The sequence below is a fragment of the Heyndrickxia sp. FSL W8-0496 genome (assembly GCF_038007825.1).
Taxonomy (GTDB): domain Bacteria; phylum Bacillota; class Bacilli; order Bacillales; family Bacillaceae_C; genus Heyndrickxia; species Heyndrickxia oleronia.
Genome location: NZ_JBBOXX010000001.1, coordinates 1,327,226 through 1,384,896, shown reverse-complemented (window position 1 = coordinate 1,384,896; position 57,671 = coordinate 1,327,226). Strand labels below are relative to the sequence as shown.

At 35.1% G+C, this 57,671-nt stretch carries 53 protein-coding genes, 1 tRNA gene, 1 other RNA gene and 1 riboswitch (2 of these 56 running past the window's edge); of the genes, 9 read left to right on the top strand and 46 right to left on the bottom strand.

What is annotated here, in order from left to right; translation table 11 throughout:
- Window positions 1–71: the end of a thioredoxin family protein gene (locus NST63_RS06815; RefSeq protein WP_212944506.1), read on the top strand. The gene continues 247 nt to the left of window position 1, outside the view; the window shows 71 of its 318 coding nt (coding positions 248–318); its start codon lies beyond the left edge, outside the window; it ends in the stop codon at window positions 69–71.
- A 230-nt stretch (window positions 72–301) separates the two neighbouring features.
- On the opposite strand, the gene NST63_RS06810 is transcribed toward NST63_RS06815, so the two are convergent.
- Together NST63_RS06810 and NST63_RS06805 are read right to left on the bottom strand one after the other, a co-directional pair.
- Complete coding sequence (locus NST63_RS06810; protein WP_212944507.1) at window positions 302–778, bottom strand: spore coat protein; 477 nt, start codon at window positions 776–778, stop codon at window positions 302–304.
- 86 nt (window positions 779–864) lie between these two features.
- On the bottom strand, window positions 865–2,286 hold the full coding sequence (locus tag NST63_RS06805; protein ID WP_242598210.1) for a phospholipase D family protein: 1,422 nt from the start codon (window positions 2,284–2,286) through the stop codon (window positions 865–867).
- Between the two features lie 141 nt (window positions 2,287–2,427).
- On the opposite strand from NST63_RS06805, the gene NST63_RS06800 reads away from it, so the two are divergent.
- Window positions 2,428–2,565, top strand: a complete 138-nt coding sequence (locus tag NST63_RS06800) for a lmo0937 family membrane protein (RefSeq protein ID WP_212944510.1) — start codon at window positions 2,428–2,430, stop codon at window positions 2,563–2,565.
- A gap of 83 nt (window positions 2,566–2,648) precedes the next feature.
- On the opposite strand, the gene NST63_RS06795 is transcribed toward NST63_RS06800, so the two are convergent.
- Complete coding sequence (locus tag NST63_RS06795) at window positions 2,649–5,732, bottom strand: efflux RND transporter permease subunit (protein WP_212944512.1); 3,084 nt, start codon at window positions 5,730–5,732, stop codon at window positions 2,649–2,651.
- Window positions 5,733–5,830: 98 nt separating this feature from the next.
- On the opposite strand from NST63_RS06795, the gene NST63_RS06790 reads away from it, so the two are divergent.
- The gene (locus NST63_RS06790) at window positions 5,831–6,691 is read left to right on the top strand and encodes a TetR/AcrR family transcriptional regulator (RefSeq protein ID WP_212944514.1); all 861 of its coding nucleotides are present in this window, start codon (window positions 5,831–5,833) and stop codon (window positions 6,689–6,691) included.
- Between the two features lie 55 nt (window positions 6,692–6,746).
- On the opposite strand, the gene mgtE is transcribed toward NST63_RS06790, so the two are convergent.
- From mgtE to NST63_RS06750, 8 genes are all read right to left on the bottom strand, one after another.
- Window positions 6,747–8,105, bottom strand: coding sequence for a magnesium transporter (gene mgtE / locus NST63_RS06785; protein WP_212944515.1), 1,359 nt, complete (start codon window positions 8,103–8,105; stop codon window positions 6,747–6,749).
- A 152-nt stretch (window positions 8,106–8,257) separates the two neighbouring features.
- Window positions 8,258–8,410: a hypothetical protein gene (locus tag NST63_RS06780; protein WP_280616661.1), complete on the bottom strand. Its 153-nt coding sequence runs from the start codon at window positions 8,408–8,410 to the stop codon at window positions 8,258–8,260.
- Between the two features lie 141 nt (window positions 8,411–8,551).
- A riboswitch (M-box (ykoK) riboswitch) is annotated at window positions 8,552–8,722 on the bottom strand.
- Window positions 8,723–8,797: 75 nt separating this feature from the next.
- Window positions 8,798–9,745, bottom strand: coding sequence for a magnesium transporter CorA family protein (locus NST63_RS06775; RefSeq protein WP_058002828.1), 948 nt, complete (start codon window positions 9,743–9,745; stop codon window positions 8,798–8,800).
- Window positions 9,746–10,132: 387 nt separating this feature from the next.
- Window positions 10,133–12,457, bottom strand: a complete 2,325-nt coding sequence (gene helD / locus NST63_RS06770) for an RNA polymerase recycling motor HelD (RefSeq protein ID WP_341041660.1) — start codon at window positions 12,455–12,457, stop codon at window positions 10,133–10,135.
- Between the two features lie 593 nt (window positions 12,458–13,050).
- Window positions 13,051–13,830 (bottom strand): hypothetical protein, encoded by a 780-nt coding sequence (locus tag NST63_RS06765; protein ID WP_065107209.1) that lies wholly within the window; start codon window positions 13,828–13,830, stop codon window positions 13,051–13,053.
- A gap of 145 nt (window positions 13,831–13,975) precedes the next feature.
- The gene (locus NST63_RS06760) at window positions 13,976–16,402 is read right to left on the bottom strand and encodes a heavy metal translocating P-type ATPase (protein ID WP_212944518.1); all 2,427 of its coding nucleotides are present in this window, start codon (window positions 16,400–16,402) and stop codon (window positions 13,976–13,978) included.
- Window positions 16,403–16,525: 123 nt separating this feature from the next.
- A complete protein-coding gene (copZ, locus tag NST63_RS06755; protein WP_058002831.1) occupies window positions 16,526–16,732 on the bottom strand; it encodes a copper chaperone CopZ in 207 nt (68 codons plus the stop codon).
- A gap of 13 nt (window positions 16,733–16,745) precedes the next feature.
- Window positions 16,746–17,081 carry a metal-sensitive transcriptional regulator gene (locus NST63_RS06750; RefSeq protein WP_218958433.1) on the bottom strand — a complete coding sequence of 112 codons (336 nt, stop codon included), beginning with the start codon at window positions 17,079–17,081 and terminating at the stop codon, window positions 16,746–16,748.
- A gap of 274 nt (window positions 17,082–17,355) precedes the next feature.
- On the opposite strand from NST63_RS06750, the gene speD reads away from it, so the two are divergent.
- A complete protein-coding gene (speD, locus tag NST63_RS06745) occupies window positions 17,356–18,168 on the top strand; it encodes an adenosylmethionine decarboxylase (RefSeq protein WP_212944519.1) in 813 nt (270 codons plus the stop codon).
- A 128-nt stretch (window positions 18,169–18,296) separates the two neighbouring features.
- Here the strand turns inward: speD and NST63_RS06740 are convergent, their stop codons facing one another.
- The 12 genes from NST63_RS06740 to NST63_RS06685 form a co-directional block, all read right to left on the bottom strand.
- Window positions 18,297–18,527 carry a hypothetical protein gene (locus NST63_RS06740; RefSeq protein ID WP_212944520.1) on the bottom strand — a complete coding sequence of 77 codons (231 nt, stop codon included), beginning with the start codon at window positions 18,525–18,527 and terminating at the stop codon, window positions 18,297–18,299.
- Window positions 18,528–18,536: 9 nt separating this feature from the next.
- Window positions 18,537–18,704: a DinB family protein gene (locus tag NST63_RS06735; protein WP_212944521.1), complete on the bottom strand. Its 168-nt coding sequence runs from the start codon at window positions 18,702–18,704 to the stop codon at window positions 18,537–18,539.
- A 22-nt stretch (window positions 18,705–18,726) separates the two neighbouring features.
- Window positions 18,727–19,185, bottom strand: a complete 459-nt coding sequence (locus tag NST63_RS06730; RefSeq protein WP_212944522.1) for a DinB family protein — start codon at window positions 19,183–19,185, stop codon at window positions 18,727–18,729.
- Between the two features lie 59 nt (window positions 19,186–19,244).
- Window positions 19,245–19,448 (bottom strand): HTH domain-containing protein, encoded by a 204-nt coding sequence (locus NST63_RS06725; protein WP_341041653.1) that lies wholly within the window; start codon window positions 19,446–19,448, stop codon window positions 19,245–19,247.
- Between the two features lie 60 nt (window positions 19,449–19,508).
- Window positions 19,509–20,459 carry an RNA polymerase sigma factor gene (locus NST63_RS06720; protein WP_341041651.1) on the bottom strand — a complete coding sequence of 317 codons (951 nt, stop codon included), beginning with the start codon at window positions 20,457–20,459 and terminating at the stop codon, window positions 19,509–19,511.
- 254 nt (window positions 20,460–20,713) lie between these two features.
- Complete coding sequence (locus NST63_RS06715; RefSeq protein ID WP_341041650.1) at window positions 20,714–22,375, bottom strand: glycoside hydrolase family 13 protein; 1,662 nt, start codon at window positions 22,373–22,375, stop codon at window positions 20,714–20,716.
- Between the two features lie 52 nt (window positions 22,376–22,427).
- On the bottom strand, window positions 22,428–24,113 hold the full coding sequence (locus NST63_RS06710; RefSeq protein ID WP_341041649.1) for a glycoside hydrolase family 13 protein: 1,686 nt from the start codon (window positions 24,111–24,113) through the stop codon (window positions 22,428–22,430).
- A gap of 37 nt (window positions 24,114–24,150) precedes the next feature.
- Window positions 24,151–25,173: a LacI family DNA-binding transcriptional regulator gene (locus tag NST63_RS06705; RefSeq protein WP_212944526.1), complete on the bottom strand. Its 1,023-nt coding sequence runs from the start codon at window positions 25,171–25,173 to the stop codon at window positions 24,151–24,153.
- An 83-nt stretch (window positions 25,174–25,256) separates the two neighbouring features.
- Window positions 25,257–26,078, bottom strand: coding sequence for a carbohydrate ABC transporter permease (locus NST63_RS06700; RefSeq protein WP_058002839.1), 822 nt, complete (start codon window positions 26,076–26,078; stop codon window positions 25,257–25,259).
- The gene (locus NST63_RS06695) at window positions 26,078–26,938 is read right to left on the bottom strand and encodes a carbohydrate ABC transporter permease (RefSeq protein WP_058002840.1); all 861 of its coding nucleotides are present in this window, start codon (window positions 26,936–26,938) and stop codon (window positions 26,078–26,080) included. Before NST63_RS06695 ends, NST63_RS06700 begins: the two co-directional genes overlap by 1 nt.
- Before the next feature lie 175 nt (window positions 26,939–27,113).
- Entirely contained in the window at window positions 27,114–28,418 is a 1,305-nt protein-coding gene (locus NST63_RS06690) for an ABC transporter substrate-binding protein (RefSeq protein ID WP_212944527.1), read from the bottom strand.
- 779 nt (window positions 28,419–29,197) lie between these two features.
- Window positions 29,198–29,986, bottom strand: a complete 789-nt coding sequence (locus tag NST63_RS06685; RefSeq protein ID WP_341041647.1) for a zinc ribbon domain-containing protein — start codon at window positions 29,984–29,986, stop codon at window positions 29,198–29,200.
- A gap of 209 nt (window positions 29,987–30,195) precedes the next feature.
- Between NST63_RS06685 and NST63_RS06680 the strand changes: the two genes are divergently transcribed.
- The gene (locus tag NST63_RS06680; RefSeq protein ID WP_341041646.1) at window positions 30,196–31,125 is read left to right on the top strand and encodes a VanW family protein; all 930 of its coding nucleotides are present in this window, start codon (window positions 30,196–30,198) and stop codon (window positions 31,123–31,125) included.
- Between the two features lie 169 nt (window positions 31,126–31,294).
- On the opposite strand, the gene NST63_RS06675 is transcribed toward NST63_RS06680, so the two are convergent.
- The 4 genes from NST63_RS06675 to NST63_RS06660 form a co-directional block, all read right to left on the bottom strand.
- Window positions 31,295–31,981, bottom strand: a complete 687-nt coding sequence (locus NST63_RS06675; RefSeq protein ID WP_341041645.1) for an SDR family NAD(P)-dependent oxidoreductase — start codon at window positions 31,979–31,981, stop codon at window positions 31,295–31,297.
- A gap of 12 nt (window positions 31,982–31,993) precedes the next feature.
- The gene (locus NST63_RS06670; protein WP_251338279.1) at window positions 31,994–32,437 is read right to left on the bottom strand and encodes a MarR family winged helix-turn-helix transcriptional regulator; all 444 of its coding nucleotides are present in this window, start codon (window positions 32,435–32,437) and stop codon (window positions 31,994–31,996) included.
- Window positions 32,438–33,085: 648 nt separating this feature from the next.
- The gene (locus NST63_RS06665; RefSeq protein WP_212944531.1) at window positions 33,086–33,511 is read right to left on the bottom strand and encodes a nucleoside 2-deoxyribosyltransferase; all 426 of its coding nucleotides are present in this window, start codon (window positions 33,509–33,511) and stop codon (window positions 33,086–33,088) included.
- A gap of 283 nt (window positions 33,512–33,794) precedes the next feature.
- Entirely contained in the window at window positions 33,795–35,477 is a 1,683-nt protein-coding gene (locus NST63_RS06660; RefSeq protein WP_341041643.1) for an FAD-dependent oxidoreductase, read from the bottom strand.
- A gap of 216 nt (window positions 35,478–35,693) precedes the next feature.
- Between NST63_RS06660 and NST63_RS06655 the strand changes: the two genes are divergently transcribed.
- The gene (locus tag NST63_RS06655) at window positions 35,694–36,320 is read left to right on the top strand and encodes a TetR/AcrR family transcriptional regulator (protein ID WP_341041642.1); all 627 of its coding nucleotides are present in this window, start codon (window positions 35,694–35,696) and stop codon (window positions 36,318–36,320) included.
- A gap of 375 nt (window positions 36,321–36,695) precedes the next feature.
- A complete protein-coding gene (locus tag NST63_RS06650) occupies window positions 36,696–37,103 on the top strand; it encodes an LAGLIDADG family homing endonuclease (RefSeq protein WP_341041640.1) in 408 nt (135 codons plus the stop codon).
- A gap of 471 nt (window positions 37,104–37,574) precedes the next feature.
- Here the strand turns inward: NST63_RS06650 and ssrA are convergent.
- The 13 genes from ssrA to rpoN all read right to left on the bottom strand — a co-directional run bounded on the left by ssrA (window position 37,575) and on the right by rpoN (window position 51,536).
- Window positions 37,575–37,915: a transfer-messenger RNA gene (gene ssrA, locus NST63_RS06645) on the bottom strand.
- A 134-nt stretch (window positions 37,916–38,049) separates the two neighbouring features.
- A complete protein-coding gene (gene smpB, locus NST63_RS06640) occupies window positions 38,050–38,517 on the bottom strand; it encodes an SsrA-binding protein SmpB (protein ID WP_058002848.1) in 468 nt (155 codons plus the stop codon).
- 68 nt (window positions 38,518–38,585) lie between these two features.
- Window positions 38,586–40,913, bottom strand: a complete 2,328-nt coding sequence (rnr, locus tag NST63_RS06635; RefSeq protein ID WP_341041638.1) for a ribonuclease R — start codon at window positions 40,911–40,913, stop codon at window positions 38,586–38,588.
- A gap of 12 nt (window positions 40,914–40,925) precedes the next feature.
- Entirely contained in the window at window positions 40,926–41,672 is a 747-nt protein-coding gene (locus tag NST63_RS06630; protein WP_212944544.1) for an alpha/beta hydrolase, read from the bottom strand.
- A gap of 317 nt (window positions 41,673–41,989) precedes the next feature.
- Window positions 41,990–42,223 (bottom strand): preprotein translocase subunit SecG, encoded by a 234-nt coding sequence (gene secG, locus NST63_RS06625; protein ID WP_058002851.1) that lies wholly within the window; start codon window positions 42,221–42,223, stop codon window positions 41,990–41,992.
- Window positions 42,224–42,605: 382 nt separating this feature from the next.
- Complete coding sequence (gene eno, locus NST63_RS06620) at window positions 42,606–43,898, bottom strand: phosphopyruvate hydratase (RefSeq protein WP_058002853.1); 1,293 nt, start codon at window positions 43,896–43,898, stop codon at window positions 42,606–42,608.
- A gap of 77 nt (window positions 43,899–43,975) precedes the next feature.
- Entirely contained in the window at window positions 43,976–45,511 is a 1,536-nt protein-coding gene (gpmI, locus tag NST63_RS06615; RefSeq protein WP_341041635.1) for a 2,3-bisphosphoglycerate-independent phosphoglycerate mutase, read from the bottom strand.
- Window positions 45,504–46,265: a triose-phosphate isomerase gene (gene tpiA / locus NST63_RS06610; RefSeq protein ID WP_071976496.1), complete on the bottom strand. Its 762-nt coding sequence runs from the start codon at window positions 46,263–46,265 to the stop codon at window positions 45,504–45,506. Before tpiA ends, gpmI begins: the two co-directional genes overlap by 8 nt.
- A gap of 31 nt (window positions 46,266–46,296) precedes the next feature.
- Complete coding sequence (locus NST63_RS06605) at window positions 46,297–47,481, bottom strand: phosphoglycerate kinase (protein WP_058002856.1); 1,185 nt, start codon at window positions 47,479–47,481, stop codon at window positions 46,297–46,299.
- Window positions 47,482–47,695: 214 nt separating this feature from the next.
- A complete protein-coding gene (gene gap / locus NST63_RS06600) occupies window positions 47,696–48,703 on the bottom strand; it encodes a type I glyceraldehyde-3-phosphate dehydrogenase (RefSeq protein ID WP_071976498.1) in 1,008 nt (335 codons plus the stop codon).
- A gap of 66 nt (window positions 48,704–48,769) precedes the next feature.
- Window positions 48,770–49,795 carry a sugar-binding transcriptional regulator gene (locus tag NST63_RS06595; RefSeq protein WP_058002858.1) on the bottom strand — a complete coding sequence of 342 codons (1,026 nt, stop codon included), beginning with the start codon at window positions 49,793–49,795 and terminating at the stop codon, window positions 48,770–48,772.
- Window positions 49,796–49,939: 144 nt separating this feature from the next.
- Window positions 49,940–50,176, bottom strand: a complete 237-nt coding sequence (locus NST63_RS06590; protein ID WP_212944546.1) for a glutaredoxin family protein — start codon at window positions 50,174–50,176, stop codon at window positions 49,940–49,942.
- A 16-nt stretch (window positions 50,177–50,192) separates the two neighbouring features.
- The gene (rpoN, locus tag NST63_RS06585) at window positions 50,193–51,536 is read right to left on the bottom strand and encodes an RNA polymerase factor sigma-54 (protein ID WP_341041634.1); all 1,344 of its coding nucleotides are present in this window, start codon (window positions 51,534–51,536) and stop codon (window positions 50,193–50,195) included.
- A gap of 306 nt (window positions 51,537–51,842) precedes the next feature.
- On the opposite strand from rpoN, the gene NST63_RS06580 reads away from it, so the two are divergent.
- Together NST63_RS06580 and clpP are read left to right on the top strand one after the other, a co-directional pair.
- Window positions 51,843–51,914 (top strand) — tRNA-Arg (locus NST63_RS06580).
- A 255-nt stretch (window positions 51,915–52,169) separates the two neighbouring features.
- Entirely contained in the window at window positions 52,170–52,763 is a 594-nt protein-coding gene (clpP, locus tag NST63_RS06575) for an ATP-dependent Clp endopeptidase proteolytic subunit ClpP (RefSeq protein WP_058002861.1), read from the top strand.
- Window positions 52,764–52,858: 95 nt separating this feature from the next.
- Here the strand turns inward: clpP and NST63_RS06570 are convergent, their stop codons facing one another.
- The 6 genes from NST63_RS06570 to trxB form a co-directional block, all read right to left on the bottom strand.
- Entirely contained in the window at window positions 52,859–53,113 is a 255-nt protein-coding gene (locus NST63_RS06570) for an HPr family phosphocarrier protein (RefSeq protein ID WP_058002862.1), read from the bottom strand.
- 39 nt (window positions 53,114–53,152) lie between these two features.
- On the bottom strand, window positions 53,153–54,112 hold the full coding sequence (gene whiA / locus NST63_RS06565; protein WP_058002863.1) for a DNA-binding protein WhiA: 960 nt from the start codon (window positions 54,110–54,112) through the stop codon (window positions 53,153–53,155).
- A 58-nt stretch (window positions 54,113–54,170) separates the two neighbouring features.
- Complete coding sequence (locus NST63_RS06560) at window positions 54,171–55,163, bottom strand: gluconeogenesis factor YvcK family protein (protein WP_212944571.1); 993 nt, start codon at window positions 55,161–55,163, stop codon at window positions 54,171–54,173.
- Window positions 55,160–56,038, bottom strand: coding sequence for an RNase adapter RapZ (gene rapZ / locus NST63_RS06555; RefSeq protein ID WP_212944572.1), 879 nt, complete (start codon window positions 56,036–56,038; stop codon window positions 55,160–55,162). Before rapZ ends, NST63_RS06560 begins: the two co-directional genes overlap by 4 nt.
- Window positions 56,039–56,075: 37 nt before the next feature.
- Entirely contained in the window at window positions 56,076–56,534 is a 459-nt protein-coding gene (locus tag NST63_RS06550) for an NUDIX hydrolase (protein WP_212944864.1), read from the bottom strand.
- A gap of 267 nt (window positions 56,535–56,801) precedes the next feature.
- Window positions 56,802–57,671, bottom strand: the 3' portion of a protein-coding gene (gene trxB / locus NST63_RS06545) for a thioredoxin-disulfide reductase (protein WP_058002867.1). It continues 84 nt past the right edge of the window; only the last 870 of its 954 coding nucleotides appear in the window; its start codon lies off the right edge, out of view; the stop codon is at window positions 56,802–56,804.

Here is a 57,671-nt window from a genome sequence, read left to right as displayed (position 1 = left end):
CCGCACACCTTCATAGTGCAAATGCAAAAAGTCCTGAGCAAGTACGAGACTTTCTTGATAGTCAAAAGTAAAGACTGTTATTGTATCATTTGTTGCTTTGTAAAAGCCCGACTACCAGCTTTTACACCCATTAAAGGATAGTAGCGTTTTGATGGAGATTACAGCTCTTTTCTCAGTAAAATGAATGTTGTAGCGATCTTCAGCCGATATTTATATTCAAACTAAACAATGTTTGTGGAAAGAGCTAAAATAAAAAACATGAAAGAGGATGATTTAAATCATCCTCTTTTTTTGTTGCATATTAATATTTCATTGTTAATGCTTTTTCAGCATTTTCAGCGTCATTAGTAAGTAATTGATGAAGATCAAATGCTGGATAATACCCATGCTTATTCATATATTCAAATACTTTAGTATGCCATTTAATACTATTATTTAAATGCTTTGTAAATACAGATTTAAGCTCTGGAGTGGCAGTTTCAGTAATTGCAGCTGCATAAGTTCTTACAGATGTTTTTGCAGCACCTAGCAAATTTCCCGCAAAGAATGCACTATCGTCTTGACGTTCATGTGCATATGCTCGAGGTGCTCTTGAAATAAATGGAACGAGTTCTTTTATATTTTTTTCTAGTGAGCGGATTGAAAATAAAAATAGATCACGTAATTCTGGATTCGTTATCTTTTTTAATGATTTTTTTAAATGTATTAAACAATTGCTTTGCAATGCAATTAATTCATGTAATTCTAATGTTTCATGCCATGCTAAATGTCTTGCCATCTCTTCTCTCCTCCTCTTTTCAAATCGCTTTATTATATGCAAATTTAGGCGATTAGGAAGATATTCCTTTAAAAATAGTAAATCATTCAATAAGTAGTTAATTGCAATAGCTCCTGCATTCTATAGATTCCTTCTTGGAAATAGATGAACCTACTTTGGAATTTTGAGAAATCAAGTGTAAAATCACCATCGCGATTTTCCCATAGTCGATGAAAATAATGATTTAGTTGATGAACTACTATAGAATGATTTGGAGCCTTTATTTTTATATCAGTCTCTAAATTATAATCGGCAAGATTACGAGAAGTAAGATTTGCGGAGCCATTAAAAATTATTGAATATTTATCTTTTTTAATAAAAATAAGCTTCGGGTGAAATTGTTCCTTTTTCGTATTATACCAACGTATTTGAATCTTCCCTTTCGATTTCTTATGCAGCTCATGGGCAACAGGTCGATTAGGTAAACCAGATTTTTTGTTTCCAAAAGCATTTTCATTTGGATCCAAGATTAAGTTGATTTTTACGTTTCGCTGAGAGGCTTCCAACAAGGAATGAATAATTTTTCTATCAGCGATATAAAACATCGCCATCCATAACTCATCTCCAGCTTTTAATCGGTTAATTTCTCTTACAACATGCTTATGTATCTTTCCCTCTGTTAATAACTGAAATTGATGATCCCCTTGCTGCCCCCCCTCTTCCATATATATTGGGAGCATCGGTCCATTTGATATATTAACTGCTGCCTGCTCAGATTCTAGTAGATCATGAATAATCGGTCCTCTTATTTCAATGCCATGATTAGAAAAATAAGCACTTGCATCATGAGGATTTCCTGATGCGATGAAAACTGTTTTATCAGTCGCAATCGTTTTTCGATGATTGGCTTTTATATTTAATAATTTTAAATAAGAACGAACGGTCATTTTGGGAGCATTATCTGCCATAGCATTAGGAATCCACCCTTGTCCTGACTGTCCAAACCATTTAAAAAACATCCTCCATATACTTGAATAAAGTGGAGTTGAATCTCGCAATGGATCAAGGTCTGTCATAATTACTTCAATCCCATTTTTCTTTAATCTTTCAAGTTCCTTCGACTTATGTGAACCATAAGAAGTATTAATCTCATCCGTGATAACCATAATCCGAACTTCTGGTTGCTGCTTCTTTTTATTAATCAATTGATTAGCGAAACTTTCACTAAGTGGCGGAAAATGAAGATGTTTATCGTAATAACCATTAAATAAAAAAAAGTCACAAACGATAAACTGCTCCGCCTCCTTAATAATTTGAAAAATCCGAGGAAAGATTTCATGCTCTACTTTAAGCTCATTTCCCTTTTGATAAGTTAAATCTGTTAATAAAGTAACCTCCTTATCGGTGCCACGATAAATCCTCCCCTCATAGGAAAGTCCCTTTGGAAGTGGTTTATAAGAATGATAAAGAATAGTACCGCAATATGTAATAAAAAAGATAGTAACAAGAATAAAAAGAACCTTCCTCATCATGATCCCCCATTTTTCATAATCCCTTCATAGCTTTCCCCACTCAGGAATGAACATGAGAAGATTTCATAACTTTCCAATTGGTTTGGAATTGTCAACCATGGGTAAACTATTACAAATACAATGAGGAGGAAACTAAATATGCTTTGGGCAATAATTGGCGTACTAATTTTACTCTGGATCTTAGGACTCATCGGACATATTGCAGGGGGATTTATTCATATCCTACTTGTTATAGCCGTAATCATCCTGGTCATTAAATTAATTAAACGTGTATAAAAAAATAGGACAAGGGGGCAGGTCCACTGTCCCACAAAAAAAGCCTTACAAGCTAATAAATTGACTTGTAAGGCTTTTTTCCTTTAGTTTTCCTCTATTTCATTCCGCTTTTTCTTGAACATCTTAGACAAGACTTCATAGACAATTGGTACTACAAGTAATGTTAATAATGTGGAGCTTGTTAAACCACCAATAACAGTAATGGCAAGACCTTTCGAGATTAGTCCCCCACCGCCTTCTCCTAATGCTAGTGGAATTAACGCACCAACTGTTGCAATTGCTGTCATCAAGATTGGACGCAGTCGTGTAGCCCCTGCCTCTAATATTGCCTGACGCATAGACATACCATCACGTTCCATATGAATTATTCGGTCTACTAATACAATGGCATTTGTCACTACAATACCGATAAGCATTAATAAGCCCATCATAACTGGTACAGAAATCGTTTCGCCCGCAAGGAATAATCCAACGAATGATCCAATAACGGCAAATGGTAATGAGAAGAGAATCGCAAATGGTGCCACACCCTCACGGAAGGTAACCACAAGAATAAAGTACACAATGGCAATCGCTGCCAACATCGCGACACCTAGTTGTGTAAAGGCCTCATTCATATCAGCCTGTACACCAGCAACATCAACAGTTACTCCTTTTGGTAAATCCATTTTATCAATTTTATCACCAATATCCGCAGTTACTTTTGAAACATCTTTTCCTTTAACTTTACCAGAAACAGTTGCATAATACTCACCTTTACTACGTGCAAGTGTATTTAGCGTTGTTCCTTTCTTCACCTTAACTAGCTCAGAAAGAGGCATTGTTTTACCAAGCGCTGTTGGAATTTGCTTATCCAGAATATCATTGATAGATTCTGGCTGTGCAGCTTGCTCTTGTTGAACAATTACATCTAATGAATCTCCATCTTTTTCAACTGTTGTTAAGACATCTTTTGTTTTTTGTGGACTTAACATCCCAACAAGCTGACCTGTTGTTAAACCATATTTCAATAAATTTCCTTGTTCCACTCGGAATGTATATTCAACATATGCATCTTCCGCACTTGATGAGACATCTTTAAGATCGTCATTATTATTCATTAAGTCTTCTACTTTTTTTACAGTCTGATTGAGTTTATCTAAATTTTCACTGTAGAAAGTATAACTTACTTCATTACTTGATCCAGACATTGATGAGAAGTCCTGGCTCTTCCATGTACCAGATTGATCAAGAGTCGTCACGTACTTTTCTATTTTTTCTTTCTCTTTTGGAAAATCTTTCATGTCAGGGTCAAAAATCAAGTACATTAATGCCCCACCTGAGCCGCCGCCCATCATCATAGCCGAAGCATCACCTGGCTCCGTGACAGATACTTGCACAATATCGATATCATCACGTTTTAGCATTTTCTCTTCGACTGCTTTCACATTTTCCAAAGTATCTTTTTGAAGTTCTCCCGTTTTTGGTGTATACGTTAAGTACATCACCTTTTCCTCTTCACTACCTAAAAAGCTAAACCCAATTAATGGAGTTAACGCTAAACTTCCTACTAATAATAGAACTGCAAGAATCGAAGCAATCCATTTATGATTAAGCACTTTATCTAAAATTCTTTTATATCCTCTTGCTAATTTACCAGCTTCTTTATGGCTACCTTCCGTTCTTTCACCATATAACTTTTTCCTAAATAAAAAGTGAGATAATGCTGGAACAATGGTAATTGCCACAAGTAAAGATGCTCCAAGTGCAAATGCCATCGTTAATGCGAAAGGCATAAACAACTCGCCAACCATGCCACCAACGAATATCATAGGTGCAAATACAGCTACAGTTACTAGAGTAGATGACATAATTGGTTTGAACATTTCTATCGTTGCTTCACGAATTAATGCCCGACCTGTTAATTTTTCTTCTTTCAGATGGAGGCGTCGATAAATATTTTCCACAACAACAATTGAATCATCGATAACCCTTCCAATCGCAACAGTTATTGCACCAAGGGTCATTATATTTAATGTAATATCTAACCAGTGGAGCAATAGCAATGCCATGAAAATAGAAACTGGTATCGATACAATTGATATAATGGTTGATTTAAAGTCACGTAGGAAAAGCAGAATGATTAATACAGCAATTAATCCACCAAATACGGCCTTTTCCACCATCGTAGACACAGATTTTTCGATTGGTTCACCTTGGTCAAGTGTGATATCAATCTTTAGACCATCATATTTTTTCTTTTCATCTTTTACAAGATCCTTCACCTCGTTGACAACGTCAACTGTATTTGCCTGTTGTCCCTTTACAATCTGAATGGCAATAGCATCCTTCCCATTTGTTCGAGAAACTGACTGTACTTTACCGACAGTTTTAATTGTTGCTATGTCACTAAGCTTCACAAATGGGGTTGGATTTGTCGCTGATGGGGTAACAGGAACCATCATATTTTTCAATTCATCAATGGTCATGAACTTGCCATCAATAGCGACAGCTTGTTCACCTTCTTTAAACTCATAAAGCCCTAAAGAAACAGACATGTTACTTGCTTGGATGATTTCTTTCACCTTATCTTCTGTTAAGCCTAATTCATCCATTTTAGTTTTATTATAAGTTAGATCTACTTCCTCAATATGCTGACCTGTAATCGTGGCAGAAGCTACACCATCTAACTTCTCAATTTTCGGTAGTAAACTCTCCTCTACCGTTGATGTTAAGTCAACGATATCCTCTTTGGAACTGCTGACACTTAGTGCCACTACCGGCATCATATTCATACTAATAGCAGATGTTGTCGGTTCCTGTGCTCCCTCAGGTAATTTCACCGTATCTAATGCTGACTTCAACTCACGCTTTGCTTCGTCCATATCGATCCCATATTCATATTCAACCTGAATACTTGCCATGTTTGAATATGAATTTGAATAAACGGATTTTACATGATCAAGACCTTCTACTGCCTTCTCGATTGGCATAGATATATCATTCATTACCTGTTCAGGAGTGGCACCAGGATAAACATCCGATACCATTAAGAAAGGAATTGAAATATCAGGAATGGTCTCTGTTTTCATTCTTGTACCTGAATAAATACCAGATACAGTTATAATTATCGTAAGCAACCAAACTGCTAGTTTATTCTTTAAAACAAAATTGACTAACCCTCTCACTTTTACACCTACCCTTATTTGACTTATTTAGCCTATTTTTCTATAATAATGACTACTTGGTCATTTGTCAAATAAAGACATAGGAGCGATTAATTCAAATGGTTAAAAAACAATTAATAATGGAAAAGGCGTTGGAGCTTTTTGCTAGGCAAGGTTTCGAGGCAACTTCTGTACAACAAATAACAGAGCACTGTGGTATTTCTAAAGGGGCATTTTATTTATCTTTTAAATCAAAAGATGAATTGATTATTGCTCTCATTGACCACTTTATGATGCAAGTAATCGCAGATATTGACCATATAGTCAGAGGAGATATCAAAAACGAGATACTCTTATATAAATTTTATTATACAATCTTACAATCTTTTCATAATCATTCGGACTTCGCAAAACTTCTTATGAAAGAACAGTCGCAAACTCTCAACGATGAATTGATGCACAAATTGCATTACTATAATAGTTTACTTGATAAAACTATTTTATTATTACTTGAACGTCTCTATGGAAAAACTGTATTAAAGACAAAATATGATCTCATGTATTGCGTCAAAGGCTTTATGAGTATGTACTCACATTTATTCTTGTTCTTTAACCTTCCACTTGATTTGGATCAATTAGTAAGATCACTAGTGGAAAAGACAAATATTCTTGCTGAGCAGGCATCCAACTCCTTTCTTTCAAAAGAACTGGTCCAAATTACAAGCCAAGCAATGAATGAAAAGATTTCAATAGAACAAATCCTTCCAATGATTGATCAAAAAATATCAGAATTAGAAGAGTCTATCGAAAAGGAATCACTCATCCTCCTAAGGCAGCATCTAATAGAACCAAGCCTAAGCCCCGCAATCGTCAAAGGGTTACAAGAGAATATACGCAATCATCCACATTGCAAATGGATTGCCTATTTAATTCGAAGATACTACGGGGACATAGGGTCCGGTCCACTGTCCCAGCAGTAAAAAAGAGGTCTGTTTACTTTTTATTAAACAGACCTCTTTTTTACTATAAAATTTATTACATTAATTTAGATATAAATGCTGTTGCAATCCCAAAATAAATAAGTAAAGATAAAATGTCATTTAATGTAGTAATTAATGGACCAGAAGCGACTGCAGGATCAATCTTAAAACGGTATAGAATTAAAGGAATAATAGTCCCAGCTAATGTTCCAATGATTAATGTCATAATTAACGAACTACCTACAACTAACCCTAAAACAGGACTACCCTGCCAAATATAAGCGATAATCGAAATTAAAATTCCACAAGTAACCCCAATGATAAGACCTACAGAAAATTCACGGAAGATTAATTTTAAAACAACCTTTTTATTAATATCGTGTGTAGCCAGCCCTCTAACAACAACTGCTAACGACTGTGTTCCCGTATTCCCAGTCATTCCTGCGATCATAGGCATAAAGAACGTTAAAGCAACGACCTTTGATAATGTATCTTCAAATCCGCTAATAATGGTTCCAGATACTAAACCAATAAATAATAGTAAGATTAACCAAGGCAATCTTCTATATGCAGCAACAAAAGCTTTCGTATCAAAATCTATCGCCTTACCAGAGGCAGATAGCTTTTCAATATCTTCATTTGCTTCTTGAATAAAAACATCGATAATATCATCAACCGTTACAATCCCTACTAACTCATTGTTATTCTCGACAACGGGGACAGCTAAAAAATCATATCTTTCAATAACACGGGCAACTTCCTCTTGATCAGCATCAGTTGAAACAGATATCACTCGACTAAACATGATGTCATAAATTTTTTCGTATTCATCCGCTAATATTAAGTCTCGGTAAGATACGACACCGACTAATCGTTTTTCCTCATCAATGACGTATAAATAGTTAATCGTTTCAGAGAACTCCGCAAATATCTTAAGCTTATCAACAGTCTCACGAACAGTATAATGTTGCGGAATCCACACAAAACGATTGGTCATCAATCTCCCCGCTGTTTCAGGAGAGTAATTCATTATATTTTTAACAATTATAGATTCCTCTTGCTTCATACCTGAGAGAAGCTCATCTATTTTCTCCGGTGACAAATGCTCAAGTAAAGAAGCTAGATCATCATTATCCATGAGATCCATTACTGGTCCTGATTTCTCTCCACCTAGTTTTGCAAGTACCTTTAATTGGTACTCCTTATCAAGCTCTTGGATAAGCTCTGCGATTTGTTCAGGATAAAGAAACAACAGGAAACGGGTATAATGTTTTTCTGGTAAGCTCTCAAATATCCGCGCTATATCATAAGGATGAAGTTCATCTAAAATTTCTTGGAACTCTTTTCTTTTTCCTTCTTTGATGTTTTTTATGATTTGAATGATGATTTGGTCTTCTGTCATATTCATTATCAACTTAGACACTCCTTTTCGAGGAAGAAAGAGGATTTTCCCAAATATAAAGGGAAAATTATATAATTTCTACCTTTTCATTATTCCCCTAAACATCGAAAAGAAAGGCAAGAGACCACTAAAAAATATTTTTTCAAAAACAGGACACTAGTGTTCTATTCCCGTTTTTTAAAGGGACAAACATTCTTCACATCGATCAGTGGATCCTTCCTTTTCTCCACTTCTCTTTCATAGGGGTATGAGAAGTGAACGTTTTTAACTAAAAATTTATTCATATATATAGGTACCGAATCAGGTAAATTGTCCATTCTCATCACCACCTAAATTAAAATCTAAACTTTATGGATAGTAAAATTTAGTAAAAGTACCCAAAGCTAAAAGAATAAAATAAAAAACATCCCCCAACGAAGAGGATGTTTCAATAATTGACAAAAAAATGATCATGATTGAATAAGACTCAAATCGTTGAGCTTTAGCACTATATGGCATAGGAAAACGTTCATCCAGCTACATTAAAAACCACCTTAATTCGATGGTTCCTGTTGACCCCATTGGCGTCTTTCGAAATTTCTGGGCAGCAGCATATCTCCATATAGGAGCCTCACCTAACGAGGTTATTAAATTTTACTATTCACTTTTATTTATACGCAGTAAACAAAATAATGTCAACCTCTAGAGCAAAATATTTAACCCATTTAAAAATATTTCTTCTTCCAAAAAACAAATGCCGTCATACTAGCTAAAAAGATTGCAAATAAAATAGCAGTTTGAAAGGCATGTGGATAATTTTCTAAGTTAAATGGTAAATGTACATTCATCCCAAGGAAACTAGCAACCATCGTTGGAAATGACAGAATAATTGTGATAGAAGTTAAAAACTTCATTACACCATTTAGGTTATTAGATATTATTGAAGCATATGCGTTCATCATACTACTTAAAATTGAACTATAGGTCGATGCCATCTCAATTGCCTGAGTATTTTCAATAATGACATCCTCTAATAAATCCTTATCCTCTTCATACATTTTTATATAATTTATTCGCAAAATTTTATCTAGCACCATTTTATTTGACTTCAAAGAAGTGGTGAAATAAACCAAACTTTTCTCTAATGCTAATAATGAATATAACTCTTTATTTTTCATCGACGATTGGTGAAGCTCCCGCTCAACCTCATCTGTTTTCTTATTAATTTGTTTCAAGTAACGTAAATAATAGGATGAAATAACAAATAAAATTTGTAAGGCAAATCTTGTTTTTTTAAACGTATAGAATTCTTTCTTTTTGTTATTTTTAAAATCCATTAATACTTGCGCATCCTTTAATGATATCGTAATGATGCACTCATTTGTTAAAATAATTCCAAGTGGCAATGTTTCATAAACTGAATAACCAGACTCATCCTTCGATATATATGGATAATCAATAATAATAAATACATCGCCCTCTTCTTTTTCGATACGGGACCGTTCTTCGTCATCCAATGCGTCTTTAATAAAATCAACTGGTACATTGGCATGATCAGCGACAAATTGAATTTCTTGTTCGCTTGGAGAAACTAAATTAATCCAACATCCTTTTGTAATGTCGGTTACAGTTTCTAATTTGTTCATTTTATTTGTTTTATAAATTTCTAACATAAGCCAACCTCCTCTTGTTGAGCGAGGAAGTCATTTTACCTTCGATCGGAAAGTAGATATATTGACTTCCTCATATGTTATTGGTTCAGGATCCAAATATATCAACTCCCTTTGAATGTAATACTTTCTAATCTTAAACTAAAATTGTATAAAAGGACAATGCATTTGAAAAACATTTCATTTTTCAGAATTCTATTATCATTATAGTGTGCAATCATAAAAATGCGCATAAATCGCCATTCAAAATAAATTGGAAATCGAACAGCCTATAAATAAATAAACGAAAAAAACGCTTTATGCAGCGTTTTTTCGTTTATCAGTAATGTTTAATTTAACAGTTTACCTTCCGTCCAATGATTATCTTCTAAACCAAGCCTTTATCAGTCACTAGTCTAATGAATATCGTTCTGAATCAACTGCATCAAAAAGCGGAGACGGTTTACCTACACTTGTAATAATCAGTCGATGCATGGCTCTAGTACAAATCGTATAAAGTAATGTTCGTTCAGAATCCTGATGATACATTTCATTGGAAGCATTTAATACAATCACACAGTCAAATTCCAAGCCTTTCGCTAAATAAGAAGGAAGGATCATCGGACCATCAACGATTTCCTGATTTTTCATCCCTATTAAAGTAACATTTATTTTGTTCTTTAAAAGCTGAAATGCCTGTTCACAGTCCTTCATAGTTTTACCTATAATAGCAACAGAACCCGAAACTTTTGTTAATTTATTCACCTGATCGGTTATTTCTTCTATTAATTGGTCAACATCATTTCTGACAATGATAGTAGGTTTTTCCCCTTCTCTCTCAAAAAGCTCAATTTCCTCACCGTCTTGTAAAATCTCCTTTGTAAACGCAGTTATGGCTGCAGTGGAACGATAGCTCTTTGTTAAACGGATAATCTCTGCTTTTTCTGCACCAAAAATATCAATTGCAGTTTGAATCGTCGGTTTTTTCCCCTTATTGAAAATCGATTGATTGATATCCCCCAGCATCGTAAATTTACTATACGGAAACATATATTTCATATATTCAAGTTGAAGCGGGGAATAATCTTGTATTTCATCTATGAACACATATTTGATTGATGTTTGAGATTTTCTTCCCTCAATGAGATCACTTAAATATAAATATGGTACAACATCCTCCATATGAATTTTTTTATGATTTAATGCGTGAATCGTATGATTTTGAATTTCCAGCCATTCTCTATCAGAAAGCTCAAATTCATCAAGATGAATAAATTCAGATGCTTTCTTTAGAAAATCAACAAACTGAGCTTTTATATGAAAGAAACGGTATCTCTTAACAGCAGCCTTTATTTTGCGAAAGTATTTTCGGACAATTTGCTTAGCTAGATACTCTTTTTCTTGATCAAATGAATCAAAGACAACCTTCCCTTTTCGTTCCCCTTTTAGTGAATGTTGGAAAGCTTTTAAGTAATCTTCTCGATCAAGAAGTTCCATCTCCTCTTCAACCCAATCCTCTTGTTCCTCCTCTAGCGCTTTTTCTTCTAAGCGTTTTAATAATTCTTTCGTAACTAATGGAAAACGATTAGGCAATGAAAATGATGAATCATAGGAATAGAAAAGCTCAGAATTTTCCTCCTTCGATATGAGAACCTTTCCCCGAAAACGAATATCTTTAAAAAAGAGACCAGATTCATTTAAATCAAGTACATATTTATTTATAGCCTGGAAGAAGGAGCGATCTCCTTTCAATTGTATCGCTTTAGACCTCCACGTATTCTCTATTTCATTTACACTATTTTCGAATTGCTCAAATAAACTTTCCAACTCCAAATCAGGAAACCTTGATTGGGCATAATCAAAAAAGGTTGTTTGCACAATATTATTTTCCCCGAGCTCAGGAAGCACTTTTGAAATATAGTGATTAAATAAACGGTTTGGTGAAAAAAGTATCATTTGCTCCGAATGCAAAGAATCCCTAAATCGATATAAAAGGTAAGCAATTCTTTGCAAGGCTGCAGAAGTTTTCCCGCTTCCAGCAGCTCCTTGAACGAATAAGAGGCGACTGCTTATATCCCTTATAATCTTGTTTTGCTCCTTTTGGATGGTAGCTACAATGCTTTTCATATGTGTATCTGCTTTATTTCCTAAGACTTCCTGAAGCATTTCATCCCCAATGGTTACTCCTGTATCAAATAATGATTCAATACGCCCATTTTTAATTAAAAATTGACGTTTTAATAGCATTTCACCAGATCGTGAACCTTCCGGGGTTTCATAAGAGACGGGCCCCGGACTTCCATCATAATAGATGCTTGATATTGGTGCCCGCCAATCATAGACAAGATATTCATCATTTTCATCGATAAATGATGCAATCCCGATATATATTTTTTCTTCCGTTTCGTCATTCTCTTTAAAATCTACTCTTGCAAAATAAGGTGATTGTTCAAGCTTCTTCAGTGTTTCAATACTTTCTTCTACATGTCCATAGCTTCGTTCACGCTCAGAAAGCAATTCCGCTTGCTGTCGAATACTTGTAAATGTTTCAATAACATCATCAGGTTCATCTAAATTAACCGTCACATCTTCCCAAAAGTTTTGACGTATTTCTTCAGCCTCATCCTTTACTGATTTTACCTGCGATATCAGGAATTTTTCTTTTTGTTTTACCTTTGCTACAGTTTCATCTACTCTTTGTTGTTCCTGTAACCATTCATCATTTTGATTTGACATAAGAAACCTCCTGAAAAAATGTGAAATAGTTGACATCGCACTTTAAATGTGATAATGTTAATATAGGATATTTATAAACTACACCAACAAACGATGTCATGCATCTCTAAATTATATCACCTTTGTCATCTTCTTTCCAGTTATCCTCTTCATTTTTTCAATCCTTTATAATAAGTACATAACCTTTTCATTTTATATTACATTTTCTAAACAAGAAAAATGCATGTGTATTTTTGTGTTGCGCACAGATAAATAAAATTTGCTGTTGCCATTTTAACCCTTGCTCCCTCGATAAAGAGTAACTGTTTATGTAGACTAACATACCCAACAGAGGTTTGAAATGCCTAAAGCATTGAAGCCAATATTTATAAAAAACACAAAAAGAAGAGTTAACCAACCCTTCTTTTATGCTTATTTTTGGCTCTTTCCTCAAACATTGTTGCTATTTAAGGAAAGTTTTAACTAATAACTATCGGTTGAAGACTGCTACATTTTATTTCTGAGAAAAAGCTGCAAACTTCATTATGCCGCTGAATCATTATTGGGTGTAAAAGCCGGCAGTTGTTTACAAAAGCAACTATACGAAAACAGCCTTATTTTTTTATTTCAACTACAAATGGAAATACTCTAACTTTATTTTCCTGTTTAAATTCTGCCCAAATTTTATAGATCCCTTCCTTATCGAACTGTGTTACGAATACAGGTTGATCTTCCCTTTCTGGATGTACATGAAGAAAATGATTGGCTTTTTTATCTAGAATAACGACATGCCCCATTGCTCCAAGATACGGTTCCAAGTTTGATTGATCTAATTCGAATGAAAGTGTAATTGGTTCATTAGGTTTAGTTGAACTCATTTTTAATTTTACTGTTTTCCCTTCTACAGTTTTCGTCAAGGAAGAATCAGAAACTATATGATTTGTTTGAGAGCCTTCATCAGAATTTCCAACTTCAAAAGGAATAGGTTTGATTGAGTAGTCCAATCCTTTTGGTTTTATGTCAATAAACGCCTTATATTTTCCATTTGATAATGTCTTTTCAACAGTAAATTCACCTTCACTCACCTTCGTTGGATGAAGGTGAGCATATTGATTTAATGATTCATCGACGATAATTAAATGAAGAAGCTTCTCATGGTTGACCTCTAATGGAATTGGATTATTCGAAAGGTCTGTCAATCGTATATGGATAGACCCATCTTCATAATGGAATTGTGAAAGCACTTGGCCCTCTTGTTTCTGCTCCTGATGTTCGTGATGCTCGCTCGCCTCAACTTTTGGGGCATTTGTTTTTTCAAAAAACTTTGCATAAACCGTATAACCAGCAATGACTACTAAAAGGTAGATAATTGCAGCTAAAGCCCATTTTTTCATTAAGCTCACTCGCTTTCTTTTTTGGTACAGACTATAGATATTGGATAAAGCGTCTCATTTGTAAAACCTATTTGCTCTTCTCTGTCAGTACTTGGAAAATCCATTCCATACAAAAATATCAGAAAAGAGCTATTTGATAGGTGCTTCAGGCTTTATTCACCTTTACACGTTGTAAACGAAGTGCGTTTAATACAACAGATACTGAACTAAATGCCATGGCAGCCCCTGCAAGCCAAGGTGCTAAAAATCCAAGTGCTGCAACAGGAATTCCTAGTGTATTATAAGCAAATGCCCAAAATAGATTCTGTTTAATATTCCTTATAGTTTTGTGACTCATTAAGATAGCATCTGCAATTGCATTTAAATCGCCTCTCATTAGAGTAATATCGGCAGCTTCCATTGCAATATCTGTACCAGTACCTATAGCCATTCCAATATCACTTATAGCAAGTGCCGGTGCATCATTTATACCATCTCCAACCATTGCCACACGTTTTCCTTGCTGCTGCAATTTTTTTACTTCATCAGCTTTTCCTTCTGGTAATACTTCAGCGATTACATGATCAATCCCTACTTCAGATGCAATTGCATTTGCAGTACGTTGATTATCACCAGTCATCATAATAACCTCTAATCCTAAATCCTTTAGTCTTCTAATTGCTTGCTTAGAGGTATCCTTGACTGTATCAGCAACAGCGACCATTCCCATAAAGGAACCATTGATTGCAACAAGCATAGTTGTTTTCCCAGCTTCCTCAAGTTTTTCCATTCTTTTAATGGCAGAGTCAACATTTATATCATTTTGCTGCATTAATTTTTTTGTACCTACTAAAATATGATTGTTATTTATTCGTGCAGCTATTCCATATCCTGGTATCGCTTCGAAATGATCCACATTTAATAATGATATTTTCTTTTCTGTAATTCCTTGGACAATAGCTTCTGCCAAAGGATGTTCCGATTGTTTTTCAGCAGAACCGACCATTTGGGAAAAGGTCATCTCATCCATATCTCCATCAACAATAATGTCTGTTAGTACTGGTTTTCCATTTGTTACTGTACCGGTCTTATCAAGAACAATCGTGTTAATTCGATGTGTTTGTTCGAGATGTTCCCCACCTTTAAATAAAACACCTAATTCTGCTGCACGACCTGAACCTGCCATGATAGAAGTAGGAGTGGCAAGACCTAAAGCACATGGACATGCAATGACCAGAACGGCGATTAATTTCTCTAGAGCAACAGCGAATTCTCCAGGACTTACCCATACATACCACACGATAAAAGTTAGAAACGCTAGACCTACTACAATTGGCACAAAAATACCAGAGATTTGGTCAGCTAAACGCTGAATAGGTGCTTTGGAGCCTTGTGCCTCCTCTACCACTTTTATGATTTGTGATAATGCCGTATCTTTACCAACTTTTGTTGCATTTATTTTAAGAAAACCATTTCGATTTATAGTTGAACCGATGACATCATCACCGACTGTTTTATCGACAGGAACACTTTCCCCTGTCAACATTGACTCATCTAATGCTGATTGTCCTTCCACGATGACACCATCAACAGGTATTTTTTCACCGGGCTTAACGAGAATGATATCTCCGACTACAACTTCTTCTAAAGGTATTTCTATTTCTTTCTCATTTCTTAAGACGATCGCAGTCTTTGCTTGTAATCCCATTAACTTTTTAATCGCTTCAGAAGAACGTCCTTTAGCACGTGCTTCAAATAATTTACCTAAAATAATGAGAGTAATTAATACAGCACTTGTTTCAAAATAAAGATCTACCATATGCTCCCCTGATCCAATAGATGCAATGGCTACATAGAGACTGTAGAAATAGGCTGCAGATGTTCCTAAAGCCACTAGTACATCCATATTTGCACTTTTATTCCTTAATGCTTTATAAGCACCTACATAAAATTGTTTACCGATAATAAATTGAACAGGGGTTGCAAGAGCAAACTGAACCCAAGGATTCATTAACATTTCAGGTAAATATATAAAAGAAGTAAATTTAAAATGACTAACCATCGCCCATAATAATGGAATCGACAATATTAGTGAAAAGATAAATTTCCCTTTTTGTTTTTCTATTTCCTTTTCACGATAGTCAAGAGTATCTTCTTTATCTTGCTTTGGTATTGCTTGATAGCCAATTTTCTCTACTGCTTTACTCATCTCCTGAATCGTTATCTCAGATGGGTTATATTCAACACTCCCTGTCTCTAATGCAAAGTTTACAGTTGCATTTTTCACCCCATCAAGCTTATTTAGGGTTTTTTCAATCCTATTAGCACAGGCTGCACAAGTCATACCTACTAAATTAAAATCAGCTTTTTCCGATTCTACTTCATATCCAAGACTATTAATTTTCTTTTCCATCTCACCTAGATTAGTTACTTCAGGACGATATTTAACAATGGCTTTTTCTAAAGCAAAATTTACATTGGCTTCCTCAATACCATCCATTTTATTTAATCCCTTTTCGATTCGATTTGCACAGGCTGCACAAGTCATACCTATAATCGGGATTTGAGATTCCTTAATCGTTGATTGACTCATTTTCACTCACTCCTTTTATCCAAACCTCAACTACTATACCCCAGTATCCTATAATATGCAGATAAAAAAATTTGGCTAATCAGCACCGTTTATTTTTTCAAGTAAACGATGCTAACTTCCAATTTACTCTACATCATATCCTTGATCATCAATTGTTTCTTTAATCTCGTTTAAACTTACAACATTAGAATCAAATTGTACTTGAACTTTGCCATTATCTAAATCAACACTAACATTTTTTACACCATTTAATTTTCCTACACTACCTTCTATAGAATTAACACAATGACCACAAGACATTCCATTCACAGTTAAAGTAATATTTTCCATGATAATCCCTCCATTATTTTTTCATTAATTTTTGAATAGTGACAAGAACTTCATCTAGTACTTCCATATCACCTTCTTGTATTCTTTCAACAATACAACTTTTCATATGGCCTTCTAATAAGATTTTTGCAACGCTATTAAGAGCAGATTGTGTTGCAGATATTTGAGTAATCACATCATCACAATAAGTATCTTTCTCTATCATACCTTTAATGCCACGAATTTGTCCTTCTATACGATTTAACCGAGTAGTTAAGTTTTTCTTTACATTAGCTGAATGATGACTCTTTCTCTCTTCGTGAGTAGAACAACTAGTTTCAATTTCAATATTTGAATTTTGATTTTCCAAAGACGTCACCTCCTATTTACACTTTACTATACCCCCCTATCCTATGTCAATGGATAATTAATTTTTTTTCTGCCTATTTTCAAACATTGTTATTAATTAGGTAAACCTCTAACAAATTTAGATTAAAAACCGTCAGTCCTCCATAAAAAACTGCCTTTTTTAACTAATATTGATGCTTATTGTGTCTCTCATCATAATGATTTATTAGTATTAATGGTAACTGAAATGCCATAATAAAAATGTGAAACAACTTTAAAATAAAGGGGAGATCTAGATGAAGCTTACACCAGAACAGCGGATCGAACTTCATGGCTTTAATAATTTAACTAAATCCTTAAGCTTTAATATGTATGATATATGTTTCACTAAAACAAAAGAAGAGCGTGAGGCCTATATAGAGTACATTGATGAACAATATAATGCTGATCGATTAACAAAGATCCTAAATACTGTTGCCGATATTATTGGTGCCCATGTATTAAATACAGCTAAACAAGATTATGTTCCCCAAGGAGCTAGCGTTACATTATTAGTTTCAGAAGGTCCTGTTGTGGAAGTTCCAACAGAATCCTTTAGTGAATCTCCTGGGCCATTACCAGGATCTGTTGTCCTACAATTAGATAAAAGTCATATTACAGTTCATACATATCCCGAATATCATCCCGATGAAGGAATTAGTACGTTTCGCGCAGATATTGATGTATCCACATGTGGTGAAATATCCCCTCTTAAAGCCCTAAATCATCTAATTCATTCCTTTGATACGGATATTATGACCATCGATTATAGGGTTAGGGGGTTTACTCGAGACAAAAAAGGGCATAAATTATTTATTGATCATGACATCCGTTCCATCCAAAATTATATACCAGATAATGTGAAGAACCTTTACGATATGATTGATGTAAATGTGTATCCAGAACATATTTTTCATACAAAATGTAAATTGAAACAATTTGATTTGAATGATTATTTATTTGGATATAAAAAAGATATACTTACGGAGAAGGAACAAGATGAAATTACTCAAAGATTAAAAAAGGAAATGGATGAAATCTTTTATGGAAGGAATTTTGATGTACAGTAAATTTCTATTGATACAAATTCGGGTTGTCGAATAGATGACAGACTATTTTAGACAACCCCCTTCATTCTCTATTTGTGATATATTTAAGATTAGATTTTATCAATGATTGTAAAAAGATTTATGTTAACTTATTTTGTCCCGACTTCAATTAGTTCCACGTAAGTCGCATTTAATATTCCATAAACAGGGTGTTCATATTGAGAAAGATGGTCAAGATTTTCTAATTGGCTGAAGAATTGATCGTACTCCGCTCTTAACTTAACAAACTCCGTTTCCATTTCTTTCATACTAACAGCTTTTAATTCAGAAGCTTTCATCCCTACCTTTGTCTTTGTTTCTTCAAAAGAAACACCTTGCATCGTATTTAACTAAACAACATCCGTTAAATACATATGAAGCAAAGTAGCTGAAATGGATGGAAATACACTTTTAAGCTCCGTATCATATACCTCATCAGGTAGTTCTTTTAATCGTTTAAACAATTTATCATTCGCCCAATTATGGTACTCATACTTTTTTATAGAAGGATGTTTCATAAATTTGTCCCCTTTTCACTATTTATTTATAGTCCCTAAAGAATGGCAATTTCTCTTTTCCCAATAATCGTAAATAAACAAATAGCTGTCCTTTATGATGAATTTCATGATCATACATTATTGTAAGAAAGGTGCTCCCCGACCCTGCAAAGTTTCCCATTTGTAGTGAACTAGAGATATCTAAATCCGTAATTAACCTATACTTTTCCTTTGTAATCCTAGTGACTTTCTTAACGATTCTTCTTAATTCATCAACATTTGTGCACACTGGAATATTCGGAGGTATAAATTCCTTATTTTTTACTAATGAAACAAATGTATCATTCCAATATACAATATGTAGAAAGAGCTCTCCTAAAGTCATCGCCCCTTCCCAAGGCTTAAAAGTTAAATCCTCATCTTTCATTGGAATATCTACTAATTGCTCAGTTATATTACGATGCCTCAGCCAATTATTCATCATCTTTTCTGATTCACTCAAAAGTATTTCTCCTTTCATATTTTGCTCTCATCATACATGAACTTTACTGACAAATACGGTCAGTATAATGGTTTAGTCATGCCACAATAATTTCCCACCATTATGACCTGATTTCTGCAATAATAGCTACTCCGCTTGTACATAAGGCATCGATCAATCGTACGAATATTCATATCTAGAATTTCAGCAAATTCTTTCCCGGTTAATCGTTTTCGCGATTTTAATAACCATAAGATTGCAAGTAAATTATTTGCTTTGGACATAACTCCCACCTAAGATAGTAAATTTACATATATTCTTGTTCTTTAGTTACTTACGTCTATTTAGAAATTTTCAATAGGTGCTAATGATAGATTTAGTTCTTTTGCAGCATGGGCCATCAATTCTCTGCAAAAATAATAACACTTCCATCTCGTAATTTTCCCATTTTCCCACTCAATCGTGTTAAGATCATATAATCTTTCTCCTTCTTCTGTCTTTTCAATAAAAACAATTGCAGTAAGGCCCCATAATGAGTAGCAATGCGCAATAATGTTTGTAAATGAATTAGCTTTATTCGGATTTAAAGAATACTTTGTAATGGTTTCTTTGCCATATTCTGTACTTGTCATAGACACAAAACTAAACGTTGATTCATCGATTAACAATTCTGCTAATCCTTTAAAATCTTGATTATTATAGCGTTCGATAAACTCTTTAATGGCTAATTTATTTAGATGAATGGGGGATTTCAGATCTTGTTGACTATGTTTCTTCTTAGTCAATTCTTTTAATTTCTTTCGTGCACGATAAAGAATCGCATGGACTGCACCTTCAGTAGTCACTATCAATTCAGCCACTTCCTTAGCTGTAAAGCAAAACGATTCCATTAAGATAAAGACAACCGCTTGTTTTGGAGGTAGATGATGAATAAGTGATTCTAGTGCCTCATTAATTTCCAAATGATCGATAGCATCCGTTTCAATTATTTTGTCATCCACCGTTTCATCTAACAGAACTTTTTGTCTTCTACATTGATCTAACCAGTGATTGGTAGCAATTCTAAATATATATGATTTTGTTTTTAGAGGCTGTTCTCTATGAGATAAGGCTGAAAGTGCAGCAAATGATTTTAATATCGTATCCTGTAATAAATCCTCCGCATCCCATGGAGACCCTGTAAGTTTTAAACAATAATGCCATAATTGATGACGAAATGGTTCGATAACCTCCCAAAATCTAGCCCAAATGTCTTTAGAATCTTCCCCAATTAATTGTAAATCCGTCTTTATCATAAAATTTATCACCTCAACTTTTTAATCTGTATATAAGACGGATAAACTTAAACGAATCATACGCACATTTCAAATTTTTTATTTATAGTTTATTATTCTTCTAAACCTATAAAGTTCCTTCTATAATCTGTAAGAGATTTGTTTGATCGCTCAATGCTTGAGTTAGGCAGCACAGAACCAATTTAGTTTTAAATGTACTTTCTTCATAAAAAAACTGACCCTTCCTTGTAAGAAAAGATCAGTTTCTTTAATATTTATATTTTGTAAACTCTTGCCTCATAAGGTTTCAGCATAAAGTGTTGGATATCCTTATGTTCCGGTAATTTATAATTATTCAAGAGTAAATGATTATATTTTAATGATGCTTCATTATACGAATACTCTGCTGGTCGATCTGTTAAATTCGTTATGACAATCACTTTCTCATCTCCAAGAGTCCGAGTATATGCATAAATTTGTGGATCCTCATCCAAAATGAGATCATATATTCCATAAGTAAATACTTTATTCGTTTTCCTTAAACGAATCATCTGCTTATAAAAATGATAAATAGAGTCTAAATCATTTTGTTGTCTTGCTACATTTATTTCTTGATAGTTCGGATTGATCCCCATCCAAGGGGTTCCTGTAGTAAAGCCAGCATGGATATCCTCAGACCATTGCATCGGAGTACGAGAATTATCACGACTTGATGCCCAGATTACCTTCATTATTTGTTCATGAGGGATATCTGCTTCCATTCTTAACTTATATAAATTCTTCGTTGCCACATCATCGTACTCATCAATCGATTGATATTTCACATTGGTCATTCCTATTTCTTGACCTTGATAAATAAATGGGGTACCTTGCATAAAAAAATACATTGTTGCTAAAGCTGTAGCACTTTCACGCCAATATTCTTTATCATTCCCCCAAGTCGAAACAACACGTGGCTTATCATGGTTTTCAATAAATAGTGCGTTCCATCCTTTATTTTCCAGACCCTTCTGCCATCTGCTTAAAATTTTTTTCAATTCAATAATATCAATTGCATTCTGACTTTCGGCATCCCATAACCCTAGATGTTCAAATTGAAAAACCATATTAAATTTCCCTTTATCTTCGCCTACCCATAATTCCGCTTCATCAATCCCAACACCATTGGCCTCACCGACGGTCATAATATCATATTTTGAGAATGTTTCCCTTTTTAATTCTTCAAGAAAAGGCTGAATTCCATCAACATTCATATGATTGTCAAAAGATGGAACATAAGGTAATCCTTGAGGATTAGGCATATCATGAAGACCTGCCTCTTTTTTTATATGACTGATGGCATCAACACGGAAACCATCAATTCCTTTGTCCAACCACCAAGTCATCATCTTATAAAGAGCATGCCGTACCTCATCGTTTTCCCAGTTTAAATCTGGTTGTTTCTTTGAAAAAATGTGCAAATAATATTGTTCTGTCTTTTCATCATATTCCCATGCAGAGCCCCCAAAAATACTCTCCCAATTATTTGGTTCCCTATCTTCCTTTCCGTCACGCCAAATATACCAATCTCTTTTCGAGCTATGTAAGGAACTTCGGGATTCAATAAACCATGGATGTTCGTCACTAGTATGATTAATAACCAGGTCGATAATTAATTTCATCCCTCTATTATGAACCTCTTTTAACAGTTCATCAAAATCAGACATCGTTCCAAACTCATCCATTATATCTTGATAATCACTGATATCATATCCGTTATCATCATTAGGGGATTTATACATAGGACAGATCCAAATCACATCAATTCCAAGCTCCTGTAAATAGTCCAACTTTGTAATAATTCCATTTAAATCCCCGATTCCATCCCCATTGGAATCCATAAAACTTCTTGGGTAGATTTGATAGGCAACTGCCTCTTTCCACCATGTTTGCTTCATCAGTTTTCCTCACTTTTCTTCGATCATCTGTTGTTCACGAAAGCAATTATTATCATGTTAATTTATACACTCTTGCTTCATAAGGTAACAATTTAAAAGCCTCTTGTTCATCTTCCTGATCAATTGAATAATTACTAATTAATAATTCTTTTTTCTCATACTCTAATTCTTGTGGCCATTCAAATTCAGGTTGTCCATCAGAAAAATTTAATATGATTATGAGTTTTTCATCCCCCAATGTTCTTGTAAAGGCATAGATCTCACTATGTTCTGGAAGAATTAAATCATATGTGCCGTATACAACAATTTCATGTTGTTTTCGAAGCTGAATTAATTTTTTGTAATACTGAAAAATGGAATGATCATCAACTAATTGTTGCTCTGCATTAATTTCCTGATAATTTGGATTTACCTTTATCCACGGTGTACCGCTCGTAAAACCTGCATTAGGACCACTAGTCCATTGCATTGGAGTTCTTGCATTATCTCGACCTTTTACATAGATCGAATTCATGATTTGCGATAGATTCTCTTTATCTTCACTAATTTTTTCATTATACATATTTAATGTTTCAATATCTTTATAATCATCAATGGTTGGAAAACGGACATTCGTCATGCCTAATTCTTCCCCTTGATAAATATATGGTGTACCCTGTAGAAAATGGAGAAAAGTGGCAAGCATTTTGGCAGATTCCAACCAATATTCATCATCATTTCCGAATCTTGAAACCATTCGTGGTTGGTCATGATTATTTAAATAGAGACTATTCCACCCAACCTGTTCAAGCCCTTTTTGCCACTTTGTGAAGGATGCTTTTAAATCACTTAATTGAAGCTCTTTAAGATCCCATTTTCCAGTCGGTCCAGAATCTAAATCTACATGTTCAAACTGAAAAACCATGTTCAATTCATTTCTGCCTTCACCTGTATAAAGTTTTGCTTGCTCTACATTGATACCAGGCATTTCTCCAACAGTAATAAGATCATATTTAGATAGAACTTGTTGATTCATTTCCTGTAGATATTCATGTATTTTCGGACCATTCATATAGAAATCGGCTCCAGATGCATATTTTTTCCCCTCTAATGCAGGAGCATCTGGAAGACTTGGAACCTTTGAAATAAAATTAATAACATCCATACGGAAGCCATCAATTCCTTTTTCCAGCCAAAACTTCATCGTATCAAATACCTCGGAGCGAACCTTCGGATTCTCCCAATTTAAGTCAGGCTGTTTTTTGCTAAAAATATGCAGGTAATATTCATTTGAGTCTTCATCATATTCCCATGCAGATCCACTAAATACAGACTCCCAATTATTTGGTTCCTCTCCATTCTTTCCTGGCTTCCAATAATAATAATCTCGATATGGACTGTCTTTTGATTGCTTTGCCAATCTAAACCATTCATGCTCATCAGATGTATGATTAACGACTAAATCCATCATTAGCTTCATATCATGCTTATGAATTTCTTGAAGAAGTTCCTCAAAGTCTTGCATTGTTCCGAACTCGTCCATAATCGATTGATAATCACTAATATCGTAGCCATTATCATCATTTGGTGATTGATATACTGGGGATAACCAAATGACATCTACCCCCAATGCTTTAAGATAATCGAGTTTCTCCATTATCCCTTTTAAATCACCAATCCCATCACCATTTGAATCATTAAAACTTCTTGGGTAAATTTGATAGACAACGCTTTCTTTCCACCATGCCTTTTTTGTCACTTTATTCACAACCTTTAGAGGAATTCTATATCCTGAATTATTTCAGGATAGCACATGATTTTCTTTCAATCATCGTCGCAGGAATGGTCAATCTCTTCGGTAAAATAGTTGGATTCTTAATTTTTTCAATTAAGCAGCTCGCTGCTTCAAGTCCTAATTGAAAGATATCGATGTCAACAGATGTTAATGGTGGTCTCATATGATTAGTTAACATGATATTATTGAAACTTATGATTGAAATATCTTCGGGTACCCGTATATTTAAACTTTCCGCATAGCTCATTAATTCAATGGCAACAAAGTCATCTGTAACAACAAGTGCTGTCGGTGGCTCATTTGCTAGTAGAAATTCTTTTGCTGCCTCCACGCCACCTTCTTTTAAGCTACTTTCCTGAACTACTAATTGTTCGTCAAATGGAATTCCCGCTTCTTGTAGTGCCTGTTTGTACCCTTCCATACGATCAATTGTAAAGACTACCTCTGGATTTAAACCAATAAATGTAATCCTTTTATGCCCTTTATCAATTAAATATTTCGTTACTTGTTTGGTTGCATATATATTATCATTATCGACATGTGTAATTCTTTCTGCATTATTATATGGCCGTCCAATGACAGTGAAGGGAAAATCCTCCTCTAATAAATAGTTCATGACCGTGTCATTCGTTTTCGAGTATAAAAGAATAATTCCATCAACTCGTCTACCTTGAACCATTTGTACAACTTCCTCGAAGATTTCCTCTTGATTGGCACCTGTAGATAAATAAATGCCATAGCGATCCTCTCTTGCCACCTGGCTGATCCCACGTAAAACTTCTGGAAAGAATGGATTTTCCAATACCTTTGTAGCAGAGTTAGGCATAATGATACCAATACTTTGAGTACTTTTTACAGCTAAGCTCCTTGCTTGAAAATTTGGATGATAGCCAAGTTCTATCATCGCTTCTCTGACACGTTTTTTAGTTTCTTCACTAATTCTTGGGTTATCTGCTATAACCCTCGAAACGGTTGAAGGTGACACACGAGCGACCTTCGCTACATCTTTTATTGTAACTGCCATTTTCATATCCCCCGTTAATCAAATGTTTACATAAATCTATTGTAAACGGATTATCTACCAATAGTTAGAATTTTTGCGAAAATTTATTTCACTGAGCCTTCTGATACTCCTTTAATAATTTGTTTTTGTAAGAAGAAATAAACAATAATCACTGGGATAATGGCTATTGTTAAACCGGCTAATGCTAAGTGCCATTGTTTCGTATATTCCCCAAAGAAGAAGAACATTTTTAATGGGATCGTTTCCATTCCTTCTTTATTAATAACTAGTGAAGGCAATAAATAGTCATTCCAAATCCAAATAATATTTAGTATCGCAACTGTCACAGTAATTGGTTTAAGCATCGGAAAGATGATATACCAAAATACTTGAAAACGATTGGCTCCATCAATGGTGGCCGCTTCATCAAGGGATTTGGAAATACCAGTTAATGTTCCATGATACAAAAAGATCGATAAACTTGAACCAAATCCTAAATACATTAAAATAATTCCAAATCGATTAAGCAGCTCCATCTTTCCAAATACAGAAATGAGCGGAATCATGACGGATTGAAATGGGATTAACATCGCAGCGACAAATAGGAAAAAGATGAAACCAGTCATTTTACTTTTTCGTCTTGATAACGCATACGCAGCCATAGAAGAAAAGACTACAATAACAATAACGGCTACTACAGTAATTAACACTGAATTAAATAAAGTTTTTAAGAAATCCAATTGTTTAAATGCCTCGATATAATTATCAAAGGTAAACTTATCAGGAAGCCCTAGCGTATCCGTGAATATTTCTCTTTTTTCTTTAAAGGAGTTTACAACCATCAAATAAAATGGTGAGATCCAAAGAAGGGCTAAAATGATGCCTAGAATTCCTATAAAATATGTTTTTTTCTTGTTTCTGCCCATCACATTTCAACCTCCCGTCTCTTATTGATGTATACCTGTGTAAGTGATATTGCCGCTACAATAATAAAGAATATGACTGCCTTTGATTGTGCATAAGCCATTGCATTTTCAGTAAATGCTGTTTTATATATTTCCATTGCAACCATTTGTGTTGAATGGAACGGGCCTCCGCCTGTAAGTGAAAGGTTTTGATCATATAGTTTAAATGAATTTGATAAAGTTAAAAATAAACTAACTGTAAATGCTGGAGCAACAAGTGGGAATGTTACATGAATAAATCGTTGGAAGCTATTTGCTCCATCAATTTCAGCTGCCTCTAATAATTCCTTAGGAACACTCTCTAAATATGAAATATAAATAACCATAATATAACCCGACATTTGCCAGCTCATTAGTATTGCCAGTGCCCAAAAACCAGTTTCTGGTGTAGAAAGCCATCCTTTTAAGGCTTCAATACCTAATAAATCACCAACACCAGAGAAAACCTTAATAAAAATAAATTGCCAAATAAACCCAAGAATAAGTCCACCAATTAAATTTGGCATAAAGAAAATGGTTCTTAATAAATTGCTTGTTTTCATTTTTTGAGTCACAATGAGTGCCAATGAAAGTCCAAAAAAATTAATTAAAAATACGGATACAACAGTAAATTTAATAGTGAACCAAAGTGAATCTAAAAACTCCTTATCTTTAAATAGATTCATATAATTCTCTAAACCAATAAACTTTAAATTGTCAATTCCATTCCAATTAGTAAATGAGTAATATACTCCGAAAATTAATGGCAAAATGACAACAAGAGCTAATGCAATTAGTGTTGGCGCCAAAAATAGCCAGTACCATAAATTACCTTTTTTCATGACCATTCCTCCAAGTTAGAAAAGTGCCTCATTCGTAAGTCATCATACTGCGTGACCTTCCTGATAGCCACGCAGTATGATGAGTTGTATTTGGCACCCAGACCTTTAGATTAAAATATAGAAAACAAAGCAACGAAAGGGTTGCCTTGTTTTCTCTTTTCTAAAGTCTCAGTTATTACCTAGCAGCTTCCCAAGACTTTTTAGATTCATTCACTAAATCCGCCCAACTCATTTTACCGCTTATATATTTCTGGATGTTGATACCTAATTGCTCTTGTCCCCAGCCTGTTGGATATCCCATAAATACCCATGCAATGGTTTTGCCATCCTTTGCATAATTATAAACAGCTTTTGCTAAAGGATCTGAGATTTTACTTGCATCGAAGCCATCATATGCAGGAATAAATTTGAAATCATTAATAACGGCTTCTTTCCCCGCATCAGATGTATATAACCAGTCTAAGAATTTTTTCGCCTCAGTAATTTCTTTATCATTTTTATTTTTATTTACTGCCCAATACATTGGTACGCCAACAGGAATGGCATCTTCTTTATATCCTTCAACAGGAATTGGTAATAACCCAATACTATTTTCCGCTAATTCCGGATCAATCCCATCAATTGAACCATATACCCAGTTTCCTTGTTGAATCATGGCTACTTTACCAGTTGAGAATAATTCTTCAACTTGTTGAGAGTAGTCTAAACTTACAGTTGGTTGTACAGAATATTTGTTTTCTAAATCAAGAACATGCTTAAATGCATCGGCATATTTAAAATCAACTTTTTTAGCATTATAAGCATCCATAACATTTCCATTAAATTCTGGTGCTAAAAATGTATTTGACAAATGTAAACCTGTTACCCATGTTTCCTTACCAGGTAATGCAAAAACCGCATCAAGTCCTAAATCTTTTTTCTTCTTATCTAATGTTTTTACAGCGTTTTCTAAAGCTGAGAATGAAGTAATTTCTTTCGGATCAATTCCTGCTTTTTTAAAAACTTTTGTATTATAAATGAAACCATATCCTTCTTGGTTATAAGGTAAACCTAGGATTTCATCTCCTTTTTTAACCCCTTCAAGTGTTCCGTCAAGTGCAAGTGATGCTGCTTTTGTATCTGATAAATCTGCTAATTTTGCTTCCCAATCCTTAACGTCTTGAGGACCACCTACATTGTAAATTGTCGGCTCGTTTCCTGATGCGAATTTAGACTTAAGTGCTGCACCATAATCCTCACCACCACCGACTGTCGTAATATTGATTTTTACGCCTTTATTCTCTTTCTCATATTTTTCTGCTAGTTTTTTAAATTGATCTTTAAACTCAACTTTAAACTGAAAAATATCAACAACTACATCACCTTTAGATGATCCTTTTCCCTCTTTTGAATCATCGTTTGATGATGAGCATCCAACTAATCCTATACTGACTAAAAGAATTAGAGCCAGTATAGCAGGTAAGAATTTTCTTACTTTCATGATTTATACCCCCATCTTTTTTGTTTAACTACTATTCATGTAATGCTTGCATACCCAGGAAACCGCTTGCATTGTTATCCACTTATAAATCTACCTTATTTTTGCAAGAATCATAGATTAAGATTAAACCGCTTACAAAATATAAGAAAAAATAAAGAATTTTAGTTTATTATTATTCCAAGGTTGATGCAAACGATTGCATAAACTTATGTCATTATAGTAGCACAGGAAATTAGTGTTTACAACAGAAATTTTTTAAAAGTCAAAAATCTCCCTATATTAAAGCTTTTTGTAAAGTATGTACCTAATATGGATCATCGCTTGTTATGGCTAATGACATTTCAAAAAGTAAATGGTAGGTGTAGAAACATGAAGCAATCAAGCCCCATTAGATGAATAGATAAAAACGGATTACGAGAAACATAGAAAAAAGCCTTTCCCTTACCCAATAGAGAAGAAACAAAATAATAAGAGCCAGGGTAAAGCTGGTGATGGGACCAATCCTTTACCACTGCTAGATGAATTAGTGTACATAATGGACAAAAAAATAAATAAAAACCATTTTATATGAAACAACAGGTTTAATAATTAGTCTTCCGGTATTAAACGAAGATTTATGATAATACGAAAGAAATAGCAGATACTTGATTGGTTCGGAGAAGCGTTCGCTCGACTCCTACGGGAAAGGCAAGAAGGCGACCTTATCGTTCAAAAATAAAAAAATGCCGACAAACTAATTGTCGACATTCTGAGACCCAATGAACATCGGGTCCGTTTGCTTAAAAAATATTAAACAGGCCACTAAAAAAATTCTTAGTAAAAACATCAGATGTTAAAGCAACAAAGATCCCCATGATCACATAGGCGATAAGCAGCCCATAAATAGGATCGAATTTTACTTTAGATTGTTTTCGGTAAGAAAGAAATGTAATAATAATAGCAATTTGAAGGCTAATCAAAATTAAACTGATAATAATACTAATTATTTTTAATAATCCTGGTAAGGCAGCAATAAAGAAAAGTACTGATAAAACGGTAGGTATCGTAATTAACGTACCAAAACGACCTAGTATGTGATTAAACGAAATGCTTACTTTAAATAATAATTTTTGAATTCCAAATAGCACCGCTACAACCACTAATGAAGTAATAATTCCATATAAAAACACTGAAAAAAATGTTTTAAAGAAATGAATATTATTACCTAAAAGACTAAAACCACCAGTGATAGACTTCATTTCAAAATACGTACCTAATCTAAAAAATAGTGATAGAAAGAAAATATTAAAATAGCCGAAAAGGAAATCATTTGGTTTTTGATTAATTCCTCTTTCAAAAGGAGATTTTATATTTTCTAATAAAAATCCCCAGTAATTTTTAGCTGCTTTCTTTGCCTTTTCTACGTTTTCATTTAGATGCTTCTTCTCTTCTTGTCCATCTTCCATAGTGACTGCTGAGGCAATCTCTATTTCTGATTGATCCACTTCCTGCTGTTCCACTCTTTTGCCACAACCACTACAAAATAAATCTTCTTTTTCTAAACTCTCCCCACAATTTGAGCAATACATTAATCGAGCTCCTCCCCCGTTTATCCCCATCTTTTTTGGAAAATAATAGACTTTATTCCATTTACATAAAATTATACTAAAAGTCCCACAAGATAAAACACCTTTTATTTAGAAAAGGTATAAAGAACTACCTTTCAAGCTATTTTCCCTATTCTTACTCACATAAAAATATTCTTTCTTACCTATACTATTTTGGGAGGTGATCATTTATGAAATGGATTGGATTATCCATTTTAATGTTAGTTGGAAGCCAAAATATTCTTTCAGATAATTTTACTGTATCTCATAATGGCGAAACCATTGCCAATGTCAATCGAGCTTATTTTTCTAATCCTTTCATCGATATTCCTTTTGTAATTGAGAATAACTATGAGAAATTTATTCAACTCCTTGAAAAAGCGGTTTATCAACCACCTGTTAACGCCACTCTCGATGACACCGGTAATATTGTGCCTGAAAAGGTTGGCTATAAATTAGATCACGATTCTTTTACAAAGCAATTTTATACATATTATTTTAATCAAGGCCCTGCTAACATCATTGCTCCAAAACAAATAGTTTATCCTAATGTTGATAGTGAATTACTTTCACTCATTCGGGTGAAACAGATTGGTCATTATACTACTTTTTTTAACTCAGGAAATAAAGAGCGTTCAATGAATATTAAGCTTGCTAGTGAGGCTATAAATAATCAAGTGGTTTTTCCGGGGGAAACCTTTTCGTTTAACAAAGTAGTTGGTAAGAGAACAAAGGAGAAAGGCTATATGCGCGCCCCTGTAATTGTGAAAGGAGAATTATCTGAGGACATTGGTGGTGGAATTTGTCAGATTTCGTCCACTTTATATAATGCGGTGGATAATGCGGGGATTACGATTACCGAGCGTTACTCTCATAGCAAACGAGTGCCTTACGTGCCTTCTGGACGAGATGCCACAGTTAGCTGGTACGGTCCCGATTTTCGGTTTACCAATAAGTATAATCAACCTGTGTTAATTCGCTCGAAGGTCTATGGGGGAACCGTACGCATCATGGTTTATTCTTCTGAAGACATCAATTTTATACCGAAAAGAATCCAAAAAGCTACCTATAAGTTGCCGAAAGAAATCCTGCTTGATTCTGAGGTGAATAGGAATCATTAATAGTTAGTAATCGTTTTGTTTAGAGGACACTAGTTTTGTATTTGAGAAAAAAACATTCTTTTTCTTATGTTATTCCTCAATTACATACTCAGTGTCCACTTTGAACTTATAGCAATTATTGCTCTGCGATTTTTTTGAAGAACTCTAGTAATCATGTGTTCTACGTGCTTTATTGGTTCGCTCTAATAACCTGTCCATTCATTCCGTCGGCTGGTAAGGTTGCCAACTTAACAATTCCAGCAACAACCATCGCTGGATCACCTTCTCCATATGGGTTTTGCTCCGTTTTTAAATTTCCTGGATCAAACATGTTTACTAATATACCATGATTTTTTTCTTCTAATGCGACAGTGCGCATTAATCCTTCTAAACCTGCTTTAGCAGCGGAATATGCTCCTAACCCTTCGTACTCAAAGCTGGCCATCGCTGAGGTAATCGATACAATTCGACCATATTTCTGTTTTCGCATGATTGGGAGAAATGCATTAGTTACTAAGAAAGAGCTATAAAGGTTGTGACGAATCGTATGATCCCATAACGAAAACGTCATGTCATGTACCGTACTGTATTCTCCAGTACCACCAACATTATTGATTAACACGTCAATTTGTCCTATATGTGCGATCAGTTTGTCACGTAGCCTATTAACTGCTTCTGAATTAGTTACATCCACTGGGAATACAAATGATTGGCCACCTGCTTGTTCAATAATAAGCGCTACTTCATCTAATTTTTCCTTACGCCTTCCTGTTAGTATTACTTTTGCACCTTCAGCCGCCAATTGAATGGCTGTTGCTCGGCCTAATCCTGTTCCTGCACCTGTAACTAAAGCAACTTGATTCGTCATTAATCCCATGTCTTAATCTCCTTATCTATTATTTTTTTCCATCAATTCACTTGCTTCATGAAGCAAGTGAATCAACTGCTCGCTATGATTCTTTTCCAAAATTTCTGAGTGTCGTAAATAAATATTATTTAAACTCTCATATATTTTGTTACATAAAGATGCTCCCTCTTCTGTTAAATAAATCATAATATGTTTACCATCTGGCCTTCGCTCCACAAATTTTTTCTTTACAAGTTTATCAATGAATCTTGTACTTGTTGAAGGAGCAATCGTAAGCTTTTTACATAATTCTTTTTGTGAAATTCCTGGATAATCATTGATGGTAATGATTAAATAAGCATAAGAAGGGGGTATATCCATTGATGAAAATGCTTCATCAGCCAGTTTTTCCATCTGCCTTGCGAACCGAGAAGCGGTAAAATAAAGGCAGTTACTTAACAAATATTCAGAACTTGGTGACTTCATTGCAACCCATCCTATCCATCTGAATTTTCACCTTCATCATTCTAATTTGCTCTAAAAATTTTTCTACTAGCTACTTTCTACTTTTTTAATAGATGTTCTAAAAGCTAATTCTACTTCATTTGTATATACAAATGTAATTAGTATATATTATATTCGTGTTTTGATTTGTTGTAAATTAATATTCATTTGTTTAGTCCTCTTTTTCATCTTCATAAATTTAAACTTACACCTGGTTTTAATAGGTATATATTATTAAAAGTTAGAACTCAATAAAGGAACCATCCTAAAATAAATATAGGATAGTCTATTAACGCTGTGATTTTTTGTTATATCTAGTAAACAAAATTCGAATATAGGATTAAAATATGTATTTGATACTATAAATAACTATACAAGAGCAACATTTGCTATTTTAGATCGAGGTGCCACTACTTCCAAGTTGGGTAATCACAGTTATATTTCATATCCTTATAAATGAATAGAGGAATTCATTCTGGATACTTACCTGTGCGATGCACCAAACCGTTAAGTAAAAGAATCGGTCGAGATGATGGGGCTTAATAATTGGATTCCAAGATTAGAATTTAATTTATCTTTAGGAAGCTTACCTTCCTTTGCCGAAACAATTATAAGCGTATTTATATATTATTAAAGCATTTCACCCATATAAAAAGAGCTAGGTAAATGGTCAAAGTCATAGTCTTCAAGCTCCGCCAAGGTGATATTTGCGTGTGAACCCTCATGCACCATTAAATTACTATTTTCACCAACGTGAACTAAAATAACAGGCTTGTCAGTAGCATATGCATAACCAAGTTCCCAGGCTGTTCCACTATCGGAATAGTTGCCATGATAGATACCCACAATAATTTCTGCCCATTTAATATGTTTTATATCATCCATGAACGTTTCAATTGACCATTGACGTGAACCAATCTCCACGTCCTCATCTTTTGCCTTTCTCATTGGAGAAAATACTTTCAAACCTTTTTTCTCTAAAATCTCCTCAACCTTTTCCAAATATCCAATCTCAACATCATTGAAAAACGGACTCGCTAAATAAACTCTTTTCATTTTCTTCTGCCTCCATAACGATTCTATAAACTATTTCTTTTTCCATTAGTATTGACTTTCCAATTTAATTATAAATATTTGGCTTTGTGTTATAAAGAAACTTTCACTTTAATCACGATATCGATCTGTCAAATTAGAATTGGAGAATTTATTTACCTCACTTCAAAAATTTCCCTTAAGCAAAAAAAGTATCCCTGCAAAGAGATACTTCAAAAATAAATATAAATACCCATTACTTTATAAAAACTAGTTCATTTCGGAAACGCTAAACTAAGTGAAGTTTCTATGCTTCTATTGGTCTTGCTGCAACAGCTGCCATCTCACTTGCGGCAATATAACCGAACACCATCGCCGGTCCTATTGTTGCACCAGGTCCTGGATAGGTTTCTCCCATCACAGCAGCAGCACAATTTCCAGTAGCATATAACCCCTGTATTTGCTGTCCATTTTCATGAAGGACTCTTGCAAAATTATCCGTGACTAGCCCACCTTTTGTTCCAATATCCCCAGGGTAAATGGGAATCGCAAAGAAAGGTGGTTTTTCCAATGGTGCTAAATTAGGATTTTTTAATGTTGGGTCACCATAGTAACGATCATAAGCACTTACGCCGCGTTGAAAATCTTGATCATGTCCATCTTTAGCGAATTTATTAAAGCGCGCAATAGTTGCTGCTAATTTCTTTGGTGGCACACCAATTTTTTTCGCTAAATTTTCTAGTGTTTCTGCCTTTTTCGTATAGCCTGTTTCAAACCATGTCTTTGGGAAGGATTGTCCTGGCATAATACCAAAAACTAGATAACGTTTTTTCACCGTTTGATCAAAAATCATCCAAGAAGGAATCGTTGTTGCTCCTCCTTGATTATTTTGGTACATTTTATCTACAAATTCATGGTAAGGAACTGATTCATTTAAATAACGCTCCCCTTCACTATTTACAATAATTAGCCCTGGGGTTGCCCGTTCTGCGACAGGCATAAATGCTGGAGAACCAGGTGGGATTGATGTTGGTGTCCCCCACATCTTATCCATCAAATCCAACTTTGCCCCTAATTTACGACTAGCGCTAATTACATCACCAGTTTGTCCTTCAGAGGATAATGTCCACTCTGTATTGGATGGTTGGGGTAAATACTTTTCACGGAGCTCCTGATTGTGTGAAAATCCACCTGAGGCAAAAACGACGCCATGCCGTGCTTCAATATTTATTTTTCTACCATTTTGTTCGGCAATAATGCCAGTAACACGATTATTTTCAAATACAAGATCATGAAATGGAGTAGATAACCAAACCTCTCCACCTGCTTCCTTAAGCGAAGCATATAACCGGGCAACGAGAGCCTCTCCTAGTGTAGCGGGATTATATGAACTTAGCTTCGTTCGTATAAGACGCATACCAACTTTCAATGATGTCTTTTTCCCAATCCATGTTCTCGTAATCATATTTACTTTATGAAATTCGCTTGACTTCAGCACCATTCCCTTTGTCGGTAACCCAGATTTGCGCATATTTTTTTCATCTTTGCCTAACTTACGAAGATTGAAAAGCTGCGCTTCAATTGCCCGCCCACTAGGTTTTCCTCCAGGCAACTCTGGATAATAATCTGAATACCCAGGAGTATATTCCCATCTGACATGCTCCGTATTTTCATGAAGATATTTTATCATCTCAGGTCCTCTTAACAAGTACGCATCCTTTAAATATTGTGGGACCCGATCGCCTACAGTTGCATCCAGATATGCTCTAGCTTGCTCATACGAATCGCCTACACCAGCTTCTTCTAAATAGAAATTATTTGGTATCCAAACCGTGCCCCCCGATTTAGATGTTGAGCCACCAAAAAGCCCTGTTTTTTCTAATACAATTGCTGAAAGACCGTGTAGCTTTGCAGTTAATGCTGCGGTTAATCCACCTGCTCCAGAACCAACGACTACTACATCAAAGCTGAAATCCCAATGTTTATCCATTAGCCCAAACCCCCACTTGAAATATTTAAAATATGGTACACTGTAATTAAATGTAGGGAAAATTCAGAAAAGTAACACCGATTATATGCTCCCTTGCTACAACTATAATTTCCTTTTGTCAAATCATTCAATCAGTAAATTACTTCATGTTGTATTGATAAGCAACAGATTTCCCTAATATGTTTAAATAATGAAAGATTTAAGGGAGGAAATCACATGATAAACAAGGAGAAAATTTCGGATAAACGAGTACGCAGAACGAAATTGCAATTAAAGCAGGCTTTTATCAAACTAATGGAGGAAAAAAGTTATGATCAGATTACAGTGACAGACATCGTGAACCGTGCTGATTATAATCGTGCAACCTTCTATCGCCACTACAATGTTAAAGAAGAATTAGCAGAGGAAATGATAGCTGATAAAACGACAGCACTCGTAGAAACGTTCAAATATCCTTACAAAAGGAAAAATATGATTCATCTAAACTCTCTATCTCCATCAGACATCATCGTATTTGATCACATTATGGAAAATAGGGATTTCTATAAACTATGGAGAAAATTTCAATCAATACCCGGATTTGAGGAATCATTTTTACAGTCCATAGCAAAATTTATCAAAAAGGATATTACTTTATTAACTCCTCATGACCCTCATTTGGATAATAACCTTTATACAACTTTTTATGCTAATGGCATTTTAGGATTGATATTAGATTGGATCAAAAATGGACTTGAACCGCACCCCGACTATATGGCAGAGCAGCTTGTGAAAATCATAAACTATTATCCAGCTGAGTCATATATATCGGCAAACGGAAATTCCCCCGCTACTTTATGTTAATTGGTAAAAATGGACAACTATACATTCCATTCTGGGATGGCACTACATAAAAAAGGTTAAAACCTTATAGACTAATAGAAAATTTCAAAGTATGTCTAGAAAAGCTATGTGTACAGAAAAAGCAGCCATGGAAAGTTTCTCTGGAATTATGAAACAAGAAATTTATTACGGAGAATACTAATATCTTTTGGGGGCAGTACATTTCTATGGATTGAATTAGATATTCTAATTTAACAGCATCGTTTAGAAAAAGGTATTTCCCCTTTAAGTAGTTCATCCTATTAACTCCACATTAATATTTACTTGCTTAGTCACACTAAATTTTGTAAACTCAAAATAGAACGTATGATCGTTTTTATAAAAGGGAGGCTAGACATGGAAAAATGGGAAGCAGCCTATGTAGCTGGAATTATAGATGGGGAAGGAAGCATTACTTTAACTAGAATGCATGAAAAGGAAAACAGACGTCCATGTATCACAATTGCTTCTACTGATAAAGAACTACTCATTTATATTCAATCTTTAACAAGGGGAATAATAATAAATAAAAAGAATTACAATACGAATAAATATAAAAATTCATATACCCTATATATTAAAAAGAAATTAGATGTATTTCATACATTACAATCGATAAAACCATTTCTAAGGATAAACCAAAAAAGAGAACGTGCTAAATGGATTCTCAATAATTACGATACTGTCACTCCACGAAATGGAAAATACTCTCATGAACTTTTAAAAGAAAAATTGATGTTTGAAGAGAAATTTTTCAAATTATAAAATTTTAACTATACAAACCAATGAAAATTCCAAAAGAAAACAAGATATTTCCATATTTCCTACACTTTAATTATCTCTAATCTAATCAAAATCCTTCCCACACAAAATAAAGCATAAAGTTTCCAAAGGAAATTTTATGCTTTATGTCATAATTATTAAATTATTATCCACCATTATGTATTTGGTGGAGACGGTGGGACGTGCTATTCCATACTTTCGTAATGGCACTGACTATATCTTGTACCTGAATATCTTTCAGGTACCCCGGCGTATTATACGAAATATATATTTACTTAGTTTAAGTAGATTTCGTATCCTAGTACTACCTTTCAGGTAGCCTATAAGTCGATACACGGCTGTTGGATTACTCCACATACCGCTCGGCATTGCCTTATCGCATTTAAGCAACTTAGGTTTCACCGATAAAGCCGGATTTTCACTTATGTGTTACCACATAAGGCGACTATTTACTAATCGAACCCACGTCCAGAAACATTGCCACTTAAGCGTCTACGAGTGTAGTCGATATATTATTGTTTCGCAGCTTCTTCTGCCTATCGACAGGCGTCTGAAGTGCTAGCCTGATTGGTCTCTTCCATCGTCCCCAGGCGGAGGACAACCGGCGTAGCCCACTACAGTTGAGACCCTGACCCTACCACATGGGCGATGGAGGGAGGATCCGCTTAGTGCTTATTAGGCAGCTAAAGCGAAGTTATTGTTAGATTTGCCAGTTATTATTGGCTTTGGCGTTTTTACGAGGACGACCCCCTCGACTCGCAACCTAAGCTCAAACTATCCCTGTCGAATCCGTAACGTCCCCATAATAGAAAGGTTACGATTTCTCTTAAAAAGAGAAAGACGCTCGAGACATATGAGCTTATCTTTATTAACTACATGTATTATTATAGCATAATAATCATGTAATGCAATTGTAAATTTCTTCAAACTACATTTGCTGACGAGCTTTAAAGGCTTTTTCAATTTCACGTTTGGCTTCTTTTTTCTTTAGATCTTCACGCTTATCATATTTCTTTTTCCCTTTACCTAGGCCGATAAGCACTTTAGCATAACCATCTTTTAAATACATTTTAAGAGGGACTAATGCATAGCCAGCTTCCTTCGTTTCTCCAATTAATTTATTTATTTGTTTACGGTGAAGCAATAATTTTCTTTCACGCAATGGATCATGGTTATAACGATTTCCTTGTTCATATGTACTAATGTGCATATTGTAAATGAAAACTTCACCTTTTTGGATTCTAGCAAACGAATCCTTCAGGTTCACACGACCCGCACGAATCGATTTAATTTCTGTGCCTTGAAGAACAATTCCCGCTTCAAATGTTTCCTCAATAAAGTAATCATGATTTGCTTTTTTATTTTGTGCAACTACTTTGCCTTCTCCTTTTGGCATCTTTTTCTTCTCCCCTCTTGCCTGAAAGTAAGGGCACCTTGATCACAGGTATCAAAGTGCCACTTGGTTTATTTACGTTTTTTTGAACGCTTATTTTTCGGTGTATTAGCAAAGGATTTTTTCTTTTTCTTCTTTGCTTTTGGTGGACGTGTAGACCAATCACCATTATCAGAATTTCCTTGTGGTCCTTTATTCTTTGTATCCTTTTTATGTGAACGAACCTTAACAATTCTAGGCTGTTCTTGTCTTCCTCGTCTTGCCTGGTTATTCTTCATACCTACAATTTCAAAGTCAATATCGTGTTCATCTTTATTTACATTAATGACTCGAACCGTAATTTCGTCACCGATGCGGAATACATTTCCCGTTTTTTCACCAATCATCGCATATTGACGTTCATCATAATGATAATAGTCATCTGTCATATAACTAACATGAACTAGACCTTCAATTGTATTTGGTAATTCAACAAACATTCCAAAATTCGTTACAGAACTAATCATTCCATCGAATTCTTCGCCCACTTTATCTTCCATATATTCAGCTTTTTTCAACTCATCTGTTTCACGTTCAGCATCAACTGCCCGTCTTTCCATTTTTGAGGCATGGTCTGCTATCTCTTGAAGTGATGCATCCCATTTCGCTCTAGTCGCTTGATCGAGTTTTCCTTCTATGAGATACGTACGAATTAAGCGATGGACGATTAAGTCCGGATAGCGACGAATCGGTGATGTAAAATGTGTATAAAACTGAGTTGATAAGCCAAAATGTCCTAAACTTTCAGGATCATATTTTGCTTGTTGCATCGAACGAAGCATAACAGTCGAGATGACCATTTCCTCTGGTTTGCCTTGGACTGCTTCAATAATTTCTTGCAATGCTCTAGGATGGACAGAGTTGGCTGTTCCTCTAACAATTAAACCGAAATTAGTAATAAATTCGAAAAAGCGTTGTAGCTTTTCTTCCTTAGGGTCTTCATGAATTCGATACATGAATGGAACATCAAGCCAATGAAAATGTTCAGCAATGGTTTCATTGGCAGCAAGCATGAATTCTTCAATTAAACGCTCGGCAACTGAACGTTCTCGAATGACTACATCAACTGGCTTTCCTTCTTCATCGACAACGACCTTTGCCTCTTTAAAATCAAAATCAATGGCACCGCGTTCCATTCTTTTATTTCGAAGGATTTCAGCCAATTGTTCCATTGTTTCAAACATTGGAACTAACATTTGGTAACGGTCTCGAACTTCTTCATCTTTATCTACTAAGATTTTATTTACATCTGAGTAGGTCATTCTTTCAGTCGTTTTAATGATGCTTTCAAAAATCTCATGGTTAACCACTTCCCCTTTATCGTTAATTTCCATTTCACACGATAAGGTAAAACGATTAACTTTAGGGTTTAACGAACAGATTCCATTGGATAATCGATGCGGAATCATAGGTATGACGCGGTCAACTAAATAAACACTAGTACCTCTTTCTAATGCTTCTCTATCAATCGGTGAGCCTTCTGTCACATAGTGCGTCACATCAGCAATATGCACGCCCAATTTATAATGACCATTTTCAAGACGAGTAACCGTAACAGCATCATCTAAATCCTTTGCATCAGCCCCGTCAATGGTAACTATAGTTTCCTGGCGTAAATCGCGACGATTTCCAATTTCACTTTCATCGATCGTATCTGGTACATTATTGGCTTGTTCTAATACTTCCTCAGGAAATGCTTGCGGGAGACCATGTTTATGTATGACAGATAGAATGTCTACTCCTGGGTCATTTTTATGTCCTAGGATTCTTACTACTTCTCCCTCAGCATTTTTATGCCCTTCTGGATAAGAGGTTAAGTGAACAACCACCTTGTGTCCCTCTACTGCTCCTGCATTTTCATTTTTCGGGATAAAAACATCGCTCCCGAATTTTTTATCATCTGGAATAACAAATCCGAAATATTTGCTTTCTGTATAGGTTCCTACTATTTCTGTAATCCCACGTTCTAAAATCCGGACAACGGATCCTTCTCTTCTCGCTCCTGAGCTTTGTGAAGAAACTCGTACTAAAACGATATCGCCATGCATAGCGTTATTTTTTTCATGGGGTGGGATAAAAATATCATCTAATCCCGGCTCTTCAGGTGTTACAAAGGCAAAGCCCTTTGCATGACCAGTCATTTTCCCACGTACAAGATTCATTTTCTCTGGAAGACCATAGCGATTACTTCTTGTTCGAACGACAAGCCCTTTTTCTTCCATTGACACAAGTGTTTTAACAAATTCCTTAAAATCTGTAGAATCTTCAATTCCAAATACTTGCTCCAATTCTTGAACGGTCAGTGGTTTATAGGCTTCGTCTTTCATATATGTTAAAATTCGTGCAATTTTTTCTTCCATAATCATCCCTCCTTATTCAGACCAATCTAATTGCTCAAGATATTCATAAATATCTTCGTGAAGTTGTTCTTTTTCTTTGTCTAATGTAATCACATGCCCTGATTCTTCATACCATTTAATCTTTTTTTGATCGGATTCAACACTATTATAGATAATATTCGCACTATCCGTGTTAATCATTTCATCATTTCTAGCTTGTACGACGAAGGTTGGCGAATAGATCATATCTACATTATCACGAACTTTTCCAATTAATTCTTGAAGAGCTTTTAAGGTTTTCATCGGTGTTTTCTTAAACTCTTCTATTTCTATCTCAATTTGGCTGTCAGTTTTACCTTCAAACTTTTTATATTGTTTAGCGTAATCAATTATACCGTCATACATCGTTTCTTCACTTTTTATATACATAGGGGCACACATAGGAATTATTCCCTTTACAGGTACAGTGTAACCTAATTTTAAAGAAAATACCCCACCTAGTGATAAACCTGCAACAGCGATTTCATCATACCCTTTATTTTTTAAATGCTCATAACCTGTCATTACATCCTGCCACCAATCATTGGGACCAGTATGAACTAATTCTTCAGGTGGTACTCCATGTCCTTTATAAATTGGGGCATGTGTGGTATAGCCCTTTTTTTCAAGAAATCTTCCAAGCATACGAACATCAGCAGAACTACCTGTAAATCCATGTAGTAGTAATACCGCTCGTTTTCCTGCTTCGAATGTAAATGGCTTTGGTGGTACAATTTTCATGATGCTTACTCCTTTAAAAAAGACTTTGTATCTTAGTTTTAACAGACTCTTTTCAAACATTCCAGAAATTACTGCTTGTTTATGAAGGAATATTTAAAAACAAAAACCTAAATCATTAGATCGTTTATAATATCTATCGATTACAGTATCTTCCATTTTTCTGTTCCTGCGAGAATAACACTTACGTTTTCTCACACCTCGTCCCTTTTTCCGCTCGATTCAGAAACTTCACCCGGAGTTTTCGTCACATCTCATTTCTAAAATGTAGATGATAATAAACGATAAAAAACCTGACCAACCATCGGTCAGTCAGGTGTTTAAATTCCGAAATATGAAACAGCTAATGCTAATAAAATAAATAATACTGCAAGAACTACTGTAATTCGATGTAATACTAAATCCATTCCACGAGCTTTTTGCTTTCCAAATAGCTGTTCTGCACCACCAGAAATCGCTCCTGATAAACCTGCACTTTTTCCTGACTGTAAAAGTACAACAATAATTAATGCAATCGCATCAACGATTAATAATGTCATAAACAATGCGTGCACGAAGCCCACCTCCATATCGAACAAATAAACGTAACTTTACTGTACCATACTTTCAACTTGTACACAACGAAATTTGGTGGCTAGAACCAAAAATGGTGTCTGTCACTAAAAAAAGTAAAAATGATTTGCGATAGGGTATAGAATTCGCACAAATAAGGATGGAATTCGCATGAAATTTTCGTTATTCGCACGAAACGGACCTTGTTTGGCACGAATACAAATTATATTGCTTGATTCGCACAAATTCCTACATGATTCGCACGATCTTACGCTGGATTCGCACGAAATATTTTCAACACCAGATTTCCCATAAAAAAAGGGAATATATATTGTCTTACCTAGTAAAAAAAGCCGGCAAGCAGCCGGCATCTTTAACTAACAATTATTTTTTCAAATTGTAGAATGTATCTTTTCCTAGGTATTGAGCTGTATCAGCTAATTGATCTTCAATACGAAGTAATTGGTTGTATTTTGCAACACGGTCTGTACGAGATGGTGCACCAGTTTTAATTTGACCAGCGTTTGTTGCAACAGCAATGTCAGCAATAGTTGTATCTTCTGTTTCACCAGAACGGTGTGAGATGATTGCTGTGTAGCCTGCACGTTTTGCCATTTCAATGGCATCGAAAGTTTCTGTTAGTGTACCAATTTGGTTAACTTTAATTAAGATTGCATTGCCAACACCTTGTTTGATTCCTTCAGAAAGTTTCTTTGTATTCGTTACGAATAAATCGTCACCAACAAGTTGAACTTTTTTACCGATACGTTCAGTTAGAAGCTTATGACCTTCCCAGTCATTTTCATCTAAACCATCTTCGATTGAGATGATTGGATATTTAGAAGTAAGCTCTTCATACCAATCCACCATTTCAGCAGATGTACGGACAACACCTTCACCTGATAAATGATATTTACCGTCTTCTTTATTATAGAATTCGGAAGATGCAGCATCCATTGCAAGCATAACTTCTTCTCCTGGCTTGTAACCAGCTTTCTCGATTGCCTCGATAATTGTTTGAAGGGCTTCTTCATTTGATTTTAAGTTAGGAGCGAAACCACCTTCATCACCAACAGCTGTATTTAAACCTTTTGATTTAAGAACGGCTTTAAGATTATGGAAAATTTCAGCACCCATACGTAATGCTTCCTTGAATGTTGGTGCACCAACAGGCATAATCATAAATTCTTGAATATCCACATTGTTATCTGCATGTTCTCCACCATTGACGATGTTCATCATTGGTACTGGAAGTTGCTTAGAGTTAAATCCTCCAAGGTATTCATAAAGTTCAATTCCTAAGAAATCAGCTGCAGCACGAGCAACCGCCATAGATACACCTAAAATAGCATTTGCGCCAAGCTTACCTTTGTTTTCCGTACCATCTAGTTCAATAAGAAGTTTATCAATAACTACTTGCTCTGTAACGTCATAACCGATTAATTCTTCAGCAATAATTTCGTTAACATTTTTAACAGCAGTTTGAACACCTTTTCCTAAATAACGGCTCTTATCACCGTCACGAAGTTCAACTGCTTCATATTCACCAGTTGATGCACCACTTGGTACTAAGGCGCGTCCAAATGCACCTGATGCTGTGTAAACTTCTACTTCTACAGTTGGATTACCGCGTGAATCCAATACTTCGCGTGCGTATACTTCAGTAATATGTGGCATATTTTATTCTCCTATTCTTTTCAATAAATTTTGATAAGTTAATTCTTGTTTTTTGTAACTTAGACTAAGTAAATAATTTAATGTTTAATAATCGTTTTACCTGTCATTTCTTCAGGCTGTTTTACACCAAGTAGATCAAGCATGGTCGGAGCAAGATCGCCTAATATCCCGCCATCTCGAAGTTCTATTCCTTTTTTCGTTACGATAACTGGAACCGGGTTGGTAGTATGAGCTGTCATTGGTTGACCTTCGAGAGTGATCACTTCATCGGCATTCCCGTGATCAGCAGTAATAATTGCTGTACCACCCTTTTCGATAATGAGATCAACAATCTTACCAAGACATTCATCTACTGTTTCTATCGCTTTTATTGTTGGCTCTAGCATTCCTGAGTGCCCAACCATATCTGGATTGGCAAAGTTAAGAATGATCGCATCTTGTTTATCATCTTGAATTTCTTTTAATAATGCATCTGTAACTTCATAAGCACTCATTTCCGGTTTTAAATCATAGGTAGCTACCTTTGGTGAATTAATTAATATTCGTGTTTCGCCAGGAAATTCAGCTTCACGTCCCCCACTCATAAAGAAGGTAACATGTGGATATTTCTCTGTTTCTGCTATACGTAATTGTTTTAAACCGTTTTGTGATAAAACTTCACCAAGTGTATTATCCAAGTTTACAGGTTGAAAAGCAACATATCCATCTACAGTTTCTGAAAAATGAGTTAAACAAACAAAAAATAAATCTTTTGGATGCTTTGGACCGCGATCAAATGAACGAAAATCTTTATTCGTAAACGTGTTAGAAATTTGTATTGCACGGTCAGGTCTAAAATTATAGAAGATGACTGAGTCCTTATCTTTAATTGTTGCTACAGGCTCACCATTTTCTTTTGTGATAACAGAAGGAATAACGAATTCATCATAGATACCATGAGAATATGAATCCTCTACAAGCTTTAATGGATCTGTATACGTTGGACCTTCTCCATAAACCATTGCGCGATACGATTTCTCTACACGTTCCCAACGCTTATCACGGTCCATTGAATAATAACGACCAGAAATCGTAGCAAATTCACCGACCCCTAGTTCATCCATTACTTTTTGTGTTTCTTTTATATATTTTTCAGCAGTTTGTGGACCAACATCACGACCATCAAGGAAAGAGTGGACATACACCTTTTTCACGCCTTCACTTGCTGCTAGTTTTAATAATGCGAATAGATGATTGATATGACTGTGTACGCCCCCATCAGATAAAAGTCCAAATAGATGGAGACTAGTTCCATTCTTTTTCACATTTTCAATGGCTTGAAGGAAGGTTTCATTTTTCACAAAATCTCCTTCGCGAATTGATACATTTACCCTTGTTAAACTTTGATAAACGATACGACCAGCACCGATATTTAAATGTCCTACCTCAGAGTTTCCCATTTGACCCTCAGGTAATCCAACTGCCTCACCACTCGCAGTTAATGTATTGTGAGGATAATTTGCCCAAAATCGATCAAAGTTCGGCTTTTTAGCTTGAGTAACCGCATTTCCCTTTGTTTCCTCACGCAAACCAAACCCATCCAAAATAATTAGGGCTACAGGAGATTTACTCATGGCTTACCGCCTCCAGTAGTTGTAAAAAGCTTTGTGGCTCTAAACTTGCACCGCCAACTAATGCTCCATCAATATCAGACTGTGCCATATATTCTTTAATATTCGTTGGTTTTACACTACCACCATATTGAATACGTACAGAATCAGCAGCTTCTTTTGAAAATTGTTGTTCAACAACTTTGCGGATATGTGAGCAAACTTCATTTGCATCTTCTGCAGTAGAAGATTTTCCTGTTCCAATTGCCCAGATTGGTTCATATGCAATCACTGTTTGTTTCACTTGATCCTCAGTCAATCCAACTAATGCGTTTTTCACTTGTGAAGCAACAAAATCCATTGTTTCATTGTTTTCTCTTTGTTCAAGAGTTTCCCCTACACATACGATTGGAGTTAGATTGTATTTAAATGCAGCTAGTACTTTTTTATTTACCGCTTCATCTGTTTCATTAAACATTTCTCGACGCTCTGAGTGACCAAGAATGACATAATCTACATGTAAATCTTGAAGAGCTTTTGGACTAATTTCTCCTGTAAATGCTCCACTTTCTTCAAAGTGCATATTTTGAGCACCAATGGCAACATCAGACTGATTCGTAGATTCTACTAATCGATCTAAAAATAGAGCTGGTGCACAAATAACAGAATCAACGACGTTTTTATTTGGAACTAAGCCTGAAACTGCTTCAGCAAATGATTTTGCTTCAGACATTGTTTTATGCATCTTCCAGTTACCGGCAATAATCGGTTTACGCATGAATAACATCCTTTCTATTTTCAACGATTGCTTATTTATCGTTTAACGCAGCAACACCTGGTAATGTTTTACCTTCCATAAATTCTAAAGAAGCTCCACCACCAGTTGAAATATGACTCATTTTATCTGCTAGATTGAATTTCTCTACAGCTGCAGCAGAATCTCCTCCACCAATTACAGAATATGTATTTGGTGCTTCTGCTAAAGCAGCTGCTACACCCTTAGTACCATTCGCAAAGGAATCTAATTCAAATACTCCCATAGGTCCGTTCCAAATGACAAGTTTGGACTCACGAACGACATCACGATAAAGTTCTATTGTTTTTGGTCCTATATCAAGAGCTTCCCAATCAGCTGGAATTTCATCAATGGAAACAACCTTTTTATTAGCTGAATCTGAAAAATCATCCGCTACAACTACATCTACAGGCATATAGAATTTCACATTTTTTTGTTCTGCTTTTTCCATAAATGATTTTGCCAGATCAATCTTATCTTCTTCTAATAAAGATTTTCCGATTTCATAACCCTTTGCTTTAACAAACGTATAAGCTAGACCACCACCGATAATCAAGTTATCGACTTTCTCTAGCAAGTTATCAATGACACCAATTTTATCTTTTACTTTTGCCCCACCAATAATTGCTGTAAAAGGACGTTCTGGATTAGAAAGTGCTTTCCCGAGAACTTCTAGTTCCTTTTCCATTAAGAAACCTGCAACAGCTGGTAAAAATTTCGCAATTCCTTCTGTTGAAGCATGGGCGCGGTGTGCTGCACCAAATGCATCATTCACATAAATATCAGCTAAATCTGCAAAGTTCTTCGCTAATTCCGGGTCATTTTTTTCCTCTCCAGGATAAAAACGAACATTTTCAAGTAAGACAACATCACCATCATTTAATTGATCAATTTCTGCCTTTGCAATTTCACCGTAAGCCTCGTTTGATTTACGAATATCCTTTTTCAATAACTCACTTAATCTTTTGGCAACAGGTGTAAGTCTTAATTCTTCCACTACTTGGCCTTTGGGACGTCCTAAATGGCTAGCTAAAATTACCTTAGCTCCCTGATCTATTAAGTACTGAATAGTTGGTAATGCTGCACGGATTCGCGTATCATCTGTTACGTTTCCATTTTGAAGTGGGACATTAAAGTCAACCCGGCAAAATACACGTTTTCCACGCAAATCAATATCTTTAATTGTCTTCTTATTCATCCGTTATGACCTCCTTTAGTAACACAATTATGTACAGGCATATTAGCAAAAGTTTTAAACTAAATACTAAATAGCCTATGTAAAAAGGGAGGGGGATTGTTCCCCACTCCCCTTTGTCCATTTCTACAGGTTAGCTTGTGCTTTCCAAGTAAAAATGGTTCAAGAAAAATATACCATTACATTCATCGAATTAAAAATGAAATTTTAAATTATATTACAAACCTTTTTTTGCAATGTAAGCAGCTAAGTCTACTACACGGTTTGAATAACCAGTTTCATTGTCATACCATGAAAGAACTTTTACCATATTATCTTCTAATACCATTGTAGATAAACCATCTACAGTTGATGATTCTTTTGCACCATTGTAATCACGAGATACAAGTGGAAGATCACTGTATGCAAGAATTCCTTTTAATTCACCTTCTGCAGCTTCTTTTAATGCTGCATTAACCTCTTCAGCAGTTACATTTTTATCTAATTCAGCAACTAGATCGACAACTGATACGTTTGAAGTAGGTACACGCATTGCCATACCGTTTAATTTCCCTTTTAATTCAGGTAAAACTAAAGCAACAGCTTTTGCAGCACCTGTAGTTGTTGGAATCATATTTTCTGCTGCTGCACGTGCACGTCGATAGTCTTTATGTGGTAAATCAAGAATTTGTTGATCATTTGTATATGAGTGAACAGTTGTCATCATACCACGTTTAATACCAAATTTTTCATTTAGTACTTTTGCAAATGGTGCTAAGCAGTTTGTTGTACAAGAAGCGTTAGAGATAACATTATGATTAGCAGCATCATATTTATCTTCGTTAACACCCATTACAATTGTAATATCTTCATCTGTTGCAGGAGCAGAGATAATAACTTTTTTTGCACCAGCTTCTAAATGTTTAGCAGCATCTGCACGTTTTGTGAAGCGACCAGTAGATTCTACAACGATATCTACTCCAAGATCTCCCCAACCAAGTTGAGCTGGGTCACGTTCAGCTAAAACTTTTACTTTATGTCCGCCTACAACAAGGCTATCTCCGTCAACAGTTACATCTTGCTCAAGTGTTCCATGAACAGTATCATATTTTAAAAGATGAGCGAGCATATTCGCATCTGTTAAATCATTAACAGCTACCACTTCAACCTCAGGATTATTTAATGCAGCACGAAATACATTACGACCAATACGACCAAAACCATTGATACCAACTTTTACAGTCATTTATATTTCCTCCTTAGGATATCTTTTATAATTTATATAATTTCAAAAAGAATCTTCCTTTTGAAACTAATAACCAATCATTTTTGTTGCAGCACCTTCATCGGTAATCAGGACAGTAGATTTTGTTGCACTTTTCATACAAGCTTTTATTGCTTTCGCTTTAGAAGATCCACCAGCCACGGCTATGACATGTTTAATTTTCTGTAAGTCTTGTAATTGAAGGCCAACCGTAGGTACTTTATGTACTACTTGACCAGCTTCATTGAAATAGTAACCGAAGGCTTCTCCAACCGCATGTCCATTTGTAATTAGTTTCATATCTTCTTCCTTTGTGTTTCTACGCTTAGCCATTACATTAGCATCTCCAATTCCATGTAAAACCATGTCTGCATTTTTAATTAAATGGAGTACCTCTTTTATAATGGGTTCTTTAATAAAGGACTGATATACTTCTTTACTTACTTGATCAGGAACATACAGGACACGGTGTTTTGCACCTGTGTTTTCCGCCATTTTGGCACACACAGAATTTGCCTCATTTTTGACATCTTCTCCAATTCCACCTCTAGCTGGTACGAAAACAGTATCGGAATCACCAATAAAATCAGCAGATATCATATCTGCGACAGCTGCCATTGTACTACCACCTGCAACAGCAATCGTATTTTTTCCTACAAGGCGCTTCTTCATTCTTTTTGCACATGCTCTACCAAGTTCCTGTTTTACCCAAGGGGTTTCATCACTATCACCAGGGACAATAACCACTTCTTGAAGGTTCAATAATTCTTTTAGCTTTTCTTCCATCTCATTGATGCCTGAAATCTCTCTCATCATTCCAGATAGACCTTCGAGTACGGAAAGACCCTGTTCCGAAACAGACATTCCATTCGTTTTAATTGTAATGAGCTTTTGTTCATTGAGAAATTCTACTTCACTACGTAAAACGCGTTCCGAGAAGCCCAATACTTGTGCTAATGTTCTTCTTCCCACTGGCTCCATAAAATGAATAGAGCGAAGAATTTGGAAACGTTTTTGCATAACAGAGAGCATATCAGGTAATAATTTTTTTTGAAGCTCAATTAATGTATACATCGTTTTATTCCCTTCAAGAAATATCACGGGTCACTTATCGTCCCACGTAGACATATTATGTCCCGACTGATATAAAAAAATTTACCCTTGCTACAATTTTTATTTTAGCAGGGTAAAAACAGGAATTCAACCAAATTGACTTATTTATTTTTTTAAATAGCTTTGTAAGGTAAAATAATCAATCTGGCCATATTGAATGATCTCATTATTCATTTCAATGACTGGAATCATTAAGCCGTACTTCTCGGTCAACTCATCACTTTCATCAATATTCTTCTCAATTATTTCAAAAGAAAATTCACTTTGTAAGATGGTCAATAATTGCATGGCTTCTTTACAGAGCTGGCATTGATTTCTTGTGTAAAATATTACTTGATCCATATCGATTCTCCTTATATTATGCAAATCGCTTTCTTTTTGAAGAGGATGGAATGTTTAATTGATCTCGATACTTTGCTACTGTTCTACGAGAGATGATGATCCCTTCATTTTTTAAATCATCTGCAATTCCTTGATCAGATAATGGTTTTAATTTATTTTCTTGTTCTATCAAATGGGATATGCGCATTTTAACTTGTTGAGCAGATGCCTGGTCCTCCTCATCAATTGAATTAGATTTCATTATACTCGTTGAGAAAAAGTACCGTAATTCATATGTCCCAAATGGTGTTTGAATAAATTTTTCTCTTACTGCCCGGCTAACTGTTGATTCATGCACATTAATTTCTTCAGATATCTCTTTCATCGTTAAAGGTTTTAAATATTCCGGTCCCTTTAAAAAGAAATCATACTGCTTTTGAATAATCGCCATTCCTACTTTCAAAAGTGTTTCTTTCCGTTGTCGAAGGCTTCTCATAATCCATTGATAATCTTGTGTTTTTTCCTTTAAAAAATGTTTCACTTGTTGATCCTTATAGGATGACATCATTTTATAATAGTCTTTTTGAAATTGCACATTTGGAAGATGTTTCTGGAACAGATCTAATTCGATCGTATCATTCTCAAGCGTTACAATTAAATCCGGCACGATATATTGCGCCTGTTCCGAGTGATAAGCTGCTCCTGGTCGTGGATTTAATGTTTTGATATAGTCAGCAGCCCATTGTATCTCATTAATTTCCACTCCAAGCCGCTTGGAAAGCGGTTTCCATTTTCGATCGGCAAACTCCAAAAAGTATTGAGTAAGAATGTCATTAACTAGGGTTGGGCAATCTTTTTTTTGATTAACCTGTAGTAATAAGCACTCCTGTAAATTTCGTGCACCGACTCCGACAGGTTCTAAACCATGTAGTATATCCAAGCAACGGTTCACAACTACCAGCTCTACATCATTCTTTTTAGCCACTTCCTCAATTGGAACAGTTAGATAGCCATTTGAGTCAAGATTGTAAATGAGATAGGATAATACAGCTTTTTCACTATTTGTTAGCGTTTTCAAAGAAAGCTGCATAAATAAATAGTCTTGTAGATTGATAGATGACTGAGAGATTTGATCAATCCATTGTTTATAGTCGCGCTCATTTTTGTATGATTTTCTTTTTTTGAATCCATCCGAACCTAAATCTATATATTTTACATTTGTATGCTCTAATTGTATCAAAGGATTTTCGATAGCCTTTTCTTCTAGAAAAGAGACTAGCTCTTGAGTTGAGTATTGTAGAAGTTCGATAGCTTGTTTCAATTCTTGTGTCATTGTTAATTTCAAAGATTGTTGTTGATATAATCCGAATTGTAAATTCAAGCAATTCCCCTCCGTTTGTTCCTTTTTTATTATTTTACCTTACAATATATTCTCCGTATATAATAAATGTAAAATCCCTTCTTTATCATCTCTTTAGTTAAGACTCTTTGAACTAATAACTATCGGCTGAAGACCACGAACTCTCTTCATTTCACTGAGTAAAGTAATGCAACCTCTATAGACGGACCAAATTTGCGAAAAAAGATTAAGATGAGATACTGAATTTTTAATAGAAAGGGATTGGAAAAAAGTGTTGCATTTTCAGTGTTTCTCATTTATAATTTTAATTCGTACGGTTCTAAACATGCCCTCGTGGTGCAACGGATAGCACGTGAGATTCCGGTTCTTAAAATGGGGGTTCGATTCCCTCCGAGGGCGTAAGAAACCTCTTGTTCTGATGAGAACAAGAGGTTTTTTTATATTTTCAAATGGTTTAAAAACTTTTAATTTGGTTAATATGTTTAGAGTGTAAAAAAGTTTATAAAATTAAAAGTGAATTGTTTGACCTTTATTGACCATCAGTGTATGATAACATTAAATAAGGAAAATTTTCCTTTAGGCTTTTAAATAAAAAATGCCTTGTAAAGAGAATTCAATCGGTGTATATACCGAATATGTTAAGGAGGAGCAAGTATGAACTTAATTCCTACAGTTATTGAACAAACGAATCGTGGAGAACGTGCATATGATATTTATTCAAGATTATTAAAGGATCGTATCATCATGCTTGGTAGTGCTATCGATGATAATGTAGCAAATTCAATTGTTGCACAGCTTTTATTTTTAGATGCAGAAAACCCAGGTAAGGATATTTCACTTTATATTAATAGCCCTGGTGGAAGTATCACGGCTGGTATGGCAATCTATGATACGATGCAATTTATTAAATCTGATGTTTCAACAATTTGTACTGGTATGGCTGCTTCCATGGGTGCTTTCTTACTAGCTGCAGGTGAAAAAGGTAAAAGATATGCACTTCCAAATAGTGAAGTTATGATTCACCAACCGCTTGGTGGTGCACAAGGACAGGCAACAGAAATTGAAATTGCTGCAAAGCGTATTTTGTTCTTACGTGAAAAATTAAATAAAATTTTAGCTGAACGTACAGGTCAGCCATTAGAAGTAATCGAAAAAGATACAGACCGCGATAACTTTATGACTGCTGAAAAAGCAAAAGAATATGGGTTAATTGATAGCATTATTACTCGTTCTGACGAAAGAAAATAAGATAAAAAGTTGAAAGAACTGCTACCTATAAATAGGTAGCAGTTCTTTTCTACATACAGTTCTCCAGACTCTTAGTAGCCAGAAAGTTACATGATTTATTCGTTCTCAACAAATTTAGCTAAGCCTTCAACCGCCTCTTTTTCATCGCTTCCACTAGCACTTAATGTAATAACGGAACCTACACCTGCTGCTAAACTCATTAACCCCATAATACTTTTGGCATTTACCTTCTTGCCATCCTTCTCTAAGAAAATTTCCGAAGAATAACGATTTGCCTCCTGAACGAACAAGGCTGCTGGACGAGCTTGTAGGCCTGTTTTCAGTTTTATTTCTACTTGTTTCTCAACCATTCTTTCTTCTCCCTTCATTTATTTTTTATTTACCCTAATTTATTTTGAAATAGAATTTCTATCTAGTTCCCCTGCTCTGAGCTTGTCAGCGATTTCGTCAATTTTTCTTAATCGATGATTGATACCGGACTTACTAATATTCCCTGATGAGACCATTTCGCCCAATTCCTTCAGTGTAACATCCTGGTAGGCAACACGTAATTCAGCAATTTCGCGAAGCTTATCTGGTAATATTTGAAGACCCACTGTTTCATCGATGAATCGAATATTTTCAACCTGGCGGAGAGCAGCTCCAATTGTTTTATTCAAATTGGCCGTTTCACAGTTCACTAGTCGATTGACCGAATTTCTCATATCCCGTACGATCCTAACATCTTCGAAGCGAAGTAATGAATTATGAGCACCAATGACATTTAAGAACTCTGTTATTTTTTCAGCTTCCTTTAAATAAGTAATAAATCCCTTTTTTCGTTCTAATGTTTTACTATTAAGATTGAAAAAGTTCATTAATTCACATAAAGAATCATTATGTTCCTTATACAATGAAAATATCTCTAGATGATAAGAGGAGGTTTCAGGATTGTTTACGGAGCCTCCAGCAAGGAATGCACCACGTAAATAGGAACGTTTACAACATTTTTTCTTAATTAAAGCGGGTGAAATATTATGGATAAAAGTAAAACCTTCACCTAATATTTCTAAATCCTCTAGAATTTCCTTAGCTTTCGCTTTCATCCGGACAATATAAACATTGTTTTTCTTTAAACGCATTTTTTTTCTAACTAATAATTCAACAGGAGTATCATATATGCGCTTTATTAGAGTATAAATCCTTCGAGCAATTGCTGCATTTTCCGTCTGAACATTCACGACCAAAATTCGATTGGAAAAAGATAATGATCCGTTCATACGAATCAATGCTGACAGCTCTGAGCGAACACAGCAATCTTTTACTTGTAAATTTGTTAATTCTTTTTTTGTTTCCGAAGCAAATGACATATTTTTATACCTCCAGTTGACCCTCGACTGAATGTTGTGGAGGGGGAAGCATTAACATTCAGCTTCCACTCTTTATTTTTTCTTTTAATTGATCGTCAATCAAGGAATATATAATTTTAGCAACCTTTTCAGTATCATGGCGTATATAGCCATTTTGGTAAGTTATAATTCGATCATAGAGAACTTCTAATCCCATTGCTTCAAGACGATCTACATCAAAAACAACTGGTTTAGCAAGCTCCTCTTTATATTTCTCCTGTATTTCTGGAGGTACCTCTTCGTTATTCACAAGTACAGTGTCAATAAATGAACACCCCATATGATCATAAATGGCTTGTATATGATCGCTGGCAGTAAAGTCAAGTGTTTCACCTGCTTGTGTCATTAGATTGCAAATGTATACCTTTTTTGCTTTTGCACGGCAAACCTCTTCTCCAAGCTTTGGAACAAGCAAATTCGGTAAAATACTAGTATATAAGCTACCTGGTCCAATGATAATAAGATCGGCATTTCGTATTGCACGAACCGTTTCTGATAATGGATGAATCACATCAGGTGTCAAAAACACGCGTTTTATTCTTTTTCCTGAAAAAGGAATCTGTGATTCACCAGTAATAACTGTTCCATCTTCCATCTCTGCATGAAGGATCACACTTTGATTTGCAGCAGGCAGAACTTTACCATGAACATTTAGTACTTTGCTCATCTCTTGGATAGCATGGACAAAATCCCCAGTAATAGATGTCAAAGCGGCTATAATTAAATTTCCTAATGAATGCCCGGAAAGTTCATTAGATGTTTTAAAACGATGCTGAAACATTTGTTCAACTAATGGTTCTACATCTGAAAGAGCAGCGAGGACATTTCGTATATCACCTGGAGAAGGGATATCCATTTCATCCCTAATTCGTCCAGAGCTCCCCCCATCATCTGCTACTGTCACAATCGCTGTTATATCGACTGGATATTTTTTCATACCTCTTAATAAAACAGATAATCCAGTCCCACCGCCGATTACAACAATCCGCGGTTGCTTTCCATCCATTCTCATGATGTTGTTTCCTTCCTTTTCTTTATATCCCGATGCGTAATCCGCGTCTGATAATCATTTTCAAAATGATGGGCTATATACTCAGTCAATGCTACGGAACGATGTTGACCACCAGTGCACCCAATCGCAATAACTAACTGGCTTTTTCCCTCACGTTTATAATGTGGGAGCATAAATGTAAGTAAATCAATCACTTTTTCTAAAAACTTACTCGTTTCATTCCATTTTAAAACATAGTCATATACATCTTTATCTAATCCTGTTTTTGGACGCATGTTTTCTATATAATATGGATTTGGTAAGAAGCGGACATCAAATACTAGATCCGCATCAATTGGAAGACCATGCTTAAATCCAAATGACATGACATTAACAGTAAATGTCGATTGTTTGTTAATGGAAAACTCTGTTAGAATTTTTTCCCGCAACTCCTTAGGTTTAATCCCTGAAGTATTAAAGATAATTTGTGCTCGACCCTTAAGCTCCTCTAACAACATCCGTTCCTGTTTAATACCTTCTAAAGGCAAGCCAGTCTGAGATAAGGGATGTAGCCGTCTTGTTTCTTTATATCTTCTAACCAATACAGAATCATCTGCATCTAAAAAGAGTATACGTGGAGAAACCCAAGAAGTTTCAGCTAAATCATCTAATGCTTTAAATAAATGATCAAAAAATTCACGCCCGCGTAAATCCATTACAAGCGCAACCTTATTCATTTGATTATTCGCATCCTTCATCAGTTCCAAAAACTTTGGTAGCAGTGTCGGTGGCAAGTTATCAACACAAAAAAAGCCAAGATCTTCAAAGCTTTGAATAGCTACTGTCTTTCCAGCGCCAGACATCCCGGTTATGATCACTAATTGAACACTGCTCATAAATTTCTCCCCCTATATCAAATGGTAATAAAAATAATTAACTAGGATCTAATCGATAAGATAGTAATTCAAACTCTGAAGTGTAAGTAAAATTACCATAAATTATTCCATTTCCATGGATTAAGTAATCTAAAATATGGTGATCACCTTCTGCCATTGATAATTGATTGATTTCATCAATGGAGTGCCACTCCAGAATTCCTTCTTCAGACTGCTCTAAAGGAGTTCCATCACCATCTGTTGCTTTAAATGAGAACATCATCCATTCCGAGATAATGTCGTTTCCTTCTTTTATATTAATTGTAAAAATCCCTTTTAGTGAGGGCTGTTTTATATAAATTCCTGTTTCTTCTCGAAACTCCCGAATAACTGATTCACGAATGGTTTCTCCTTGTTCCATCTTGCCTCCTGGAGCAACCCACCAATTTCGACGAGGTTTTTGCAGAAGCAAAATTTTATTGTTCTTTATATATAAGCAATTCGTTACACGTTGCAAATTAATCACCTCGTTACTCATCATAAATATGTAGTCATTTATCCATATATCTACTCATTATATTATACTATCTTTCCCGATGGCTAACAATGAAAGACCCATGATGAATATGCTACATCATACCAATGTTTAAAAGCGTTTCCTGTGCAAAAAAAAGCACAGGCATCACCTGTGCTAAAAGGGGTATTATTAAAAAAAGGGGGTCAATTTCAACTATCTATATCTTAACCCATGATTATTTCAACGGCATTACAGAAATATGACTTTTTAGTTATTTTTCACATGAAGCTTTTCTTTTAATTCTTCTACATAAACCTGTGCATTCTGTGCTGCGATACTGCCATCACCTGTTGCAGTAACAATTTGTCGTAATGTTTTTTCCCTAACATCCCCAGCAGCAAAAATTCCAGGGATTTTTGTCACCATATTTTCATCCGTTACAATATAGCCTGCTTCATTTGTAATTCCTAAGCTTGCAAATGGTTTCGTTAGTGGAACCATTCCAATGTAAATAAACACACCATCTGTTTTAAATTCTTGTTCTTCTCCGTTTTCAGTAGAAATTAATGTAACAGAGCTTACTTTCCCATTTTCTTCATGAATTTCTTTCAAAGTATGATTCCAAATGAAATCAACCTTTTCATTTGCAAATGCTCGATCTTGAAGAATTTTTTGAGCTCGAAGCTGATCACGTCGGTGAATAATGGTAACTTTGCTTGCAAAGCGAGTTAAATAAACTCCTTCTTCAACAGCTGAATCTCCTCCACCAATAACGACTAATTCTTTATTTTTAAAGAATGCACCGTCACAAACCGCACAATAAGAAACTCCACGTCCGCCTAGTTCCTTCTCGCCCGGAACACCTACTTTTTTATACTCAGCACCTGTAGCAATAATAATGGCTCTCGCCTTATATTCCTTTGAACCAGCATTAATGGTTTTGTATTCTTCTCCATCAATGATTTCCTTAATATCACCATAGGCATATTCTGCTCCAAATTTCTTCGCATGCTCGAACATTTTATTAGAAAGATCTGGTCCAAGAATATGGTCATATCCTGGATAGTTCTCAACTTCCTCGGTATTTGCCATTTGTCCGCCTGGAATTCCACGTTCAATCATTAAGGTAGACAAATT

Excerpts from the sequence above, each read along its gene's own strand:
- NST63_RS06810 (WP_212944507.1), bottom strand. The coding sequence starts at position 778 with ATGGCAAGACATTTAGCATGGCATGAAACATTAGAATTACATGAATTA.
- NST63_RS06805 (WP_242598210.1), bottom strand. The coding sequence starts at position 2,286 with ATGAGGAAGGTTCTTTTTATTCTTGTTACTATCTTTTTTATTACATAT.
- NST63_RS06800 (WP_212944510.1), top strand. The coding sequence starts at position 2,428 with ATGCTTTGGGCAATAATTGGCGTACTAATTTTACTCTGGATCTTAGGA.
- NST63_RS06790 (WP_212944514.1), top strand. The coding sequence starts at position 5,831 with ATGGTTAAAAAACAATTAATAATGGAAAAGGCGTTGGAGCTTTTTGCT.
- NST63_RS06780 (WP_280616661.1), bottom strand. The coding sequence starts at position 8,410 with ATGGACAATTTACCTGATTCGGTACCTATATATATGAATAAATTTTTA.
- NST63_RS06775 (WP_058002828.1), bottom strand. The coding sequence starts at position 9,745 with ATGTTAGAAATTTATAAAACAAATAAAATGAACAAATTAGAAACTGTA.
- helD (WP_341041660.1), bottom strand. The coding sequence starts at position 12,457 with ATGTCAAATCAAAATGATGAATGGTTACAGGAACAACAAAGAGTAGAT.
- NST63_RS06765 (WP_065107209.1), bottom strand. The coding sequence starts at position 13,830 with ATGAAAAAATGGGCTTTAGCTGCAATTATCTACCTTTTAGTAGTCATT.
- NST63_RS06760 (WP_212944518.1), bottom strand. The coding sequence starts at position 16,402 with ATGAGTCAATCAACGATTAAGGAATCTCAAATCCCGATTATAGGTATG.
- copZ (WP_058002831.1), bottom strand. The coding sequence starts at position 16,732 with ATGGAAAATATTACTTTAACTGTGAATGGAATGTCTTGTGGTCATTGT.
- speD (WP_212944519.1), top strand. The coding sequence starts at position 17,356 with ATGAAGCTTACACCAGAACAGCGGATCGAACTTCATGGCTTTAATAAT.
- NST63_RS06740 (WP_212944520.1), bottom strand. The coding sequence starts at position 18,527 with ATGCAAGGTGTTTCTTTTGAAGAAACAAAGACAAAGGTAGGGATGAAA.
- NST63_RS06735 (WP_212944521.1), bottom strand. The coding sequence starts at position 18,704 with ATGAAACATCCTTCTATAAAAAAGTATGAGTACCATAATTGGGCGAAT.
- NST63_RS06725 (WP_341041653.1), bottom strand. The coding sequence starts at position 19,448 with ATGTCCAAAGCAAATAATTTACTTGCAATCTTATGGTTATTAAAATCG.
- NST63_RS06720 (WP_341041651.1), bottom strand. The coding sequence starts at position 20,459 with ATGATAAAGACGGATTTACAATTAATTGGGGAAGATTCTAAAGACATT.
- NST63_RS06715 (WP_341041650.1), bottom strand. The coding sequence starts at position 22,375 with ATGAAGCAAACATGGTGGAAAGAGGCAGTTGCCTATCAAATCTACCCA.
- NST63_RS06705 (WP_212944526.1), bottom strand. The coding sequence starts at position 25,173 with ATGGCAGTTACAATAAAAGATGTAGCGAAGGTCGCTCGTGTGTCACCT.
- NST63_RS06700 (WP_058002839.1), bottom strand. The coding sequence starts at position 26,078 with ATGGGCAGAAACAAGAAAAAAACATATTTTATAGGAATTCTAGGCATC.
- NST63_RS06695 (WP_058002840.1), bottom strand. The coding sequence starts at position 26,938 with ATGAAAAAAGGTAATTTATGGTACTGGCTATTTTTGGCGCCAACACTA.
- NST63_RS06690 (WP_212944527.1), bottom strand. The coding sequence starts at position 28,418 with ATGAAAGTAAGAAAATTCTTACCTGCTATACTGGCTCTAATTCTTTTA.
- NST63_RS06685 (WP_341041647.1), bottom strand. The coding sequence starts at position 29,986 with ATGTATTGCTCAAATTGTGGGGAGAGTTTAGAAAAAGAAGATTTATTT.
- NST63_RS06680 (WP_341041646.1), top strand. The coding sequence starts at position 30,196 with ATGAAATGGATTGGATTATCCATTTTAATGTTAGTTGGAAGCCAAAAT.
- NST63_RS06675 (WP_341041645.1), bottom strand. The coding sequence starts at position 31,981 with ATGGGATTAATGACGAATCAAGTTGCTTTAGTTACAGGTGCAGGAACA.
- NST63_RS06670 (WP_251338279.1), bottom strand. The coding sequence starts at position 32,437 with ATGAAGTCACCAAGTTCTGAATATTTGTTAAGTAACTGCCTTTATTTT.
- NST63_RS06665 (WP_212944531.1), bottom strand. The coding sequence starts at position 33,511 with ATGAAAAGAGTTTATTTAGCGAGTCCGTTTTTCAATGATGTTGAGATT.
- NST63_RS06660 (WP_341041643.1), bottom strand. The coding sequence starts at position 35,477 with ATGGATAAACATTGGGATTTCAGCTTTGATGTAGTAGTCGTTGGTTCT.
- NST63_RS06655 (WP_341041642.1), top strand. The coding sequence starts at position 35,694 with ATGATAAACAAGGAGAAAATTTCGGATAAACGAGTACGCAGAACGAAA.
- NST63_RS06650 (WP_341041640.1), top strand. The coding sequence starts at position 36,696 with ATGGAAAAATGGGAAGCAGCCTATGTAGCTGGAATTATAGATGGGGAA.
- smpB (WP_058002848.1), bottom strand. The coding sequence starts at position 38,517 with ATGCCAAAAGGAGAAGGCAAAGTAGTTGCACAAAATAAAAAAGCAAAT.
- rnr (WP_341041638.1), bottom strand. The coding sequence starts at position 40,913 with ATGGAAGAAAAAATTGCACGAATTTTAACATATATGAAAGACGAAGCC.
- NST63_RS06630 (WP_212944544.1), bottom strand. The coding sequence starts at position 41,672 with ATGAAAATTGTACCACCAAAGCCATTTACATTCGAAGCAGGAAAACGA.
- eno (WP_058002853.1), bottom strand. The coding sequence starts at position 43,898 with ATGCCACATATTACTGAAGTATACGCACGCGAAGTATTGGATTCACGC.
- gpmI (WP_341041635.1), bottom strand. The coding sequence starts at position 45,511 with ATGAGTAAATCTCCTGTAGCCCTAATTATTTTGGATGGGTTTGGTTTG.
- tpiA (WP_071976496.1), bottom strand. The coding sequence starts at position 46,265 with ATGCGTAAACCGATTATTGCCGGTAACTGGAAGATGCATAAAACAATG.
- NST63_RS06605 (WP_058002856.1), bottom strand. The coding sequence starts at position 47,481 with ATGAATAAGAAGACAATTAAAGATATTGATTTGCGTGGAAAACGTGTA.
- gap (WP_071976498.1), bottom strand. The coding sequence starts at position 48,703 with ATGACTGTAAAAGTTGGTATCAATGGTTTTGGTCGTATTGGTCGTAAT.
- NST63_RS06595 (WP_058002858.1), bottom strand. The coding sequence starts at position 49,795 with ATGTATACATTAATTGAGCTTCAAAAAAAATTATTACCTGATATGCTC.
- NST63_RS06590 (WP_212944546.1), bottom strand. The coding sequence starts at position 50,176 with ATGGATCAAGTAATATTTTACACAAGAAATCAATGCCAGCTCTGTAAA.
- clpP (WP_058002861.1), top strand. The coding sequence starts at position 52,170 with ATGAACTTAATTCCTACAGTTATTGAACAAACGAATCGTGGAGAACGT.
- NST63_RS06570 (WP_058002862.1), bottom strand. The coding sequence starts at position 53,113 with ATGGTTGAGAAACAAGTAGAAATAAAACTGAAAACAGGCCTACAAGCT.
- whiA (WP_058002863.1), bottom strand. The coding sequence starts at position 54,112 with ATGTCATTTGCTTCGGAAACAAAAAAAGAATTAACAAATTTACAAGTA.
- NST63_RS06560 (WP_212944571.1), bottom strand. The coding sequence starts at position 55,163 with ATGAGAATGGATGGAAAGCAACCGCGGATTGTTGTAATCGGCGGTGGG.
- rapZ (WP_212944572.1), bottom strand. The coding sequence starts at position 56,038 with ATGAGCAGTGTTCAATTAGTGATCATAACCGGGATGTCTGGCGCTGGA.